This is a genomic window from Seohaeicola sp. 4SK31, from assembly GCF_028802875.1.
Taxonomy (GTDB): domain Bacteria; phylum Pseudomonadota; class Alphaproteobacteria; order Rhodobacterales; family Rhodobacteraceae; genus Seohaeicola.
Genome location: NZ_JARAMP010000025.1, coordinates 1 through 46,662, shown reverse-complemented (window position 1 = coordinate 46,662; position 46,662 = coordinate 1). Strand labels below are relative to the sequence as shown.

Here is a 46,662-nt window from a genome sequence, read left to right as displayed (position 1 = left end):
ACGGGGGCCAGCCTGCCCGTCACCGCGCTGGTCGATCAGTTCTACAAGGACGTGCAGAAAATGGGCGGCGGCCGCTGGGACACCTCCGCCCTCATCAAACGCCTGCGCGCCGCGGGCTGAACCACCGTTTCATCTTGCCATAAATACTCAAAAAACCTCGCCGCACATTCAATGCGGCGAGGCTTTCGAGAACAGATGGATCACCACGATCCCGCCCAGAATCATCGCCATCCCGATCACCGCAGGCAGATCAAGCCGTTGCCCGAACACAACAAACCCGATCACCGCAATCAACACGATCCCCAACCCCGACCACAGCGCATAGACCACACCCACCGGCATGAACGCCAGGGTCTGCGCCAGCAGGTAAAAACTGATCCCATACGCCACCACCACCAGCACCGAAGGCCAGGGCCGCGTGAACTGCTGGCTCGCCTGCAAGGCCGAGGTGCCAATCGTCTCAGCCACCACAGCCAGAAGGAGGAGGAGGTAGGGCATGGCGGCGGTCCTTTGTGAGTCGGGTTAAGTGGAAGGTAACTCCAAGACAAACCTCTTCAAACAAGATATACACTTTTAAGATTCATGATTTTTTGGAATGAAGAAATGGAAATCCTAACTTATATTCTTGGTTCGGCAACTGGAAGTGCTCTTATTGTGGCGATTGGACTATTTTTTCGTGACAATCTAAGCCGGTTCGTTAACTCTTCTTTTGAGTTTCGCTTCTCTAAGAAACTTGAAAACTTAAAATCAGAGTTGCAAGAGAAGGATACAAAGCTGCGATCTGATCTATCTTCCCAAGAGCAAGAATTGAATAGAATAGCTAGCTTTTTGATAGCACAGAAGCAAGATCGAGAGTCTGTTGTCTTGCGAAAACGTATTGAAGCCGCGGAGTCGGTCGCTAGAAATTGCCAGTTCCTTTCTCGTGCAACTATGGCCGTGGAAATGGTCAAAATCCTAAAGAGCGAATATTTAGAAAGCGCAAGCAAAAATATAAAAGCTCAACAGTCTTGTGCAATGCTTACAGAAACCCTGAAGCTAAAAGACTTTATGAGTTCGTTTGCAACACTAGACCCTGTGCCTGGAAGCCTCTATCTTCCTGATCGTGCGCAACTTTGCTTCAAAGCCTACCAGACCATTAACTTGCAAGCCGTAACTGCACTTTACCTCGCAGGACTTGGTCAAGATACATCACAGGCTTTGAAAAAAGACGTTCTAAAGAATGTTGTTGTGCCAATTGTTCCGAATAGTAAAGAAGGCTTTGACGAATTTGGTGATGAGTTTGGTTTTTACTGGGCGCAATACTTCTATGATGAAACATTCAAATCGTTGAGGTCGCTAGTTAACGGCGATCATTACGATAATTCAGATCGGTTGGCAGTAAAGAATATATTAATAGATTCTCAACTGTCACAGATTGAGGCAAGACTGGCTTTGGCAAATGCAAACATCTCAATTAATTCTAGCGCTGAGCAAGCAAAGATCGAAGAAGTTGTAAAGAATACTCAAACTTAGCATGCAACACAGTAAAATTTCCCCCTAAACGCAAAAGGGGCCGCCTCCCGGCGACCCCCTCCACTCCAACCTTAGGCGTTAATCACCCGGCCAGCGCCTTGTTCAGATATTCGTCGACCTTTTCCAGATAGCCGATGGTGCTCAGCCATTTCTGATCGGGGCCGACCAGCAGGGCGAGGTCTTTGGTCATGAAACCATCCTCGACCGTCTGCACGGTCACACGCTCCAGCGTCTCGGCGAAGCGGGCGAGTTCGGTGTTGCCGTCCAGTTTCGCGCGGTGCTTCAGGCCACCGGTCCAGGCAAAGATCGACGCGATGGAGTTGGTCGAGGTTTCCTTGCCCTTCTGATGCTCGCGGTAATGCCGCGTCACGGTGCCGTGGGCCGCTTCCGCCTCGACCGTCTGTCCATCGGGCGTCATCAGCACCGATGTCATCAGGCCAAGCGAGCCGAAGCCCTGCGCCACGGTATCCGACTGCACGTCGCCGTCATAGTTCTTGCAGGCCCAGACATAGCCGCCCGACCATTTCATCGCGGATGCCACCATGTCGTCGATCAGGCGGTGCTCATAGGTGATGCCAGCGGCCTTGAACTTGTCGGCGAATTCCTCGTCATAGACCTTCTGGAACAGGTCCTTGAAGCGCCCGTCATAGGCTTTCAGGATCGTGTTCTTGGTGGACAGATATACGGGCCAGCCCTTGACCAGACCATAGTTCATGGACGCACGGGCGAAATCGATGATCGACTCGTCCAGGTTATACATCGCCATGGTCACGCCTGCGCCGGGGGCGTCGAACACGTCGCGTTCAATCACGGTGCCGTCTTCGCCCACGAACTTGATCGTCAGCTTGCCGGGCCCGGGGAAACGGAAATCGGTCGCGCGGTACTGGTCGCCAAAGGCATGACGGCCCACCACGATGGGCTGGGTCCAGCCCGGCACAAGGCGGGGCACGTTGCGGCAGATGATCGGCTCGCGGAAGATCACGCCGCCAAGGATGTTGCGGATCGTGCCATTGGGCGATTTCCACATCTGCTTGAGGCCGAATTCCTCGACCCGCTGCTCGTCGGGGGTGATGGTCGCGCATTTGACGCCGACGCCGTATTTCTTGATGGCATGGGCCGCATCAATGGTGATCTGGTCATCGGTGCGGTCGCGCTCCTCGATCCCCAGATCGTAATATTTCAGGTCGATATCCAGATAGGGCAGGATCAGCTTCTGCTTGATGAAATCCCAGATGATGCGGGTCATCTCATCGCCGTCAAGTTCGACGACCGGGTTGGCTACCTTGATCTTGGTCATGTGGGATATCCCCTTTTTTGGTGAATCGGCTCTCGGGCCGGGTCATAGCGCAAAGCGCGCTATCTGCAAAGACGGTATGCGACTGTATACAGAAATTATTTGAACGGATCGTCGCGTCCCGCGCGCCGCAAGCGCCGCTCCAGCCGCCCCAGACGCCAGAGCAGCGCAAAGGCCACCGCCGAGGCACCGCCCACGCCCAGAGTCATGGGCAAGGGCGTGCCATTGAATACCAGCGCGATGGGGGCGGCGATCAAGGCGCCCGAGACGGTGGAAATCGCCCCGATCACACTGGCCGCCGTGCCCGCCACATGGGCCATCGGCTCCATCGCGATGGCATTGAGGTTGCCCACGGTCAGCCCCGACTGGAACAGCACCGTGCATTGCCAGACCACATAGACCGCGAACATCGCATCCCCGCGCAACCCCGCCAGCCAGCACAGGGTCATAAGGGTCGACAGGATCATCTGTCCGCCAAAGGCCGCCATGGCCAGCCGCTGCATTCCCAGCCGCATCACCAGCGCCGCATTCAGAACCGAGGCGCTGCCCGTGACGACAGCCATGCCCGCGAACCATAGCGGGAATTCCGGGTCGCGTTGAAACACCTGATCAAAGACCGGCTGGATCAGGCTGATCGTGGTGAACAGCATCACATAGCCCATGCTCTGCGCCATGATCGACAGGCGCACGACCGGATGGGTCAGCACCTCGCCCACGGCCTGACGCAGGACGCTGGCCCGCATCGGGCGGCGCGCGGCGCGGGGCAGGGACTCGGGCAGGCGCAGCATCAGCCACAGGCTCGCCACGGCGGCAAAGATCACGAAGGCCCCGAACATGGCGCGCCAGCCGGCAGCGGCGATGATCCAGCTACCCACCAGCGGCGCCACGGCAGGCACCAGCATGAAGACCAGCATGATGAAGGACAGGATGCGCGCCATCTCGCGCCCGCCATAGATGTCGCGCACGATCGCCATGCCCACCACACGCGGCCCGGCCGCCCCGACACCCTGCACGAACCGGGCCAGCAGCAGCAATTCCAGCGTCGGGGCCGCCCAGGCCAGCGCTGCCCCCATCATGTAAAGCAGCGCTCCCCCAAGGATCACGGGCTTGCGGCCCCAGGAATCCGACATCGGACCGGTCACCAATGTGGCCGCCCCCATGCCCAGCACGAAGGCGATCACGATTAACTGCGCGCGATTGGGATCGGCGGGGCTCAGCTCCGCGCCGATCCGGGGCAGGGCGGGCAACATCGCGTCGATGGAAAAGGCGATGATGGCGAACAGCATCGCGATCAGCGCGATGAACTCGCCCCGCGATGGCATCTTGCGCAGACCCTTTCCGAGCAGGTCACTGGCACCGGCAAGGGACATCAGGGATCAGCCTTCGCTCTCGTCCGCGTCCTGCGCCATGATCTCGTCGATCACCCGCAACCAGACCTCGGTCGGTTGCGCGCCGGGCACGGCATGTTTGCCGGCCACGATGAAGGTGGGCACGGCCGAGATCCCCATCTCGCGTGCCACCGTATCGCGGTCGCGGATCTCCTGCATATCCGCATCACTGTCCAGAAGCTTGCGGATCACCGCCGCATCCAGACCGGCACTGTCGGCGATGTCGGCCAGCGTGTCGCGGTCGCCGATATCGCGGCCCTCCTGGAAATAGCCCCGCATCAGCGCCGAGACGACGCGGCTCTGCGCCCCCTCGATCCCCGCCCAATGGATCAGGCGATGCGCATCCAGCGTATTGGGCGTGCGCTTGATCCCCTCGAAATTGATCTCGATCCCGGCGGCCTCGGCATGTTCCGCGATCCGCGCATAGATCTGTACAGCCCGCTCCTTGCCGCCGAACTTCTCCTCCAGATAGGCCCGCCGGTCCGCCCCCTCGGGCGGCATGTCGGGATTCAACTGGAACGGATGCCATTCGATCACGAAAGGATGGTCGGGCCGCGCCTCCAGCGCGCGCTCCAGTTGCGCCTTGCCGATCAGGCACCAGGGGCAGATCGGATCGGACAGGATATCAAGCTTGACCATGGCGGGCCTCGTAAATCGGTTTCAGGGCGCGGCGCAGGATCTTGCCATTGGCCCCGGAGGGCAGCGCATCAAGGCGGACATATACCCGCGGTTGTTTGTAGCGCGCCAGACACGCCGCGGCAAAGGCTTTCAGATCAGCCTCATCCACCGCATCCCCCACATAGAAGGCCGCGATGATGCGCGCATCCTCCTTGACCTCGATATCGGTGACGCCCACCTCGCGGATCGCCGGATGGGTCAGCAGCGCCGCCTCGACCTCCATCGGGGACACACGATAGCCGCCCGCGTTCATCATGTCATCAGCCCGGCCCAGATAGGTGATCTGCCCGTCGGCATCCATCATCCCCTGATCGCCGGTCAGGAACCAGTCGCCCTGCATCCGGGCCGCCGTCTCGGCCTCGGCCCCGAAATAGCCCAGCATCAGGCCGGGATCGCGCCGCGCCACGGCAATCGTGCCTTCCTCGCCCAGCCCCACGGGGCCATCCGGCCCAAGGATCGCCACCCGACGCCCATCCTGCGGTCGGCCCAGCGTGCCGGGGGCCGCCGGATGCGCCGGACTGCCCGAGATGAAGGTGGAACATTCCGACATGCCATAAGCCTCATAGATCGGCGTGCCGGTGGCCTCATTCCAGTGCTGGCGCACGCGGTCCGACAGCTTCTCACCAGCCGCCAGCCCGTGACGCAGCGCAGGCAGGTCGATCGTCATGGGATGGCTTAGGATCTTGCGATAGACTCCCGGCGCCGCGGCAAAGATAGTGGCCTGGTGGTCCGCCAGAAGCGCGGGCAAGGCCTCGATCGCAACCCCTTCCGCTGGAATCAGCGCGGTCGCACCCACCGACCAGGGGTCCATCAACCCGGTCCCCAGCGTATAGGTCCAGTTGAACGCCCCCGCATGCAGCAAGCGGTCCTGCGGGCCCAAGCCATACCAGCCCTGATGCATCATCCGCCGCGCCCAGATCGCGCGATGCGCATGCATCACCGCGCGCGGGATGCCCGATGTGCCCGAAGTATAGATGATATAGCCCAGCCGGTCCGGGTCTCCCATGGCATAGTCACAGGGCGGCAGGTCGCGCATCATGGCGAGCGCCGCCGTGTCGATCACCGGAAGCCCCGTCTCCTCGGGGCAGGCCACACGCGGATCACGCAGAATCCCGCGCGGCGACAACTGCGCCACCATCTTGGTCACTTCGACCGCCGTCAGTTGCGACGAAGTCGGCACAGGCACCAGCCCCACCGCAATCGCGCCCAGATAGGCCAGGGGGAAATCCACCGTATTGCCCAGCCGCATCAACAGGATGTCACCGGGCTGGAACCCTGCTGCCAGAAGGCCCGTCCCCGTGCCACGCACGGCGGCAGCCAGACGGGCATAGGTCCAGCTATCCGCCCCATCCTGCGAGATGACGGACAGCGCGACCTTGTCCGGCAGGTCAGCCGCATGGGCCAACACATGGGCGGCCATGTTGAACGGGCGGGGGCAGGGGGCAGGGGGGCCCATGTCGAATATTGCTTGCATGGCGCCCTTGCTAGGCCCGTGCCGCGCCAGTTGCAAGTCACCCTGTCGCGGGCCATATCCCTGCGTTGCATGCGTCAGTGGCTGGCTCTATATCCACAGGTCATGAGCGACCGTGATCCCAGATCCCTGATCCGCATTGCCCGCGCCGATGGCGGCTCGGCCGTGGCCGAACCGCTGGACCTTGGGCAGCGCGTGCGCGGCCTGCGCAAGGATCTGGGCCTGACACTCGAACAGGCGGCGCGGCAGGCGGGTCTCGCGCGCTCGACCCTGTCCAAGATCGAAAACGGGCAGATGTCGCCCACCTATGATGCGCTCAAGAAACTGGCCACGGGTCTGGATATCTCCGTGCCGCAACTGTTCACGCCACCCGCGGCGGGACAGATCACCGGACGGCGGATCGTCACGCGCTCGGGTGAAGGCGCGCGCCATGCCACCACCACCTATGAACATGAATTGCTTGCCGAAGGTCTGACACGCAAGCAGATGCTGCCCTACCGCGCCCGCGTCCGCGCCCGCCGGATGGAGGAGTTCGACGGTTGGGTCCGCCACGACGGCGAGGAGTTTCTCTATGTCCTCACCGGCGTGATCCGGCTCTTTACGGAATTCTATGAACCCGTCGAAATGCGCCGGGGCGACAGCGCCTATTACGACGCCGCCATGGGGCACAATGTCGTCTCGGTCAGCCCCGAGGATGCGACGATCCTCTGGGTCACGTCACTGGTCTGACGCGGTCGCGCGGCTCAGAACCACCCCCGGACCGTGCGCGCCCCGCCCGAGATGTCCTGCCCGACACCTTCCACCGTGGCACAGCCCGCCAGCAGGGCCAGACAGCCCAGCCCCAGAGCGATGATCGCCAGTTTCTTCATTCTGCTCACTCCTCAAACCACCAGACATCGGGCATCCACCCGATCCGGTCGCCATAAATCGGCGTATCTGCGGGAAATTTCAACTGTTTCGCATGGGCGATACGATCAACATTGGTTGTCCAGATCGGAATGACATACCGCCCCGCCATCAGCACCCGGTCCAGCGCCCGCGTGGCGGCGATGAACTCCTCGCGGCTTTCGGTGCTCAGCATATGGTCGATCATCGCATCGGCGGCTGGCACCTGCATCCCCATCACATTGCGCGTGCCCGGCGTGCCTGAGCCTGCCGCGCCCCAGTACAGCCGCTGCTCATTGCCGGGGCTCAGGGACAGATCACGCCGGAACGGCATCATGTCGAAATCCTGCGCCGCCTCGGCCTGCGCATATTGGGCATTGTCCACCGGCCGGATCCCCGCCGTGATCCCCAGACGCTCCAGCGCCGTGCGATAGATCTCGATCACCGCCAGATTGCCGCGATCCCCTTGGCGCAGCAGGATATCCAGCGTGAAGGGTGCGCCCCTGTCATCCACCAGCCGCCCGCCATCAATCCGCCAGCCCGCCTCCTCCAACAGCGCCGCCGCGCGCCGCAGATCCGTGCGGTTGCGCTCGGACGCGTCTCCTTCCGGCAGGGCATATCCCTCCAGCGCACCGGGGGGCAGATCGGCCGCGAAAGGCTCCAGCAATTCGCGCACCCGGCCTGTCGCAGGCCCCGGTTCCAACCCCAGTTCCGAGTTCGAGAAATAGGACGTGATGCGCGGCTGCTTACCGCCCGTCACGGTCCCGTTGATATAGGGAAAGTTGAACGCAAGGATCAGCGCCTCGCGCACCCGCCAGTCCGACAGATGCGGTCGCGCGGTGTTCATGACAAACCCCGTCATCCCCGTGGGCCGCTCATGCGTGATCTCGGACAGGATCACATCCCCGCGCCGCACCGCGTCGAAATCGAACCGCGTCTCCCAATCCTCGGCATTCGTCTCGCGCCAGACCGTGACCGCGCCCGCCTTGAACGCCTCGAACATGACCGAATCGTCGCCGTAATACTCGATCCGGATCTCGTTCAGATTGTTGGTCCCCCGCCGGATCGGCAGATCCTTGCCCCAATAGTCCGGGTTCCGCCGCAGCGTCACGAACCGGCCCTGCTCGAAGCCCGCCACCACATAGGGGGCCGACCCGACCGGCACGTCATTGATGGTCGAGGCCGTGAAATCCCGCCCCTCCCATTGCGCCTTCTTCAGGATGGGCCGCAGCCCCGCGATCAGCGCCAGCTCCCGGTCTGCGGTGTTGAACGTGATCCGCAGACTGCGCGGCCCCGTCTGCGTGATGCTCTCGGTCTGCGCCGCGAATCCCAGATAGCGGGGATGCCCCTGCGTCCCCAACACCTCATAGGACCAGATCACATCTGCGACAGTGACCGGACTCCCATCCGAGAATCGCGCCCCCTCGCGCAGGGTGAATTCCACCCAGGACCGGTCCTCGGCCACCGTCACCGATTCGGCCAGCAGCCCGTAAAGCGAGAAGGGCTCGTTCCAATTCCGCGCCATCAGCGACTCATAAGCCAGAAACCGCAACTGCCACGGCGCGGTGCCCTTCAGGATGAACGGGTTGAGCGAATCAAACCCGCCCGTCGCCCCCTCGACCAGACGCCCGCCAAAGGGCGCATCCGGCTTCGCATAGGGCAGGGACACAAAATCAGGTGGAAGGGCAGGCTCCCCATACATAGCTATGCCATGGCGTGGCGTCCCATCCGCCAGAAGAGGCTGTGTCAGGCCAAGAAAAACAAGGCTGCAAACGGCAGCCCCCCGACGAAAACGACGGAAAAAATCGCGGTCCATGCTGACGCCTATCCTGCTCTGGCCATCTATTGTTGCCATGCAGGGTAACGCTCGTTTCCCGTCTTTTCAAACTTTTAGCTTGGAAGCTGAAACAGGATTGCTTATAACGAAGGCACTGCTCGATAGGTTTCTTGCCTGTATGAAACCTGCCTCAATAACTTAACGCCGGCTTCGCGCCGGCGTTTTTTTTTGGCCCGCCAAATGACACCCGCCAGCGCCTCGTCTTTCCCATCCCGACCATGCTATGCTGCAACTGCATCATCGCCACCGGCGAGACCACGTCACTGCACAGGGAGACACGCATGTCGCTGAACGGAAAAACCGCCATCATCACCGGATCGAATTCCGGCATCGGTCTGGGCATCGCGCGCGAGCTGGCCCGCGCGGGTGCCGATGTGGTGCTCAACTCCCTCACCGACCGGGACGAGGATCACGCCCTGGCCCGCGACATCGCTGCCGAGTTCGGCGTCACCGCCCGCTACATCAAGGCCGACATGTCCAAGGCTGACGACTGCCGTGCCCTGATCACACAGGCCGGGACCTGCGACATCCTCGTCAATAACGCGGGCATCCAGCATGTCTGCCCGATCGACGAATTCCCGACCGAGAAATGGGACGCGATCATCGCGATCAACCTGACCTCGGCCTTCCATACCACCGCCATAGCCCTGCCCATGATGCGCAAGGCAGGCTGGGGCCGCATCGTCAACATCGCCTCTGCCCATGGCCTGACCGCCAGCCCCTACAAATCCGCCTATGTCGCGGCCAAGCATGGCATCGTCGGCCTGTCCAAGACCACGGCGCTGGAAACCGCGGGGCAGGGGATCACCTGCAACGCGATCTGCCCCGGCTACGTCCTGACCCCGCTGGTCGAGGCGCAGATCCCCGACACGATGAAGAAATACGACATGGGCCGCGACGAGGTGATCAAGAAGGTCATGCTCGAACGCCAACCCTCGCGTGAATTTGCCACCGTCGAACAGTTGGGCGGCACCGCCGTCTTCCTCTGTTCGGATGCGGCGGCCCAGATCACCGGCACCACGATCAGCGTGGATGGCGGCTGGACCGCGCTCTGAAACCGTTTCTCCTTGCCTGAAATATCCCGGGGGTCAGCTTCGAACACCGTTCGACGCAGGGGGCAGCGCCCCCTCACGTCTCCCCCGGATGCCATGAAAGGCACCAGCTATGACTGTGAAACAGATCAATATCGCGTTGCAGGGTGGCGGCGCGCATGGCGCCTTCACATGGGGCGTCCTCGACCGCCTGCTGGACGAGGACGATATCGAGATCGCCGCCATTTCCGGCACCTCGGCGGGCGCACTCAATGGTGCGGCCTATAAATCGGGCTGGCTCAAAGGCGGGCGCGAGGGCGCGCGGGCCAATCTCGACTGGCTCTGGTCCAAAATGGGCGCGCTGCAGGAAACCCCCGTCACCCGCTGGCTGACCGAGTTTTCGCCCACCACAGCCGCCGTCAGTTCCGCGCTGGAGAATTCGGTCGTCTATGGCATGGCCGATGCGATCACGCGCATGACCTCGCCCTATGCGCTGGGGCCGTTCTACACCAATCCACTCACCCAGATCGCCGAGGCATTCGACTATGATACGGTCTGCGCCAGTGACGGCCCGCGCCTCTTCGTGGGGGCCACCAATGTGCGCACCGGCAAGATCCGCGTGTTCACCGGCCATGACATCAGCACCGGCGCGCTGCTCGCCTCCGCCTGTCTGCCCACGCTGTTTCAGGCGGTCGAGATCGAAGATCCCGCCACCGGGCGGCTGGAGGCCTATTGGGACGGCGGCTATAGCGGCAACCCTGCGCTCTTTCCGTTTTTCGAGCCTGACCTGCCTGCGGACGTGATGATCGTGAACATCAACCCGATCATCCGCGATGACCTGCCGCGCAGCCCCAACCAGATCCAGAACCGGATCAACGAGATCAGCTTCAACGCCTCGCTGCTGCGCGAATTGCGCGCCATCGCCTTCGTCAAGCGTCTGCTGGCCACCGGCGCGCTGACCTCCGGCACGATGAAGGATGTGCTGGTGCACATGATCTCGGATGATGCGCTGATGAATGATCTGTCCGTCGCGACCAAGATCCTGCCCAACCCGGTGCTGCTGTCGCGGCTCAAGGCGGCAGGGCGCGCGGCAGCCGATGGGTTTCTGGCCGCACACAAGGATGACCTGAACCAGCGCGGGACCGTCGATCTGGCCCAGATGCTGGCCTGAGGGCGTCTGGCCCCGGCGCGTTTCCGGTCAGGCCGCCTCGGCCGGACGGCTGGGGTCCTTGGGATTGGGATAGACCAACCCCGCCGAGATGATCAACTTGGCCGCATCCTCGACGCTCATCTCAAGGACGATCAGATCCTCGCGCGGCACATAGAGCAAAAAACCCGAGGTCGGGTTGGGGGTTGTGGGCAGAAAGACACTCATCAGCGGCCCACGGTCCGACAGGATGCGCTGCGCCAGTTCGCCCTTGGCCTCGGTCGAGATGAAGCCGATCGCCCAGATCCCCTTGCGGGGATATTCGATCAGGCAGGCTTTCTCGAAATTGCGGTCGGATTCGGCGAACACTGTCTCGGCGATCTGCTTCACCCCGGAATAGATCGACCGCACGACCGGCATCCGGTGCACCAGTGACTCGCCAAAGCGGATCAACGACCGCCCGATCAGGCCCTTGGCGATCCAGCCCACGATCACGGTGAAGATCAGGAAGATCACCACACCCAGACCGCGCAGGTTGATGTCAAAGTAATTGCCGGGATTGAACCGGTCCGGCACCAGCGGCAGCACCACGCTGTCCACAAAGCCCATCAGCGACCAGATGAACCAGATCGTCAGCGCAATGGGCGCAATCACGATGATCCCGGTCAGAAAACTGGACCGCAGGCCCGACAACGGGCCAGTGCGCCGCGGCGCCGGAGTCTGTTCAGGATCGAATGGCTTGGTCATCTCTCATGTCCGGGGGCGGTTTGCCCCCAACTATCTAAGCGGTCGGAAAGCGCGCCACAATGGGCAGCGTCCTCACCGTCCGGGTGTCACCGACCCGCCTCCCAGTTTTTCCACCACCAGCGCAGAGGCCACCGCCGCCCCAAGCCGCGCATTGTTCAGCACCAGCGCGATATTCGCCTCAAGCGAGGCACCGCCCGTCAGATCGAAGATCCGCTGCAACAGGAAGGGCGTCACCGCCTTGCCCACGATCCCCAGCGCCTCGGCATCGGCCGTGGCCTGCGCGATCACCGGGGCCAGTTCCGCGCGGGCAATCTCGGCCGCCCGCGGGATCGGATTGGCGATCAACTGCCCGCCCGGCAGATCCAGCCGCGCCCGCATCCGATGCGCCCGCGCAATCGCCTCCGCACTGTCCAGCCGCAGCGGCGCCTTGATCCCGGACCGCGCCGACCAGAAGGCCGGAAAATCATCCTGCCCATAGGCGATGACCGGCACGCCCAGCGTCTCCAGCACCTCCAGCGTCTTGGGCAGGTCCAGAATGGCCTTCGCCCCCGCCGCGATCACCGTCACCCGCGTCGCCGCCAGTTCCTGAAGGTCGGCCGAGATGTCGAACGTCTCCTCCGCCCCCTTGTGCACCCCGCCGATGCCCCCCGTGGCAAAGACCTCGATTCCCGCCAGCTCCGCCGCGATCATCGTCGCCGCCACCGTCGTGGCCCCCGTGCCGCCCTGCGCCATGCAGACCGCCAGATCCGCCCGGCTCAGCTTGGCCACCCCCTTCGCCTGCGCCAGCGCCTCCAGCTCCGCCGCCGTCAGCCCGATATGCAGTTGCCCCGCCAGTACCGCGATCGTCGCAGGCACCGCCCCCGCATCCCGCACCACCTGCTCCACCATCCGCGCCACCTCAAGGTTGCGCGGCCAGGGCATGCCATGGGTGATGATCGTGCTCTCCAGCGCCACCACGGGCCGCCCCGCATCCAAAGCCGCCGCCACCTCGGGCGAATGGGTATACAGCATCATGACGGTATCTCTCCTGAAACATAAGTGGCCGCAGCCTCCAGCGCGCGCGCCAAGGCGGCCTCGCGCGCAAGACCCGCCACTTCGGCGGCGATATGCGCCGCCATGAACGTATCGCCCGCGCCGGTCACGCGCGTCACCAGCACCTGGCGGCAGGGCAGGGTGACCACAGCCTCCGCCGTCGCATCCGCCGCCGGCTGCCCCCCATCCGTGACCAGCGCCCGCGCCGCCCCCCGCGCCACAAGCCCCGCCGCCGCCTGCGTGGCCTCGGCAAAGGGCTGCTGACACAGGATCGATGCCTCCTCAATGTTCACGTAAAGCACCGCCCGCCCATGGCTCAGGAACGGCCCCAGCCGGTCCGCCTTGCCGGGACTGGCCGGCGCCACCCGCAGATCCGCCGCCGCAAAGGCCGGATGCGTCGCGATCTCGTCCAGCAAGGCGCGCGTCAGATTGCCATCCAATGCCATCAACCCCGCATAGGGCCGCGCCGCATCGCCCAAGGCCCCGCCCATCAGGGGCCGCAGGATCTTGGCCCCCGCCGCCTCCAGCGAATGGGCATCGGCAATCGCCGCGATCAACCCGTTGGCCCCCTCGATCGCCATATACCGGTCGGTCGGCAGATCGTCGGACCGATAGACATGTTCCGTCCCCACGCCCAAAGCGGCACAGGCCGCGATCAGCTCATCGCCCTCTGCATCGCGCCCCACCGCACTCAGCAGCGACGGGCGCAACCCGAACCGCGCCAGCGCCATGGCGATGTTCATCGCCACGCCGCCGGGCAGGCGGGTGATCCGCCCCGGCACATCCGCACCCTGCCGCATATGGCTCGGCGCGCGCCCGATCACGTCCCACAGGACCGACCCGATACACAAGATGTCATGCGTTCCGCTCATGCTTCTTCCTGCCCCGAAACACCCCGCCTGCACAAGTCGGCAAACCCGCCTGCTTCTTCTTGCCCCAAATATCCATGCACCGCCTGCAACACGCGCAGGGATTGCCCCCCTTGCACCCCGGCCACATCCCGTCTATACGCGCGCCACTGAAATCCCGCAGGCGGGGTGGGCCTATGGGGGAGACATCCCCATATGTCCGCCGGTTGGAGCATCCGCTCTTACACCCCCGCCGAGGCGAAAACCGGAAAAGGAAACGATTTATGGCTCTTCCCGAGTTCACTCTGCGCCAATTGCTCGAAGCAGGCGTTCACTTCGGCCACCAGACGCAGCGCTGGAACCCCCGCATGGGTCCCTTCATCTACGGCGCGCGCAACGGCATCCACATCATGGACCTGACCCAGACCGTCCCGATGCTGGACCAGGCGCTCAAGGTCATCCGTGACACCGTCGCCAAGAACGGCCGCATCCTCTTCGTGGGCACCAAGCGTCAGGCTGCCGCGCCCGTCGCCGAAGCCGCCGAAAAATGCGCCCAGTTCTACATGAACCACCGCTGGCTCGGTGGCACGCTGACCAACTGGCAGACCGTGTCGCAGTCGATCAACCGTCTGAAGTCGATCGACGAGCAGATGGCAGGCGGCGCCGAAGGTCTGACCAAGAAAGAGCGTCTGAACATGGAACGCGAGCAGGCCAAACTGCAGGCCAGCCTTGGCGGGATCCGCGAAATGGGCGGCGTGCCGGACCTGCTTTTCGTCATCGACGTCAAGAAAGAGCAGCTGGCGATTGCCGAAGCCAACAAGCTGGGCATCCCCGTCGTGGCCGTGGTCGATACCAACTGCTCGCCCGATGGTATCGACTATATCATCCCCGGCAACGATGACGCGGCCCGTGCCATCGCGCTCTATTGCGATCTGGTCAGCCGCGCCGCTCTGGACGGCATGACCGCACAGATGGGTGCCGCTGGCGTCGATCTGGGCGCACTGGAAGACGCCCCGGTCGAGGAACTGCTGGCCGAAGCAACCGGCCAGGCCTGATCCCGTCACATCCCTGACACATGCGGGCGGTCATAACCGCCCGCAGATCCATTTCATTCATCCGAGGAGAGCCGAGCGATGGCGATCACAGCTGCACTGGTAAAAGATCTGCGCGACCGTACGGGCGCAGGCATGATGGACGCGAAAAAAGCGCTGACCGAAACCAATGGTGACATGGAAGCCGCCATTGACTGGCTGCGCACCAAGGGTCTGGCGAAAGCCGCCAAGAAATCCGACCGCACCGCGGCCGAGGGCCTTGTGGCCGTTCTGGTCGAAGGTGGCCGCGGCGTGGCCATCGAAGTGAACTCGGAAACCGACTTCGTCGGCAAGAACGCCGATTTCCAGGCGATGGTCGCCAGCTTCGCCAAGGCGGCGATGGGCGTGAACTCGGTGGAAGAGCTGAAGGCCGCGCATGTGAACGGCAAGACCGTCGAAGAGGTTCTGACCGAGAAGATCGCCACCATCGGCGAGAACATGTCCGTGCGCCGCATGGCCGTGATCGAAGGCGAAACCGTTGTGTCCTATGTCCACAACGCAGCCGCCGACGGCATGGGCAAGATCGGTGTGCTGGTTGCGATGAAGGGCGGCAACGAAGGCTTCGCCCGTCAGGTCGCCATGCATATCGCCGCGGCCAACCCCGCGTCTCTGAGCCAGGCCGATCTGGACCCCGCCGTGGTCGAGAAGGAAAAGCACGTTCAGATGGAGATCGCGCGTGAATCGGGCAAGCCCGAAGCCGTGATCGAAAAGATGATCGTGGGCCGGATGCAGAAATTCATGGCCGAAGTCACCCTGCTGGGTCAGGCTTTCGTTGTGAACCCCGACCTGACGGTTGAGGCTGCCGCGAAAGAAGCCGGCGTCGAGATCACCGGCTTCCTGCGTCTGGAAGTCGGCGAAGGCATCGTGGTCGAGAAGGAAGACTTCGCCGCCGAAGTCGCCAAGGTCGGCCGCGCCTGATCCTGACGTGATCCCCATGGGCCTGCGGGCCTGTGTCTGACAGAAAGCGACGGTGCCACCCCCAAGGTTGGCACCGTCTTTTTTCCGCCCCTGTGCAAATGGGGATGACATTCACGGGCGGTTCAGGTGCCGACCTGCAAACGGATCAATACGCAAGCAGGCCGACGGTCCGGTTTCCCGGCAGAACGCAGAGCTTTGGTATCGCAAAGATCCGTCCTGATGTTCCCTGGCCAAAGCCACCACTCACGGAACAAGATCAGGATGCAAATTTACCTTGCGTTAAGGTAGTCTGGTTTTCCCTACCTTTGCATTCAACTTCGTTGAAAAATGGTGAACGCCGCTGAAAAAAGGTCTGGTATTCCATACCTTAGGATCATGTCCCACGATGGGACGCAGCGTCAGACCTTGCTTTTCCGGATCAATCGAGGGGGCTGAGAAGGGGCAGGGGGGTCAGGCGTCCAGCACGAACATCTGATTCTGGAGCGCCGCCTTCAGCACGGCCTGCGCCGTCGTCTCGACGTTCAGGGCCTCCCGCGCCAGCCGCAGGTGCTTCTCGACCGTCGCCGGTGTCAGCCCCATCAACACCGCGATATCCTGCGTGGTCTTGCCATCGCCGACCCAACCCAGCGCCTCGCGCTGCCGCCGCGTCAGACCACGCCCCGGCGAGGTATAGGGCAGGGTCAGGATCTTCAGATGCGCCACGTTGTTCATCACAAGGATGTCCCGCCCATGCCGCTCCCAGACCGCATCGACCTGATCCTGCGGCATCTCGGCCCGTGCCGTCAAAGCAATGCCCCCCTTGGCGCGGGGCGAAATCGACTTGAACCCGATCGTATAGCCGGCAATCACCTGATGCGCCTTGTTGAACTGGATCACCCGCATCTCGCTGGCGCTCATCGTGCCGGTCGCGATCATGTCGCCGATCACGCTCCAGCTGCAGGCCCCCTCATTGTCCAGCGCCCAGCGGACCATGGGCCCGTGGAAATAGAATCCTTCCGAGATGAACGACTCCGCGTAGCTGGTCGGATGGTTGGTCAGGATCACGAAATCCTCGGGATCCCCAAGCGAGGTGCCGCTGCGATAACGGGTGAACCCATAGAGCAGCCGATCAAACCCATAGCTCGCCATCTTGCGGCAGTGCATGTCCCAGAGCTCTTCAAGGCTCTGGGCATTCGTCAATGCCTCAAGATAACGGTTCAGGCTCATGTGTCAGGCTCACCGGATTGCAGCCCAAGATGCGCGGCAAAGGCACGGATCGCCAAGGCATAGCTCGTCGCGCCGAAACCGCAGATCTGGCCAAGGGCCACCGGCGCGATGAACGACTTGTGCCGGAACGCCTCGCGTGCGTGAATATTGGACAGATGCACCTCGATCAGCGGAACGGCAGCCGACGAGATCGCATCCATCAGGGCCACGGATGTATGCGTATAGGCACCGGCATTGAGAATGATCCCGGCATGCACGCCACGCGCTGCGTGGATCGCGTCGATCAGCGCGCCTTCGTGATTGGACTGCGCAAAGGCGATCGTCATGCCATGCCGCTGCGCCTCGGCCTCACAAAGAAGCCGGACATCCTCCAAGGTGGTGCGACCATAGACCTCTGGCTGGCGAGTCCCCAGCATGTTCAGGTTCGGTCCGTTCAGGATAAGCAAAGACGTCATGAATCCTCGGGTGTTCTTGACCTGAACAGTGATAGCGCCTGAACATCCGAAATGTCGAGAGGGTCAGTTCAGCTTGCGGATGAAAGGGCCCTTTGGGCAACAAAACCATAGGTCGCATGAAACACCACACAAACCCTTGATATCAGGGCAAGGCAAGATCTTAGGGGTCCTCATCACGGTATCTGAATATTTAACATAATACTGATTATGCGTAAATTGAATGCCATGCCGGGATCACCCCAATCGCGCGGCCCCTGCGTGGACCAGGCGCGCAGCCAGTTCATAGAACTGTCCTTTGGCCCCCGTGAAGGCTTCGGCATAGCCGTCCACAGCGTCCAGCGGCAGATGCGCCTCATCCCCTGTCAGCAATGCCTGTGCCGTGGCAGGCCCGATCACCGTGCCCGGACCGATACCACGACCCGAATAGCCAAAGACCGCATAACCCGCATCGCCCAGACGCATCACCTTGGGTATATGGTCCGACGTCATCGAGATGCGCCCTGACCAGAAATGCTCGAACGGCGCATCGCCGACTTGCGGGAAAAGCCGGTTCAATGCGCGCCGCGCCCAGCCTTCATGGAGCCCCAGCGCATCCGGGTTGCCCATCGCGCCAAGGATCACACGGCCAGCCTGATCCTTGCGGAAGGACGTCATCACTGTGCCGGTATCCCAGCAGCCCTCACCCCCTGGAAGAACCTGTGCGGCGACGTTATGGCCCAGCGGCGCTGTGGCCAGTTGGAAGTAATGCACGGGCGTTGTGGAAGGCACATCCGCGCCCTTGATCGGCTGATGGTAGGCATTGGTCGCTACCAGTATTTTACTTGCCTTTACAGATCCTTGCGATGTGTTGATGATCCAGCCGGTGCCATGTCGCGCCACGGCGATGACCGGGCTATGTTCATGGATCCGCGCCCCATGCTGCACCGCAGCACGCGCCAAGCCGCGCGCATAGGCCAAGGGTTGGATGGTGCCAGCGCGTGCATCGTGCAGCGCCCCATGCACCTTGTCGCTGCCCGTCCGTTGCCGCGCCTGATCGGCATCCAGCAGCGAGACTGGCGCACCCAGTGCCTTCTGTTGTTCAAATCTGTTCTGCAAGTCTTTGAAACCATGCGCAGAATGCGCACAATGAAGAGTGCCCGCACGCACGGGTTCGCAGGCGATGTCATGGGTCTGGATCAGGTCGAACACCTGTCCCGGAGCCGCGGCCAGTGCCGCGTTCAGGCGGTTGCCCTGCGCCTGCCCCAAGGCATCACATACCGACTGCGGCGGCAACCAAAGCCCGGCATTGACCAGCCCGACGTTGCGGCCAGAGCCACCGTGCCCGACTGTTTCAGCCTCAAGCAGCAGAACCGTGGCCCCGGCTTTCGCGGCGGACAGGGCCGCGGAGCACCCGGTGAATCCTCCACCGAGAATGCACAGATCAACGACAGTTTCCCCTGTAAAAACATCCGCTTCGAAGGCTTCTTTCGCGCTGTCTCGCCACAGGTTCCGATCCGCGTTCATGATCCCTCCGTTGGTTTAGCGATCTGCAACAGGCAACGGCGCGCCTGCCCCAAGGCAAAGCGCGCCGTTCCCGGTATTGTCAGCCCATCAGACCCGATCAGAAGAACGCCTGCAACCCCGTCTGTGCACGCCCGAGGATGAGTGCATGCACATCATGCGCGCCCTCATAGGTATTCACGGTCTCAAGATTGACCATGTGACGGATCACGCCGAATTCCAGACTGATGCCGTTGCCACCGTGCATGTCACGGGACATGCGTGCAATATCAAGGGCTTTGCCGCAGTTGTTGCGCTTGACGATCGAGATCATCTCGGGCGCGGCCTTGGCGGCGTCCATCAGGCGGCCGACCTGCAGGCTGGCCTGCAAACCCAAGGCGATCTCAGTCTGCATATCGGCCAGTTTCTTCTGGAAGAGCTGCGTCTGCGCCAAAGGGCGCTTGAACTGATGACGGTCCAGACCATACTGACGCGCCGCGTGCCAGCAGAACTCGGCTGCCCCCAGCACGCCCCAGCTGATGCCATAGCGGGCGCGGTTCAGACAGCCGAAGGGGCCTTTCAGCCCCTCGACATGGGGCAGCAGCGCATCCTCGCCGACCTCCACATTGTCCATCACGATCTCGCCGGTGATCGAGGCGCGCAGGGACACCTTGTTGCCGATCTTGGGCGCGCTCAGGCCCTTCATGCCCTTTTCCAGCACGAAGCCACGGATCTTGCCGCCATGCGCCTCGGATTTGGCCCAGACCACGAACACATCGGCGATGGGCGCGTTGGAGATCCACATCTTGGAGCCGGTCAGCACATAGCCACCATCGGTCTTGACCGCGCGGGTTTTCATCCCTGCGGGGTCCGAGCCGGCATCGGGTTCGGTCAGGCCGAAGCAGCCGATCCATTCGCCGCTGGCCAGTTTCGGCAGATACTTCTGGCGCTGTTCTTCCGATCCATAGGCGTAGATCGGATACATCACGAGGCTGGATTGCACCGACATCATCGACCGATAGCCCGAATCGACGCGTTCGACTTCGCGCGCGACCAGACCATAGGACACGTAACCTGCGCCCAGACCGCCGTATTCCTCAGGCGTGGTGACACCCAGAAGGCCCATCTCGCCCATCTCGCGAAAGATCTCGGGGTCGGTGTGTTCGTCGGCAAACGCCTTGAGCACGCGGGGTTGCAGTTTTTCCTGAGCATAGGCATGCGCGCTGTCGCGCATCATACGCTCTTCTTCGGTCAGCTGTTCGTCCAGACGGAAAGGGTCGGCCCAGTCGAACTGGCCCAGATCAGGCGCATCCTTGGCGCGCAGTTTCGGGGCTTGGCGGCTCATCTCGTTCATGGGGTCCTCCTTCAGGGGTCGATGCGCGGCTGTCAAAGGCAGCATCATGAGTTTTTCGCGCGGGACTGACTTGTCTGACTGCAAGTTACACCATACTCATGAGGGGATGAAACGATAGTTTCGCATCCATTCATGAGTATTCCGCATAGATGATCGCCCCACGCCGCTTTCTGCCATCAATCGCCTCGCTCCGCGCGCTCGAGGCGCTGGACAGATTGGGCAGCGCCACGGCGGTGGCGGATGAGCTATCCCTGACGCAAAGCGCGGTCAGCCGGCAGATCCAGACGCTTGAGACCCAGATGGGTGTGCCGCTGGTCCAGCGCGAAGGGCGACGGATGGACCTGACACCCCCTGCCCGCGCCTATGTGGCCGAAGTGCGCGAGGCGTTGCATCAGATCGCCCAGGCCTCGCTGCGGTTGCGGGTCCAGCCGCGTGGCGGGACCCTGGATCTGGCGATTCTGCCCACCTTCGGGATGCGCTGGCTGGTGCCGCGTCTGGCCGATTTCGCACGGCTGCACCCCGAGGTGACGATCAACATGGCCACCCGTCTGGCGCCATTCAACTTCGCCTCGCAACCCTTTGATGCTGCGATCCATTTTGGCGATGCCGACTGGGCCGGGACTGACAACATGCTGCTGCGCACGGAAACCGTCGTGGCGGTCTGCTCGCCCGATCTGGCAATGCGCCGTCCGCTGCGCCGGGCCGCCGATCTGATGTCCCTGCCCCTGCTGCATATCGAGACGCGGCCCCGCGCCTGGGCGGATTGGTTCGCAAGTCATGGCGTCACGACAGAGCCGCCTCAGGGCACGCTCTATGACCAGTTCTCGACCATCACGCAGGCGGCGCTGCACGGTCTGGGTGTGGCGCTTTTGCCTGATTATCTGGCCGAGCAGGATCTGGCCGCCGGTCGTCTGGTCATGGCGTTCGGGGGGCCGACCCGCACGAGAGGCAGCTATTACCTTGTCTGGCCGCGCGTCAAATCGCAGGATCCGGCGCTGACGCTGTTCCGCGACTGGCTGGCCACCCAGACCGGAGACGAGGATACGCTGCCGCGCTGATCATGTCGCGCGGGGAAGAATCACGGTAAAGCGACTGCCCTGCCCCAGCGCGCTGTCGATCCGCAACCGCCCGCGATGGCGGTTGACGATGTGCTTGACGATGGCCAGCCCCAGACCGGTGCCGCCCATCTCGCGCGAGCGGTGGCCGTCCACGCGGTAGAACCGCTCGGTCAGGCGCGGGATATGCACGGGGTCGATGCCGGGGCCGTTGTCGATCACGGCTATGCTGAGGGCCGGCTCGCGCAGCGAAGGGTCGCGGTCCAGCGCCGTCACCTGCACCTGCACCTCTGGCGGACGACCGCCGTATTTGATGGCATTCTCGATCAGGTTGCCAAAGACCTGCCGCAACTGATCGGCATCACCCGCCACGTAAAGCGGAGCCTCGCCCAACCGGGACTGCAACGTGCCTCCCGCCTTTTCTGCAAGAGGCTCCAGATTGCGCAGGACCGATCCCAGCAGGTCTGTCAGATCAAGCCGGGTATCGGGGCGCACGCGCTCCATTTCCTCGACCTGGCTCAGGGACAGAAGGTCGCGCACCAGGCGGTTCATCCGCTGCGCCTCATTCGCCATGATGCCCAGAAAGCGGTCCCTGGCCTGGGAATCATCCTTGGCCGGGCCTTGCAACGTCTCGATGAAGCCGATCAGCGCAGTCAGGGGCGTGCGCAATTCATGGCTGACATTGGCCACGAAATCGCGCCGCATCTGGCCGATCTGCTGCTGGTTGGTGACATCCTCGAAACTGATCAGCACACCCGTCGCGGGGCCTGCATCCACATGGGCGCAATGCACCGCATAGATCACGTCCTGCGTCCCGTCCTTGGCCAAGTAGCGCGCCGTTTGCGGCAGGCGCTGCGCCCTTGCGCCGCCCACGGCGTCCAGCACCGTTGGTTGCCGGATCATGGTGATGAAGGGACGCCCCTCGACAGCGCCGAAAAGGGCCTCCCCCCGTGCGTTCACGCCCAGGATCCGGTCGCCCTCGCCCAGAAAGACTGCGGGCAAGGGCACAGCGTCAAGGATGCTGCGGATCGTGGCGTCGGGCATCTGTCAGCCCGCGCCGCGCGTGGCGGCTACGGCGCGCGCAAAGACCGCCAAAAGCGCCTCCGGCTCTTCCAGACCGACCGAGACGCGGAAGAACCCCTCGCTCATGCCAAGCGCCTCACGTTCCGCCGCAGGCAGGGCGCGGTGCGAGGAACTGGCCGGATGCGACAGCGTGGTGCCCACATCGCCAAGCGTCGGCGCAAAGGCCAGACCATCGGCGGCACGGGTAAAGGCATTGGCGGCCCCGCGTCCGCCCTCCAGCTCGAAGCTGACCATGTTACAGCCGCGCGTGCCCAGCAATTCGCCCGCCCGCGCCCGGTCAGGGTGATCTGCGCGCATCGGATAGAGCACACGTTTGACGCCCGGCAAGCCCGCCAGATGATCGGCCAGCGCCGCGGCATTCGCCTCGGCCCGGTCGAAACGCAGGTTGAAGGTCGCCAGTCCCCGCTCGGCGAGCCAGCAATCAAACGGGCTGGCGGTCAGGCCGGTGGTGACGGCGAAATCATAGATCGCTTTTTGCAGCACCGGATCGGCGGCGCAGGCATAGCCCAGCGTCACATCGGAATGGCCGGCCAGCAGCTTGGTTACGGAATGGATGACGATATCGGCGCCCGCCTCAAAGGGGCGATAGGCGCGGGGTGTGGTAAAGGTATTGTCCACCGCCAGCAGGATGCCGCGCGTCTTGCAAAGCTTGGCCAGACCTTCGATATCGGCCACGCGCAGCGTCGGGTTCGACACGACCTCGACCAGAATCATCCGCGTTTCGGGGCGCAGCGCCGCCTCCATCGCGGCTACATCGGTGGGATCGGCCAGACTGGTGGCAATGCCCAGACGCGGCAGGTCCTGCTTCATCAGGCGCAGGGACCGACCATAGAGCTGATCGCCGCCCAGCACATGATCGCCCGCCTTGAGCAGACCCATCATCACCGCCGTGACGGCCGACATCCCCGAAGAGGTGACGATCCCGCCCTGCCCGCCTTCCAGCAGGTCGATCCGTTGCGCCAGCACATCGGCATTGGGATGACCCTCACGCGCATAGGTATAACCCTGCGTGCGCCCCTCATATTGGGCGTCCAGATCGTCCGGCGTGTCCGAGGCATACACGACCGACGGGCTGAGCGGCGTCACCACCGGGCGGCTGATGCTGTCAGGCAGGGGAACGGGGCGGATCAGCGATCCTTTGGAGTTCTTCATGGCATGTCTTTCCTGTTGCTGCGCAACAACTGGCACAGGCCGCAGGCGACAGCAAGCGGTGGCCATGGCCCCTGCCCCCAGTTTCGCCCTGTGTTTCTTCTTGCCTTAAATATCCCTGCGCAGCCTCGCCGCTCAGAGCGCGGTCAGACCTTTGGCGAAACGGCGCATGTTCATCTGGTATCCCAGCGCCGAGCGGCGCAGGCCCTCGATCGCGGCCTCGTCCAGTTGCCGCACCACCTTGCCGGGCGCCCCCATGACCAGCGATCCGTCGGGGATCTCCTTGCCTTCAGTCACCAGTGCCCCTGCCCCGATCAGGCAGTTCCGGCCGATCTTTGCCCCGTTCAGGATCGTGGCCCCCATGCCGATCAGGGTATTGTCGCCTATGGTGCAGCCATGCAGCATCGCCTTATGCCCGATGGTGCAATTTGCACCCACCGTCAGCGGATAGCCGATATCGGTGTGCATGACGGTGTTTTCCTGCACATTGCTGCCCGCGCCGATATGGATCACCTCGTTGTCGCCGCGCAGCGTCGCGCCGAACCAGACCGAGGCCCCGCTCTCCAGCACCACATGGCCGATGACATTGGCATCAGGGGCGATCCAGCAATCCCCGTCGGCGGGCAGGTGCGGGGATTTTCCATCCAAAGCGTAAAGTGTCATGTGCGATCCTCGAATTCGGTGTTCAATGTGCGGACAAAGCCGTTCAGCCCGGTCTGCCGGTCGCGGCGCAGGCGTTCGGCGGTGATGATGGCCAGAAGATTGGCCGTGCTACGGTCCAGATCGTCATTGACCAGCACATAGTCATATTCGGCCCAATGGCTGATCTCGTCGCGCGATTTCTGCATCCGTCCCGCGATCACCTCGTCGCTGTCCTGCCCACGCGTGCGCAGACGGCGATCCAATTCGCGGATCGAAGGCGGCAGGATGAAAATCGACACCACATCCTTGCCAAGGCTGGAATTGCGGATCTGCTGTCCGCCTTGCCAGTCGATGTCGAACAGGACGTCCTTGCCGGCGGTGATCGCCGCCTCGACCGGGGCCTTGGGGCTGCCGTAAAGGTTGCCGAACACCTCGGCATGTTCCAGCATCGCGTCGCCGGCCACCATCGCCTCGAATTCGGCCCGGCTGTGGAAATAGTATTCGCGCCCATGTTCCTCGCCCGGGCGCGGCGACCGCGTGGTAGCCGAAACCGAGAAGCGGATCGTCGGGTCCCAGTCGCGCAACCTTTTGGCCAGCGTGGATTTTCCTGCACCCGAGGGTGAGGACAGGATGATCAGAAGCCCGCGCCGTTGTTCCATGGTCTTGCTTTCCATCATCTTGCCCTTACTGGATGTTCTGGACCTGCTCGCGCATCTGGTCGATCACGGTTTTCAGGTCCAGCCCGATCCGGGTCAAGGCTTTATGCTGCGATTTGGAACACAGGGTATTGGCCTCGCGGTTGAACTCCTGCATCAGGAAATCCAGCTTGCGGCCCACGGGTTCGGGACTGCTCAGAAGCGCGCGGGCCGCGTCGATATGGGCGCGCAGGCGGTCCACTTCTTCGGTCACATCGGCCTTGACCGCGATCAGCGCCAATTCCTGCGCCACGCGCTGCGGATCGGCCCCGTCGGCATTGTCCAGCACGCGGGCCAGATTGGCACGCAGCGTCGCGGCCATCTCGGTGGCGCGGGCTTCGGTTGCGGCGGCGATCTGGTCGACCAGTGTAGCGATCTGCGTGATCTGCCCGTCGATCACGCCCTGAAGCGCGCGCCCCTCGGCGCGGCGCATCGCGCGGAAGTCGGCCAGCACGGTTTCGAAATCCGCCATGAGAGCGGCCAGCAGCGGGCCGCTTTCCTGATCCAGCCCGCGACTTTCCAGAACGCCGCGCACCCCGAGGATATCGGCGGCCGTGGCCGGGGCCAGCGACAGGCCGGTCTGCATCGCCTCGGCCTCGACCTGGGCCATGGCGCGCAGCGCTGCGTTCAGCCCGGCCGGATTGACCGAAAGTTCCACTGCACCTTCGTCACGCGAGAGCCGCAGGTTCAGCGTGACATTGCCGCGTCCGACCTCGGTCGTCAGACGCGTGCGCAGCCGCGCCTCAAGCCCCTCGATCCAGTCGGGCACGCGCAACCGCAGATCCAGCCCCTTGCCATTGACGCTGCGCAGGTCCCAGCTCCAGCTGGCCCCCAGCGCGGCCCCCTTGGCGGTTGCAAATCCGGTCATTGATTCTATCACCTGCGGCACTCCTCCGTTGGCAATCATGGCGCTTGGAGCGATGCCCTAATGCTTCCCGCCCTGAACGGCAAGAACCCGCCCTCTGCCCGAAGGTTAACCACGCCTTGCGATTTCACGACAAATTTTCGACGACTCGTGGCACATTAAGGAAAGAGTAACAGTCCCTGGCCTAGGATCGGCTACAGGACCGGTCGTCGGTTCCTGTCCCGTCACTGTGTCAGGCCCGGCGCGACAAGGACCAGCCGTGATGCGTAAAGACCAGGATACGCCCCATCAGGGCGCCGCCAGCAATGTGATCGTGATGAACCGACACCGGACCGACGCGCGCTTTCCCCATATTTCCATGGTTGAGGCTTATTGGCACGCGCTGCGCGGGCGGCGTGCGGTGCCGGGGCGGGCCGAGGTCGATCCGCGCGGCATCGAAGCCTCGCTGGAATATGCCTTCATCCTTGAACAGATCGCACCCGGCGTGGGCCGCCTGCGGATCGCGGGCACGCATCTGGCCGACCTGCTGGGGATGGAGGTCCGGGGGATGCCGCTGAGTGCCTTTTTCGAGACCGAGGCGCGGGACGCGTTGGCAGCCTGTCTTGAAACCGTCTGTGGCACGCCGACCATCGCCACCCTGTCGCTTCAGGCGGATCAAGGGATCGGCAAACCCGTGCTGGAGGCACGTCTGCTGTTGCTGCCGCTGCGTGGCGAGGATGGTGGGATCAACCGCATTCTTGGCTGTCTGGACAGTTCCGGCAGTATTGGCCGCACGCCGCGCCGTTTTGTGATCCGGGATCGCCGCCTGAGGCAGATTGGGGGCTATGACGAAACCGCAGGCGGCACCGCACCACGCGAGGTAGCGCCATCACTGCGTTCCACACATGGGTTTGCGGATCGCGTGACACCGTTTCGCCCATATGGGCAAACGCCTGCAAAGGCAACGCCAAGCCACCATCTGCGGCTGGTCACACCTGATCTCTGACCCCTCAAACAAAAACGGCAGGCCAATGGCCTGCCGTTTATGGTTTGATACATCCTTGCGGGATCAAACGGCGGCCGCCGCCTGACGCTCGGCCCGCAGGCTGGACAATTCTTCAGCCACGAGGAAGGCCAGTTCCAACGACTGGCTGGCGTTCAGGCGTGGGTCGCAAGCGGTGTAATACCGATCCGACAGATCCTCATCGCTGACCGCGCGCAGTCCGCCGGTGCATTCGGTCACGTCCTGCCCCGTCATTTCGAAATGCACGCCGCCGGGGATGGTGCCCTCGGCCTTGTGAACGGCAAAGAATTCCCGCACTTCGCGCAGCACAGCGTCAAACGGCCGGGTCTTGTAGCCGGTCGAGGATTTGATCGTGTTGCCATGCATGGGATCACAGACCCACAAGACATTTGCGCCCTCGTCGCGCACTGTCTTGATCAGACGCGGCAGATGTTCGGCGACCTTGCCCGCGCCGAAACGCGCGATCAGGGTCAGGCGGCCCGCCTCGTTCTTGGGGTTCAGCTTGGCCATCAGCACCTTGAGGTCATCCGAAGTCATGGAAGGCCCGCATTTCAAACCGATCGGGTTCAGCACGCCCCGGCAATATTCCACATGCGCGCCATCGGGCTGGCGCGTGCGGTCCCCGATCCAGACCATATGGCCCGACCCTGCAAGCCACTTGCCCGAGGTGGTATCAAGACGCGTCAACGCCTCTTCATATTCCAGCAACAACGCTTCATGGCTGGTGTAGAAATCCACCGTTTGCAGCGTATGGGCCATCTTGCTGTCGATACCGGCCGCCTTGATGAAATCCAGCGTGTCGCTGATCCTGTTGGCCATATCGCGGTATTTGGCGGCCTTCTCGCCCTCGGTGAAGCCGAGCGTCCAGCTATGGACCTGATGCACATCGGCATAACCACCCGTCGAAAAGGCGCGCAGAAGGTTCAGAGTTGCGGCCGCTTGCAGATAGGCCTGCAACATCCGCGCGGGATCGGGCTGGCGCGCCTCGGGTGTGGCAGCCAGATCGTTGATGATATCGCCGCGATAGGAGGGAAGCTCCATCCCGTCGATCACCTCGGTCGGGGCCGAGCGCGGTTTGGCGAATTGCCCCGCCATCCGGCCCACTTTCACAACGGGCACCTTGGCACCATAGGTCAGCACCATCGCCATCTGCAGCATGACCTTGAAGGTGTCGCGGATCGCATTGGCGCTGAACTGGTCGAAGCTTTCGGCGCAATCGCCACCCTGCAACAAGAACGCCTCACCGCGTGCGGCCTCGCCCAGAGCGGCCTTGAGTTTGCGCGCCTCGCCTGCAAAGACCAGCGGCGGATATTTCGACAGTTGCGCCTCGACCGCCGACAACGCGGCCGCGTCGGTATAGTCGGGCATCTGAACCCGGGGGCGTTTGCGCCAATCGGTTTTCTGCCACTCGGTCATGTCTCTATCTCCGCCAGAGTCCTGAAGTCCGGCCTTCTATACAAAAGCCGCGCCCCTCATGCCACAAGCGATTTTCAACACGACAGTGAAAGGCGACGCGAACAGGTCGCGTTTTGGCGCAATTGCACCTCAGAACGCCGTTGCGGCCCTTGATGCGGATAAGCAAACCTGTTCAATTGCCGCACAACACCGATGGAGCGCCCGTCACATGCCTTCGCCCCGACCTATGGTCAAGGATCCAGCCCCGGCTGCGGCACCGCGGCGCTTTGTCTTTGTCCTGCTTGATAATTTCACCCTGCTCAGTTTCGCTTCGGCACTGGAAAGCCTGCGGATTGCCAACCGCATGCTGGGGCGCACGGCCTATACGTGGATGCTGATCGGCGAAGGCGGGACCAGGATTCGCTGTTCTGCGGGCACCGAGTTTCAACTGGATTCCGATCTGACAGACCTGACCCGAGACGACGTGGTTGTGGTCTGCGGTGGCGTCGACGTGCAGAAATCGACCACCAAGAAGGTGATCTCGTGGCTGCGCCGCGAAGCGCGCAAAGGCATGTTGCTGGGCGGGCTGTGCACCGCGAGCTATGCCTTGGCCAAGGCGGGTTTGCTGGACGGAAAGCGCGCTACGATCCATTGGGAAAACCAAGACAGTTTCGCCGAGGAGTTCGAAGAGGTTGATCTGACCAAATCGGTCTTTGTGGTGGATGGCAACCGGTTCAGCACGGCGGGCGGGATCGCCTCGATCGACCTGATGCTGAAGCTGATCGCGACCGACCATGGCGAGGAATTGGCCAATCTGGTGGCGGACCAGTTCATCTATTCCTCGATCCGCACGGATCAGGATACGCAGCGCCTGTCTGTGCCGACCCGAATCGGTGTGCGCCATCCCAAGCTCAGCAGGGTCATCCAGATGATGGAGAGCCATATCGAAGAACCGATCAGCCCGTCGGTGCTGGCGCGCGATGTGGGGATGTCGACGCGGCAGCTGGAACGGTTGTTCCGCCGCTATCTGACCCGCAGCCCCAAGCGCTATTACATGGAGCTGCGCCTTCAGAAAGCGCGCAACCTGCTGATGCAGACAGATATGAGCGTGATCAACGTGGCGCTGGCCTGCGGCTTTGCCTCACCCTCGCACTTCTCGAAATGCTACCGCGCGCATTATGACACAACGCCCTACCGCGAACGGGGCAGCCATGCGACGCGACTGTCGATCTGAAAACCGTGTCAGGGCGCGATGCGATAGATCGTGCCCCGGCCTTCGCTGATGAACCAGATGGACCCGTCAGGCGCTTGCCGGATATCCCGGACGCGGTCAGTCTCGCGGCCCTTGATCTGTTCCGCTTCCCGCAAGGGCGTGCCGCCAATGCGGGCCACATAGTCGAACTTGAGAGATCCGACGAACATCTGACCGCGCCAGTCGGGCCATAGATCGCCCGTATAGACCGCCATGCCCGAGGGCGCCATCGACGGGTCCCAATACATCTGCGGTTGCTCCATCCCCGGCTTCGCGGTGCCTTCGCCAATCGGGAGGCCCGAATAATGCCGCCCGTAGGATATGACCGGCCAGCCGTAGTTTGCCCCGCGTTGCACCAGATTGACCTCATCCCCGCCGCGTGCGCTATGTTCAGCCAGCCACAGCCGCCCCTCGGCATCCAGCGCGGCCCCTTGGGGATTCCGATGCCCCCAGGACCAGATTTCGGGCAGCGCATCATCGCGACCGACAAAAGGGTTGTCCGCGGGCACCGAGCCATCGCGATTGAGGCGGATCACCTTGCCGTTGTGGCGTAGCAAATCCTGCGCGCTGTCATCGTCGCCCCGGTCGCCCGTGGTCAGAAAGATCGTGCCATCCGCCGCCTCGACAAGACGGCCACCGAAATGCCGCCCGCCGGACGAGCCGGGCTTCATCTCGAACAACAGGCGCATGTCTTCCAGCCGTCTGCGATCCTCCGACAGGCGGGCGATGGCCATCGCGGTTCCCTCGGACCGGCCCTGCGGCCTGGCATAGCTGAAAAGGATCTCACGACTTTGGGCAAAATCCCGTGGGACCAACACATCCAGAAGGCCACCCTGCCCCGCCACCCGGATCTCGGGGAGACCGGACACTTGATTGCGTTGGCCATTTGCTCCGACATGCCACAGGCGTCCTTCCCGTTCGGTGACCAAAAAACCCCCATCCGGCAGGAACCCCACGGCCCATGGCGTTTCGAACCCATCGGCCATGGACGTGACCTCCACCGCCTGACCACTTGCATCCAGCGCCTGTGACGGGCCTGTCGTGGCCAGCATGGTGCAGATCGTCACCGTGAGGGCTGTCGTCAGAAGAGCCGCGCGCATCCTCATGTGCTCCTTGGATTGACCTTGGGTCCGGTGTGTTCTGACCCTTCATATAGGGGCCTTCCCCCTCACAAAAAGTCGCAATCGGGTGATTGCACGGCTCGCATTGCGCTTTTCTTTTGATCAAAGTGGCAATAACCTGCCCACTGGACTTAATGTTCCAATATGGGAGAACAACATGAAAAGACTGCTTTTGGCCACGGCCGCGACCGCTCTGCTGTCGGGTGCTGCCTCGGCACAGGAGATCAAGATCGGCATCATTCTGGGCTTCACCGGCCCTCTGGAATCGATCACCCCGAACATGGCGGCCGGCGCTGAACTGGCGATTGCCGAAGTCAACGCCGCAGGCACCCTGCTGGATGGCGCGACCGTCACCTCCGTGCGCGGCGACTCCACCTGCATCGACGCTGGCGCGGCCACGGCTGCGGCAGAGCGTCTGATCACCTCGGAGAACGTGAACGCCATCATGGGCGCGGATTGCTCGGGTGTGACCGGTGCGATCCTGCAGAACGTGGCGCGTCCCAACGGTGTCGTGATGATCTCGCCCTCGGCCACCTCGCCGGGCCTGTCCACCGCCGAAGATGACGGCCTGTTCTTCCGCACCGCACCGTCGGATGCGCGTCAGGGCGTCGTGATGACCGAAGTGATCATGGACCGTGGCATCAAATCCGTGGCCTTGACCTATACCAATAATGACTATGGCAAGGGTCTGGCGGATGCTTTCGCAGCCGCCTTCACCGAAGCTGGTGGCACCGTGACGATCAACGCCAGCCATGAAGACGGCAAGGCCGACTATTCCGCCGAAGTCGCGGCGCTTGCCTCGGCCGGTGGCGAGGTTCTGGTGGTTGCAGGCTATACCGACCAGGGCGGCAAGGGCATCATCCAGGCCAGCCTCGACTCGGGCGCGTTCGATACCTTCGTTCTGCCCGACGGCATGGTTGGTCAGCAGCTGGTCGATGATATCGGCGACGGTCTGACCGGGTCGTTCGGCCAGTATCCCGGCACCGACAGCGCAGGCGCGGAAATGTTCCAGGCCAAGGCAACCGAGGCCGGCTTCGACGGCACCTCGGCTTTCGCTCCGGAAAGCTATGACGCGGCGGCGCTGATCCTGCTGGCGATGGAGAAGGCTGGTTCCACCGCTTCTGCTGATTTCAAGGATCACATCATGGATCTGGCCAACGCCCCCGGTGAGGAAATCTTCCCCGGCGAGCTGGCCAAAGCCATCGAGATCATCAAGGCTGGCGGCGATATCGACTATGTCGGTGCCACCGCGGTCGAGCTGATCGGACCGGGTGAATCCGCGGGCAACTACCGCGAGATCGAGATCAAGGACGGCAAGATCGAGACCGTGAACTTCCGGTGATCTGACGCTACGGAAACGAACGGCGCGGGGGCTTCCCCCGCGCCGTTTGCTTAAGATAAAGGCACGCGACAACAACAGTGCCGGGGGAAAAGGTATGATCAAAGTCGACAACGTCGTGAAGGCGTTTGGCGGGTTCCGTGCCGTTGACGGAGCCTCGCTCGAGATCAGGCAGGGGGCCATCACCGGGCTGATCGGCCCGAATGGCGCGGGCAAGACCACGCTGTTCAACGTGATCGCCGGTGTGCTGAAACCCACGTCGGGCAAGGTCACGATGATGGGCGAGGATATCACCGGTCTGCCGCCGCACGACCTGTTTCACAAAGGCTTGCTGCGCACCTTCCAGATCGCGCACGAATTCGGCTCGATGACCTGCCGCGAGAACCTGATGATGGTTCCGGGCAACCAGTCCGGCGAAAGCCTGTGGAACACGTGGTTCGGACGCAAACGCATCGCGGACGAGGAGCGCGCCCTGCGCGCCAAGGCCGATGAGGTGCTGGAATTCCTGACGATCAGCCATCTGGCCGAACAGAAGGCCAGCCAGATTTCGGGCGGGCAGAAAAAGCTGCTGGAACTGGGGCGCACCATGATGGTGGATGCGAAAATCGTCTTTCTGGACGAGGTGGGCGCCGGCGTGAACCGGACCCTGCTGAACACCATCGGTGATGCCATCGTGCAGCTGAACAAGGAACGCGGCTATACCTTTGTCGTGATCGAACATGACATGGATTTCATCGGGCGTCTGTGTGCCCCCGTGATCTGCATGGCCGAGGGCAAGGTTCTGGCCGAGGGCACGCTGGCCGAGATCAAGGCCAATGAGCAGGTGATCGAGGCCTATCTGGGCACCGGCCTGAAGAACAAGGACATGGTGGGCGCATGAGCAGCAGCAACCCCTATCAGGATGATCGCGGCAACAAGGACCGCTCGATCACCAACCCCACGGGACAGGGCACAGCCATGCCCCGCAGCAAAAGCGGTGCGGTCACCTCCGCGCCCGGCGGCCCTTTCCTGATCGGCGAGGCGATGACCGGCGGTTATGGCAAGGGCCCGGACATCCTGCATGAATGCACCATCGCCGTGGACCGCGGCGAGATCGCCGTGATCGTCGGTCCCAATGGCGCGGGCAAGTCTACCGCCATGAAGGCCGTTTTCGGAATGCTGGACGTGCGCTCGGGCCGCGTTCTGCTGGACGGCGAGGATATCACTGCGCTGACGCCGCAGGACCGCGTGGTCAAGGGCATGGGGTTCGTGCCGCAGACCAGCAATATCTTTACCTCGATGACGGTCGAGGAGAATCTTGAAATGGGGGCCTTCATCCGCAAGGACGATTTCCGCGATACCATGGCGCAGGTCTATGACCTGTTCCCGATCCTCAAGGAAAAGCGCCATCAGGCAGCGGGTGAATTGTCCGGCGGGCAGCGCCAGCAGGTGGCTGTCGGCCGCGCTTTGATGACCAAACCAAAGGTCCTGATGCTGGATGAACCCACCGCAGGGGTCAGTCCCATCGTGATGGATGAATTGTTCGACCGCATCATCGAAGTGGCGCGCACGGGTATTCCGATCCTGATGGTCGAGCAGAACGCCCGTCAGGCGCTGGAGATCGCCGACAAGGGCTATGTGCTTGTTCAGGGGCGCAATGCCTTTACCGACACCGGCAAGGCCCTGATGGCCGACCCCGAGGTCCGCAGATCGTTCCTGGGGGGCTGAGGCATGGATCTTCTCAACGCATTCATCACGCTGTCGAATTTCGTCATCATTCCCGCAATCGCCTATGGCAGCCAGTTGGCGCTGGGCGCGCTGGGCGTGACGCTGATCTATGGCATCCTGCGGTTTTCCAACTTCGCCCATGGCGATACAATGGCCTTTGGGACCATGATCACCATTCTGTTCACATGGTGGTTCCAGCATATGGGGCTGAGCCTTGGGCCCTTGCCCACAGCCATCCTCGCCCTGCCCTTCGGTATTGCGGGCTGCGCCTTGTTCGTGCTGTTGACGGACCGCGCCGTCTATCGCTTCTACCGCATGCAAAAGGCCAAGCCGGTGATCCTTGTGATCGTGTCCATGGGCGTGATGTTCATCATGAACGGTGTCGTCCGCTTCATCATCGGGCCGGATGATCACAATTTCTCGGATGGCGAGCGGTTCATCATCTCGGCCCGCACCTTCCGCGACATGACGGGGCTTGAGGAAGGTCTTGCGATCCGCACCTCGACCGGCATCACCGTCGTGACGGCGGTGGTCGTGGTGGCGCTGCTGTTCTGGTTCCTGAACAAGACGCGCACGGGCAAATCCATGCGCGCCTATTCCGATAACGAGGATCTGGCGCTGCTGTCGGGCATCAACCCTGAAAAGGTCGTGGTGGTGACTTGGGTTATCGTGGCGGCCTTGGCCACCGTGGCGGGCACGCTTTACGGTCTGGACAAAAGCTTCAAGGCCTTCACCTATTTCCAACTGCTTCTGCCTATCTTCGCTAGCGCCATCGTGGGTGGTCTGGGCAGTCCGGTGGGCGCCATCGCGGGCGGTTTCGTCATCGCCTTTTCCGAGGTGACGATTACCTATGCGTGGAAGAAAGTGTTGGTCTACGCCCTGCCTGACGGGATGGGCCCTGACGGATTGGTGCAGCTTCTGTCCACCGATTACAAATTCGCCGTCAGCTTCATCATCCTGCTGGTCGTGCTGCTGTTCCGCCCGACGGGCCTGTTCAAGGGGAAATCGGTATGAACGAGATGGTCAAGAATACCGGGCTGTTCGCCATTGTCGCCCTGTTGATCGTGATCACCGGTGTGATGCAAAGCTGGAACACCGCGCTGCTGATCCTGAACATGGGCCTGATCAGCGCGATCATGGCGCTGGGGGTGAACCTGCAATGGGGTTTCGCAGGTCTGTTCAACGTGGGTATCATGGGCTTCGTCGCCCTCGGCGGTCTGGCCTCGGTGCTGATCGCCATGCCGCCCACCGAAGGGGCATGGGCCGCAGGCGGCTATGGCATCGTGCTGGGTCTGCTCATGGGGGCGGCCACCATCGTGGCGGCCGTGCTGACCTATCAGCGCATGCCGAACAGTCGGGCGCGCACTCTGGCAATGCTTGCGATCCTGACGATTGGCTTCTTCCTCTATCGCGCGGTCTATGATCCCGGTGTCGATGCTGTCGAGTCGATCAACCCCGCATCCACCGGCAATATCGGCGGTCTGGGTCTGCCGATCCTGCTGTCCTGGCCCGTGGGCGGGTTGCTGGCCGCAGGAGTCGCGTGGATCATCGGCAAGACGGCACTGGGTCTGCGGTCCGACTATCTGGCCATTGCCACGCTGGGCATCGCCGAGATCATCATCGCCGTGATGAAGAACGAGGATTGGCTGGCGCGCGGCGTCAAGAACGTGATCGGCCTTCCCCGCCCTGTGCCGCTGGAAGTGGACCTGCAACGCGACCCGGAATTCGTGGAACGCGCGGCGGGCTTTGGGCTGGATGCGGTCACCGCCTCGACCATCTATGTCAAACTGGAATACGCCGCGTTGTTCGCCGTGGTGCTGGTGATCCTGCTGTGGATGGCGCAGAAGGCGCTGAATTCGCCGTGGGGCCGGATGATGCGCGCGATCCGCGACAACGAGGTCGCAGCCGAGGCGATGGGCAAGGACGTGACCCGCCGCCATCTGCAAATCTTCATTCTCGGATCGGCCATCTGCGGTATCGCGGGGGCCATGATGACCACGCTGGACGGGCAGTTGACGCCGGGCACCTATCAGCCGCTGCGGTTTACCTTCCTTGTCTGGGTGATGGTGATCGTGGGCGGATCGGGCAACAACTTCGGCGCTGTGCTGGGTGGTTTCCTGATCTGGTTCCTTTGGGTGCAGGTGGAACCTATCGGTCTATGGCTGATGAGCTCGCTGACCTCGGGTATGACGGATGGTGCGCTGAAAACGCATCTGATGGACAGCGCCGCGCATATGCGTCTGTTCACCATGGGTCTGATCCTGCTCTTGGTGCTGCGTTTCAGCCCGCGCGGATTGATCCCTGAGAAGTGAGTGATCTTGACCTGTAGGAAAGGCCCGCCCGGATTGCTCCGCGCGGGCCTTTTCCATTGAACCGGTCGGTCAGCGGCCCCGGAACAGGCTGCCCAGAATACCGCGCACGATCCGTTTGCCGGTCGTGCCTTTCAACTCCTTGATAACGGCCTGACCAAAGGCCTCGCCCAGACTGTCAGGTTCGCGGCTGCGACTTGTGCCGCTGCGCTTGGGCGCGCTGGTCGGCTGATAGCGGCGGGCGGATTTGAACTCACGCTCCTCCTCCGCGGCGCGCGCTTCGGCAGCCGCGGCCTCTTCCGCCTCGCGCGCCGCCTCTGCCGCGATGCGCTGCAACGCTTCATAGGCCGAATCCCGGTCCAGCGGCGTCTCGTATTTGCCGAACAGATCCGACGTGCGGATCAGGGCGCTGCGTTGCGCTTCGGTGATCGGTCCCAGTTGCGAGGATGGCGGTCGGATCAACGTCCGTTCGACCATGCCGGGAATACCCTTGCGTTCCAGAAACGAGGTCAGCGCCTCGCCCACACCCACCTCGCGGATCGCATCTTCGGTGTCGAAGCGCGGATTGGTCCGATAGGTCTGCGCGGCGCGGCGCAACTCCTGCTGGTCCTTGCCGGTGAAGGCGCGCAAGGCATGCTGCACCCGGTTGCCCAACTGACCAAGGATCGTCTCGGGCACGTCACCCGGACTTTGCGTGATGAAATAGACGCCGACGCCCTTGGACCGGATCAGGCGCGCCACCTGTTCGACTTTTTCGACCAGGGCCTTGGGCGCATCATTGAACAGCAGATGTGCCTCGTCGAAGAAGAACACCAGCTTGGGTTTCTCGGGATCGCCAACCTCGGGCAGGGTCTCGAAGAGTTCGGAGAGCAACCATAGCAGGAAGGTCGCGTAAAGGCGCGGGCTGTGCATCAGACGGTCTGCGGCCAGGATATTGACCATCCCGCGCCCATCCGTGTCGCAGCGCATAAGATCCGCCAGTTCCAGCGCCGGTTCGCCAAAGAAATGCGCGCCCCCTTGGTTTTCCAGCACCATCAACCGCCGCTGGATCGCGCCGACCGAGGCGACGGCGATGTTGCCATAGCGCAGCGACACCTCACCCCGGTTTTCGCCCAGCCAGACCAGAAAGGCTTGCAGGTCCTTGAGATCCAGAAGCGCCATGCCCTGCTCGTCGGCCATGCGGAAGGCGATGTTCAGAATGCCTTCCTGCGCCTCGGTCAGTTCCAGAAGTCGGCTCAGGAGGAGCGGTCCCATTTCAGCCACAGTCGTGCGGACCGGATGCCCTTGGGTGCCGAACATGTCCCAGTAGGTCACCGGAAAAGCCGTGTACGCGAAATCATCGAACCCGATCTTGGCCGCGCGCTCTGTGAAAGGTGTGTGCAGCTTTCCGGCAGGATCACCCGGAAGGGCCAAGCCCGACAGGTCCCCCTTCACGTCGGACATGAAAACCGGCACGCCGGCCGCAGAAAACCCCTCGGCCAGAATCTGCAGCGTGACTGTCTTGCCAGTGCCGGTTGCCCCGGCGATCAAGCCGTGCCGGTTGGCATAGTTCAGCAGCAAGCCCTGCTTGGTGCCATAGCCCTCGCCACCACCGCCCACAAAAATCGCATTCTCCACGGTCACCCCTTTCGCCTAGCCCGGCCCAGTTCAAGATTGCCCCTGCGGGCGTGACGTCAAAAATACAAGCTTAACCTTTATCTGCCAGTGTGAATCCTGTCCGATGCCGCGCAACCGTGCGGTTTCGGGCGTTTTTCCTCCCTGTCAGACTGGCCGCATCCCTGGATGCGGCCTTTTTTCGATCTGCGGCGAAATTGTGATCCCTTGCCTGTTGACCGATGGCGGGATTCAAATTAGCGTGACCCCAATGACTAAGTCGGCCAGTCCGACGGGGAGCAAAAAAATACAAGAAAGGGGCCGCAAGGCCCCTTTTATTGTTCCTGATCCGTCAGTTGAGATGCGTTCCTGATGTTTCGCACCCCGGCAGTTTTCCGCCCCTGTCGGTGAAGGATCCATAAATGCGCCCTGACATTGGCGAACCGACATGATAGAGCGCCCGCAACAGTGTTTTTCAGGAACAGGACCGGAAAGAATGAACCATTTTCTGACACGGATTTCGATCGTCGCGGCACTGGCCGTGGCAGGCCCGGCCTTTGCGCAGGACACCACGACGACACCGCAGACGGAAACCCCGGCCCCCGCGCCCGCCGACCCCGGCCTTGCCATGGGCGAGACGGTTGCCGACGGACCGCAGGCGGGTCAGACCTATGTGCGTGAAGTCTCGGGCGATTGGTCCGTGGAATGCCTCAAGGTCGAGGAAGGCGAAGAGCCCTGCCAGATCTTTCAGACCCTGACGGATGGCGAAGGCAATCAGGTCGCCAATATGCGGATCTTCAAACTGCCTGCAGGCGGACAGGCCGAAGCCGGTGCCTTGGTCGCCGTGCCGCTGGAGACGCTGCTGACCGCGCAGCTGACCATCACGGTTGATGGTACGCAGCCCAAGCGTTACCCCTTCTCGGTCTGCGACCGTCAGGGATGCTATGCCCGTATCGGCCTGACCGCCGAGGATATCGCCTCGTACAAGCGAGGCGCATCGGCCACCGTGACGCTGGTGCCCTTCGTTGCGCCGGACGAGCGGGTCGAGGTCAAGCTGTCGCTGTCGGGTTTCACAGCCGGATATGAAAAGGTGACCGTGCCGACCGAGTGATCGGGTTTACCGCCGAGAGCTAGGGAAAGCCGTCCCTTGGGGCGGCTTTTTCATGAGCGGCGCTCAGACCCGGCGCAGCGCCAGAACCGCGTTGAGCCCGCCAAAGGCAAAGGCGTTCGACAGCGCCACATCGACCTGCGCCTCGCGCGCTTCGTTCGGCACCACGTCCAGCGCACATTCGGGGTCGAATTCCTCATAGCCGATGGTGGGCGCGATGATCCCGTCCCGCAGCGCCATGATACAGGCCAGAAGTTCCACCGCCCCTGTTGCCCCGATCAGATGCCCATGCATCGACTTGGTCGAGGAGATCATCAGCTGGTCTGCATGCGGGCCGAACACATCCGCGACGGCGGCACATTCGGTCTTGTCATTGGCGGCAGTGCCGGTGCCATGGGCGTTGATATAGCCCACCTTGTCCGCCGCGATCCCGGCATCGCGCAGTGCACCGGCAATCGCCCGCGCCGCCCCCTGCTTGGACGGCATGACGATATCGGCCGCGTCCGAGGACATGGCATAGCCCGCCACTTCGGCCAGAATCTCGGCCCCGCGGGCGCGGGCATGTTCGAATTCCTCGAACACGAAAACCCCCGCCCCCTCGCCCTGTACCATGCCGTTGCGATTGGCCGAAAACGGACGGCAGGCGTCCTTGGACATCACGCGCAGCCCTTCCCAGGCCTTGATCCCGCCGAAGCACAGCATGGATTCAGATCCGCCCGTGATCATCACCGGGCTCATGCCCGAGCGGACCATCTGAAAGGCCTGCGCCATCGCGTGGTTGGAGGAGGCGCAGGCAGTGGACACCGTGAAGCTGGGGCCGCGCAGGTTGTATTCCATCGACACATGCGAGGCGGCCGCGTTCATCATCAGCTTGGGCACGACGAAAGGATGGACGCGGTTCTTGCCCTCTTCATAGACAGCCCGGTAATTGTCGTCCCATGTGCTGACACCGCCGCCAGCGGTGCCCAGAACAACGCCCGCGCGGTTGGCCAGATCGCCACTGAACTCCAGCCCCGCCTGCCGGATCGCCTCGCGCGCGGCCATCAGGGTGAACTGCGTGAAACGATCATAGAGCGTCATCTGCTGGCGGTTGAAATGGCCTTCGGCCTCGAACCCCTTGATCTGGCCGCCAATCTGGATCGACAACCGCTCCACGTCACGAAACTCCAGCGGGCCGATGCCGCAGCGCCCCTCGCGCATGGCTGCAAGGGTCTGGGGCACGTCATGGCCAAGCGCGTTGATCGTCCCCGCGCCTGTAATGACAACACGTTTCACGACCCGGCCTGTTCTGCCATCAGCTTCTCGATCCCCGCGATGATGCTGGCGACAGATGAGATGTCGAAATCGGATTTCTCGGGCTCGTTGGCGTTGAAGGGGATCGAGATGTCGAAGGCTTCCTCGATGGCGAAGATGCTTTCGACCAGTCCCAGACTGTCGATGCCCAGATCCTCAAGCGTGCTGTCCGGGGTCACGTCGGCAGGGTCCAGCACGGCCTGTTCGGCGATGATGGCGATGACACGGTCCGAGATGCTCATGGATACGCCCTTCCATTGTGGTCTTGCTCATACCCCGCCTGATGGCGGGCCAAGCGGATATTGCGGTGCCGATTTAGTCACTCTTGTCCGACTTGAAAACTGCTTTCTGGATCGCTGCGACATCGCGGAACAGGCGCGGCAACCGGCGCAGCGCCTTGTAGCTTTCGATATGGCTATCCATCTTCACAGCCGGATAACCCAGCATCACACGGCCCGCAGGCACGTTCGACATGATCTTGGTGGCGCCGCCCGTGATGACATTGTCCCCGATGAAGAGATTGTCCCCTACGCCGGTCTGCCCAGCCAGAACCACGTTATTGCCCACCTGGGTCGAACCTGCGATCCCCACCTGACCGCAGATCAGGCAATCATTCCCGATCACCACATTATGCCCGATATGCACCAGATTGTCGAATTTCACACGGTGGCCGATCCGCGTGTCGCGCACCGTGCCGCGATCAATGCAACTGTTGGCGCCCAGTTCCACGTCATCGCCGATGGTGACGCTGCCCAGCGAATGGATGCGGGCCCAGGATTGGGCCGCGACCTCGCCCTGATCGCCCAGCGTGGCGCGGGCCTTCTCGACCCCCGAAGGTTCAGGCGTGACAAAGGAGAACCCGTCCGCCCCTACCACTGCGCCGGGATGGCCGAAGAACCGCGCGCCGATGGACACGCGCGCAGCAAGACGCACGCCTTCGCGCAGAAAAGCCCCCTCACCCAGAACCGCATCCGCGCCGACATAGCATTGTGGTCCGATCACCGATCCCGCGCCGATCCGCGCCCGCGCGCCGATCACGGCCAAGGGGCCGATGGAGACGTCCGCACCGATCTGCGCCGAGGGATCGATCACGGCAGAGGGGTGGATGCCCGCCGCATAGCCTTCGCCCTTGTCCATCATGGCGGACAGTCCCGACATGGCATAGCGAGGGCGTGGAGCCACGATCGCCGCCTCAAGCCCCAGGGCCTCCCAGTCCGCGCCGGACCAAAGCATGGCCGCGCGCGCCTGCCCGCGGGGCAGACCTTCCGCATATTTGGGCGACATCGCCAATGCCAGATCTTGGGGTCCCGCCATGGCAGGTTCGGCGACACCCGCCACCGACAGGTCAACAGCGCCGAAAGCCTCTGCTCCCAGCGCCGCCGCGATTTGCTTTACCGTATAGGCCATGCTGCCCCCCGTTCCTGACGGGGCAGATCTACCCCTGAACTGCGCGCAGTTCCACCCCTGCCCGTTCCAGCGCTTCCCATATCTTTGTGTCACGCCCGTAAACGTCGCGGCGGAAATTGGTCTTGCCCTTCGCGCTGGTAAAGGCGGTGCGATAGATGAGGTGTACGGGCACAGGTTCCGTCAGGTTCACGCGAGTCTGCCGACCCGAGTCGAGGATCGTGTGGAAGAAGGTCTTGGGATCAGCCTCCTGCCGGGCCAGCAGCGCATAGGCAAAGTCATGCGGATCGTTCAGACGCACACAGCCGTTGGAATAGGCCCGACTTTCACGGGAAAACAGGCTCTTGTCGGGTGTGTCATGCAGATAGATCGCATAGGGGTTCGGAAACATGAACTTTACCGTCCCAAGCGCGTTCGACCGGCTGGGCGGTTGCCGCAGATTGTAGGGGAAGGTGCGGGCGGTATAGCGCGAGAAGTCGATATTGCCGCGTGGGATCACCCGGCCCCGCGCATCGGTCACTTGCAGGTGCCCGAGCGCATTGGGGTTGCGCTGAAGCGCTGGCAGGTAATCGCGCTGGATAATGCCTGTGGGCACGGTCCAGTCAGGGTTGATTTCAAGATACTGCATCATGTCCGAGAATTCGGGCGTGCGCTTGGCCGGATCGACCGCCCCGATGACCGAGCGGGTCTGGAATGTCACCTTGTCATCGTCGATGATCTTGGACTGGAAATCGGTCAGGTTGACAAGAATATGGCGCTTGCCGCGTTCCTCGCCCAGCCAGCGCTCCCGCTCCATCGCGACGATCACCGATTTCAGGCGATCCGCCACTGGCGTGTTGATCTCGGTCATGGTCGTGGCTCCGGCCACGCCATCGGCATTCAGCCCGTGATCGGTCTGGAATCTTTGCACCGCCGCCTGGATGGCTGCGTCATAGGTCTGGCTGGCGCTGCGCTCGAGATAGCCCATCGCGATCAGCCGGTTGCGCAGGGCCACGACGGCGGCACCGCTGTCGCCCGGCTCCAGCGCCTTGACGGGCACGGTTTCGCCCCAACCGCCCTGACCAAGAATACGCTCAAGGCGCATCTTCTCTTTCATCAGCCGGTTATATTCGGCCGTCGACGGGGCCAAGGTGCGGAAGAAGGCGGCAGGTGTGCTGCCGGCAAAGCTGTTGAGCAACGACAGGCGGTCACGATAGGCCACCTTGCGCACGATCCCGCGGTCAATCTCGGACGGCACGAGAATACCGGACTGCAGGTCGCGGGCAAAGCGCAGGAAGATGCGCGACATCTGAACCTCGAGCTGGCCCAGATCACGCGGGCTTTGCGCGGCGCGCATCGCGGCCATCAGCGTGTCAGCCTCATAGCGGGCAACCGGCAAACCATGTTCGGGGGCATCGGCGATCGCCTGCATCAGGGCGCGGCGGCGATCGGTATCCTGTGCACCTTCTCCGGTCCACAGAGGGCGATACCCGGTATCACGATAGAAGGCGGCGATGTCCTTGTCCGATGACGCAGCTTCGGCTACGGCCTGCTTGAACGCAGTGACGCGCATCTGCGCGCCCGCCTGCGCGAGGGACTGCGCCTGTTCGGGCGTCAGAGTCTGGGCCACGGTCTGCACCTGCGGCGCAATCTGAGTCTGCGCCAGAACAACCTCGGTCATGCCCAGCGACACCGCCGGTATCAGGGCCAGAGACTGTATCATGCGGGACAAACCAGCCATACGGGGCTGGACGGGTGTCAAAAGCTGGCCAACGCCAAACATCGCGTTCCTTACTCCAATACGGGCTAACTGTAGTGTCCAGCAGTGAAAACTTGGACCGCGAAAGTCCATTCACATTTTGTCATCTTGTCGTGGCATCCGCCGAGGTGGTGCAGGCTTGCATCGGTTTACCAAAGAAATAAGGCCCAACACCGCGATTGGCGAGATTTCGCCGAAAAGTCCTTGCGCGGCAAAAAAGAAGGGAACCGTGACTTGGTTCACGATTCCTTATGTGTAATACATTACGCAGCATCTGGGGATGGATGGCAGAAAGCCGCGTAACATCGCGGGGAAACAGGCAAGCGACGGGACTGACGCTCACCATGACCGAAGACAACTCCTCGAGCATTTCGCGCCGGGCCCTTCTGGGTGCGTTCGCGGCAACCGCTCTGATAGCAGCGCCCACCTACTCCAAAGCCGCAGGTTTCCTGCGCCGCAGCGGGGATATCCGGCGCATCAAGATGTACTCGGGTCGGACTGGCGAACGCCTTGACACGATCTACTGGGTTGAAGGCGACTACATCAAGGACGCCGTGGCCGAGATCAACCATTTCATGCGTGACTGGCGGACCAATGACATCAAGCAGATGGACCTGCGCACCATCGACATCATGGCCGCAGCCCACAACCTGCTGGATGTGAACGAGCCTTATATGCTGCTGTCTGGGTATCGCAGCCCCAAGACCAATGCCATGCTGCGCTCGAATTCGTCCGGCGTGGCGCGCAACTCGCTTCACCTTCAGGGCCAAGCTGCCGATCTGCGTCTGGCCTCGCGCTCGGTCGGTCAGATGGCCCGCGCTGCGGCCGCCTGCCGTGCCGGTGGCGTCGGAAGCTATTCCGGCTCGAATTTCGTGCATATGGATTGCGGCCCGGTCCGCAAATGGGGCCGCTGAGCCACCGTTTCCAAGGACTCTTTGGCTGACCCGCAAGTGCACACTTGCGGGTTTTTGCATTCGAATGTGCCGTTTCACTCTTGCAGCCCAAGGCCGTTTTGTCCCAACTGCCCCCGCAGATGATCCGGTCGGGGAGGACAGGCGATGAACAGCATCGTATCAGGTGACGTGAATAACAGACTGCCCAGCGTCGCCGTGCTGGTAATCTTGCAAGCCGCCGTGTCTGCCGCCTCGCTGGTGGTCGAGATCGTGGCGGGACGGATGCTGGCGCCTTATGTGGGCATGTCGCTGTATACCTGGACATCGATCATTGCCGTGGTGCTGGCGGGGTTCTCTGCCGGTCACTGGGCCGGTGGCCGCATCGCCGAGATGCAGGCGCCGCGCGCGTTGCTCTGGACCGGTTGGTCGATGCTGGGCGCGGGCCTGACCACGGCGCTGGCGGTATTCGTCCTGCGCAGCGGGGCCGATGTCCTGCTGCCGCATATCGCGAACCCGATCGGCGCGATTGTGGCGCTGTGCATGATCGCATTCTTCCTGCCGTCGTTCTTTGCCGGCATCCCCGCGCCAGTGCTGGCGCAGATTTCGGTGGCGGCGGCGCCCGATCAATCGGGACGCGCGCTGGGTGCGATGTTCGCCTCAGGGGCCATCGGCGCCATCGCGGGCACACTTCTGGCCGGATTCGTCTTTGTTGCTTGGCTGGGCTCTGTAGGCACTTTAGCGCTGGTGACCCTGTGCTACCTTGTCGCCGCGCTGCTGATCCTGTGGCTGGCACGGCGCGCGGGCGATCCGTCCGGCATGCTGGTCGCGGGGCTGGCAACGCTGGTCGGTTTGGTGCTGGCCGGGGCCACCATCGCGCAACCATCCCCCTGCACCGAGGAAAGCGACTATTTCTGCATCCGGGTCGAGGATGTCTCGGCCGATCCGAACAGCCCGGTCCGGCTGATGGTGCTGGATCATCTGGTCCACGGTGTGTCAGCCCGTGACCTGCCCGAGGTGATCTTCTACGATCACGCTGCATTGCTGGACCTGCTGGCGCGCGAGCGGATGGGCGGCACGGATTTTTCCGCCTTCTTCATCGGCGGCGGCACCTTCACCGTGCCGCGCAAATGGTCAACAATGGCGCCGCGCCCCGATGTGACGGTCGCCGAGATCGACCCGACGGTGACGAAGGTGGCGATCCGCGATTTCTGGTTCGACCCCGAGGGCACCCGTATCCTCAATCAGGACGCACGCACCGCCTTGCGCACCGATGGCAGCCGCTATGACGTGATCATCGGCGACGCCTTCACCGACATTGCGGTGCCCGCGCATCTGGTGACGGAAGAGTTCTTCACGCTGGTGCGCGACCATCTGACCGAGGATGGTGTGTTTCTGATGAACGTGATCGACCACGCCGACCGGATGATCGCGCTCATGTCGCTGGTCCATACACTGGAACAGGTCTTTCCCCATGTGGAAATCTGGACAGAAGCCCGCCGCCCCGAACCCGGCGAGCGGATGATCAACATCATCGCCGCAGGATTCAGCCCCACCGCTGTGGACATGTTGCAAGGCATGTCACCCGCCCCCATCACCTTTGCCCGCATCCCGGCGGAGGCGCAGGCGCAATTGAAAGCCGCGCGCAATCCCATCGTGCTGACCGACAACTACGCGCCGATCGACCGTCTGATCGGGGCGGAGAGTTACTGACCGCCTCAAATATCCGTTTTGCCTCGTAGGCTACTACCAGCGGAGTCCGGTATATTCGAAACCGAACCCCCAGCTATCATTGCTGAATTCAGGAATGCTGGACCTTGTGATTTTGTGACTCACATAAGCCATGACATTTCTTACAACTGTGCGACTTGCCCTGAAGGTGATACTGTTTTCTGATCGGTTCTGACCGAAAAGATTGCCACCCCTCTCTTCGGCGTAACTGATCGACAGACGTGTCGGTTTGCCGATCAAGATGGCACCATATCCAAGATCGGCGGCAAATGTTTGCCTCAGGTTGCCTTCAATTATCTCGCCAAAGGTGACACTACCATCCACGGCACCGAATGCGCTGATCATACTTCTTGAGGCCACGCGTACGCGGTTCTGGTCAATTCCGTTATTTGATTGTTGGATGACTGTTACAGACAGTTCATGTGTGGCCGGTGCGCTGTCGAACAGATGGCCGACGGATAGCGACCGTGTGTGTGATCTTGCCGTGTTCCGTTCGTTGTCAAGATCGCCTTTCGACAGGCATCCATCCGCGTAGGTCCATGTGTCCGCAGTGTAGCGTAGGCAAAGCCCGACGGAGCGGTCGGTGATATTGGTATGAAATTCAGGGGAATGTCTGCGCCCGATTTGGGCAAACCCATTCAACATCAGACCCTGCGCCAAGGGGATATCTAAGCCAGCGCTTGCTCTTGCTCCAAAGGTCAGGGCCTCCCGCGCCCTTGTATTTTCGCTGACTGTGAATCGAAATGCGCCGAGGTCAATTATATCAAAGGGCAAACCGCCGTTGATATTGTTGTGGCTCTGTTGCACAAATCCTGTGAGGGATTCATCTCGTGAATCCAGCGTGGTAGCTGGGATGCATGAGCAGACACATACCCCCGACCTACAAGACCAGGAACTGGCCAGCCTACAATGAAGCG

44 protein-coding genes and 1 pseudogene are annotated in these 46,662 nt (G+C 62.5%); 18 read left to right on the top strand and 27 right to left on the bottom strand.

Annotated features, from left to right (window positions below):
* Positions 1-120: pseudogene (locus tag PVW27_RS17845) on the top strand (oxidoreductase); the annotation flags it as partial.
* Between the two features lie 48 nt (positions 121-168).
* Here PVW27_RS17845 and PVW27_RS17840 read toward each other — a convergent pair.
* A complete protein-coding gene (locus PVW27_RS17840; RefSeq protein ID WP_274560078.1) occupies positions 169-498 on the bottom strand; it encodes an SMR family transporter in 330 nt (109 codons plus the stop codon).
* A 105-nt stretch (positions 499-603) separates the two neighbouring features.
* Here PVW27_RS17840 and PVW27_RS17835 point away from each other — a divergent pair, with 105 nt between their 5' ends.
* Positions 604-1,512, top strand: coding sequence for a hypothetical protein (locus PVW27_RS17835; protein WP_274560076.1), 909 nt, complete (start codon positions 604-606; stop codon positions 1,510-1,512).
* A gap of 82 nt (positions 1,513-1,594) precedes the next feature.
* On the opposite strand, the gene PVW27_RS17830 is transcribed toward PVW27_RS17835, so the two are convergent.
* From PVW27_RS17830 to PVW27_RS17815, 4 genes are all read right to left on the bottom strand, one after another.
* A complete protein-coding gene (locus PVW27_RS17830; protein ID WP_274560074.1) occupies positions 1,595-2,809 on the bottom strand; it encodes an NADP-dependent isocitrate dehydrogenase in 1,215 nt (404 codons plus the stop codon).
* Positions 2,810-2,904: 95 nt separating this feature from the next.
* A complete protein-coding gene (locus PVW27_RS17825) occupies positions 2,905-4,176 on the bottom strand; it encodes a multidrug effflux MFS transporter (protein WP_274560071.1) in 1,272 nt (423 codons plus the stop codon).
* A gap of 6 nt (positions 4,177-4,182) precedes the next feature.
* The gene (locus PVW27_RS17820) at positions 4,183-4,833 is read right to left on the bottom strand and encodes a DsbA family oxidoreductase (protein WP_274560070.1); all 651 of its coding nucleotides are present in this window, start codon (positions 4,831-4,833) and stop codon (positions 4,183-4,185) included.
* Positions 4,820-6,346, bottom strand: a complete 1,527-nt coding sequence (locus PVW27_RS17815) for a class I adenylate-forming enzyme family protein (protein WP_274560068.1) — start codon at positions 6,344-6,346, stop codon at positions 4,820-4,822. The genes PVW27_RS17820 and PVW27_RS17815 overlap by 14 nt, the downstream gene beginning before the upstream one ends.
* 102 nt (positions 6,347-6,448) lie before the next feature.
* On the opposite strand from PVW27_RS17815, the gene PVW27_RS17810 reads away from it, so the two are divergent.
* The gene (locus PVW27_RS17810; protein ID WP_274560066.1) at positions 6,449-7,072 is read left to right on the top strand and encodes a helix-turn-helix domain-containing protein; all 624 of its coding nucleotides are present in this window, start codon (positions 6,449-6,451) and stop codon (positions 7,070-7,072) included.
* A 14-nt stretch (positions 7,073-7,086) separates the two neighbouring features.
* Here the strand turns inward: PVW27_RS17810 and PVW27_RS17805 are convergent, their stop codons facing one another.
* Both PVW27_RS17805 and PVW27_RS17800 read right to left on the bottom strand, forming a co-directional pair.
* Positions 7,087-7,212, bottom strand: coding sequence for an entericidin EcnA/B family protein (locus PVW27_RS17805; RefSeq protein ID WP_274560062.1), 126 nt, complete (start codon positions 7,210-7,212; stop codon positions 7,087-7,089).
* Between the two features lie 5 nt (positions 7,213-7,217).
* A complete protein-coding gene (locus PVW27_RS17800; RefSeq protein WP_432762094.1) occupies positions 7,218-9,044 on the bottom strand; it encodes an extracellular solute-binding protein in 1,827 nt (608 codons plus the stop codon).
* A gap of 302 nt (positions 9,045-9,346) precedes the next feature.
* Between PVW27_RS17800 and PVW27_RS17795 the strand changes: the two genes are divergently transcribed.
* Both PVW27_RS17795 and PVW27_RS17790 read left to right on the top strand, forming a co-directional pair.
* Positions 9,347-10,120, top strand: a complete 774-nt coding sequence (locus PVW27_RS17795) for a 3-hydroxybutyrate dehydrogenase (RefSeq protein WP_274560061.1) — start codon at positions 9,347-9,349, stop codon at positions 10,118-10,120.
* Between the two features lie 109 nt (positions 10,121-10,229).
* A complete protein-coding gene (locus PVW27_RS17790; protein WP_274560059.1) occupies positions 10,230-11,267 on the top strand; it encodes a patatin-like phospholipase family protein in 1,038 nt (345 codons plus the stop codon).
* A gap of 27 nt (positions 11,268-11,294) precedes the next feature.
* On the opposite strand, the gene PVW27_RS17785 is transcribed toward PVW27_RS17790, so the two are convergent.
* The 3 genes from PVW27_RS17785 to PVW27_RS17775 form a co-directional block, all read right to left on the bottom strand.
* The gene (locus tag PVW27_RS17785) at positions 11,295-11,990 is read right to left on the bottom strand and encodes a DUF502 domain-containing protein (protein ID WP_274560058.1); all 696 of its coding nucleotides are present in this window, start codon (positions 11,988-11,990) and stop codon (positions 11,295-11,297) included.
* Between the two features lie 72 nt (positions 11,991-12,062).
* Positions 12,063-13,004 (bottom strand): pseudouridine-5'-phosphate glycosidase, encoded by a 942-nt coding sequence (locus tag PVW27_RS17780; RefSeq protein WP_274560056.1) that lies wholly within the window; start codon positions 13,002-13,004, stop codon positions 12,063-12,065.
* Positions 13,001-13,894, bottom strand: a complete 894-nt coding sequence (locus PVW27_RS17775) for a PfkB family carbohydrate kinase (protein WP_274560054.1) — start codon at positions 13,892-13,894, stop codon at positions 13,001-13,003. Before PVW27_RS17775 ends, PVW27_RS17780 begins: the two co-directional genes overlap by 4 nt.
* Positions 13,895-14,154: 260 nt before the next feature.
* Between PVW27_RS17775 and rpsB the strand changes: the two genes are divergently transcribed.
* Both rpsB and tsf read left to right on the top strand, forming a co-directional pair.
* Positions 14,155-14,925 (top strand): 30S ribosomal protein S2, encoded by a 771-nt coding sequence (gene rpsB / locus PVW27_RS17770; RefSeq protein ID WP_274560052.1) that lies wholly within the window; start codon positions 14,155-14,157, stop codon positions 14,923-14,925.
* 78 nt (positions 14,926-15,003) lie between these two features.
* Complete coding sequence (gene tsf, locus PVW27_RS17765) at positions 15,004-15,879, top strand: translation elongation factor Ts (RefSeq protein ID WP_274560050.1); 876 nt, start codon at positions 15,004-15,006, stop codon at positions 15,877-15,879.
* A gap of 450 nt (positions 15,880-16,329) precedes the next feature.
* Here the strand turns inward: tsf and PVW27_RS17760 are convergent, their stop codons facing one another.
* The 4 genes from PVW27_RS17760 to PVW27_RS17745 all read right to left on the bottom strand — a co-directional run bounded on the left by PVW27_RS17760 (position 16,330) and on the right by PVW27_RS17745 (position 20,364).
* Positions 16,330-17,085: a LuxR family transcriptional regulator gene (locus PVW27_RS17760; protein WP_274560048.1), complete on the bottom strand. Its 756-nt coding sequence runs from the start codon at positions 17,083-17,085 to the stop codon at positions 16,330-16,332.
* Complete coding sequence (gene aroQ / locus PVW27_RS17755) at positions 17,082-17,540, bottom strand: type II 3-dehydroquinate dehydratase (protein ID WP_274560047.1); 459 nt, start codon at positions 17,538-17,540, stop codon at positions 17,082-17,084. The genes PVW27_RS17760 and aroQ overlap by 4 nt, the downstream gene beginning before the upstream one ends.
* A 234-nt stretch (positions 17,541-17,774) precedes the next feature.
* Positions 17,775-19,043 carry an NAD(P)/FAD-dependent oxidoreductase gene (locus PVW27_RS17750; protein ID WP_274560045.1) on the bottom strand — a complete coding sequence of 423 codons (1,269 nt, stop codon included), beginning with the start codon at positions 19,041-19,043 and terminating at the stop codon, positions 17,775-17,777.
* Between the two features lie 97 nt (positions 19,044-19,140).
* A complete protein-coding gene (locus PVW27_RS17745; RefSeq protein ID WP_274560083.1) occupies positions 19,141-20,364 on the bottom strand; it encodes an acyl-CoA dehydrogenase in 1,224 nt (407 codons plus the stop codon).
* Between the two features lie 158 nt (positions 20,365-20,522).
* On the opposite strand from PVW27_RS17745, the gene PVW27_RS17740 reads away from it, so the two are divergent.
* Positions 20,523-21,431, top strand: coding sequence for a LysR family transcriptional regulator (locus tag PVW27_RS17740; RefSeq protein ID WP_274560043.1), 909 nt, complete (start codon positions 20,523-20,525; stop codon positions 21,429-21,431).
* Here PVW27_RS17740 and PVW27_RS17735 read toward each other — a convergent pair whose 3' ends face one another.
* The 5 genes from PVW27_RS17735 to PVW27_RS17715 form a co-directional block, all read right to left on the bottom strand.
* Positions 21,432-22,472, bottom strand: coding sequence for an ATP-binding protein (locus PVW27_RS17735; RefSeq protein ID WP_274560041.1), 1,041 nt, complete (start codon positions 22,470-22,472; stop codon positions 21,432-21,434).
* 3 nt (positions 22,473-22,475) lie between these two features.
* On the bottom strand, positions 22,476-23,663 hold the full coding sequence (locus tag PVW27_RS17730) for a trans-sulfuration enzyme family protein (protein ID WP_274560039.1): 1,188 nt from the start codon (positions 23,661-23,663) through the stop codon (positions 22,476-22,478).
* A 132-nt stretch (positions 23,664-23,795) separates the two neighbouring features.
* Positions 23,796-24,323 (bottom strand): gamma carbonic anhydrase family protein, encoded by a 528-nt coding sequence (locus PVW27_RS17725; RefSeq protein ID WP_274560038.1) that lies wholly within the window; start codon positions 24,321-24,323, stop codon positions 23,796-23,798.
* Positions 24,320-24,961, bottom strand: coding sequence for a guanylate kinase (gene gmk, locus PVW27_RS17720; protein ID WP_274560082.1), 642 nt, complete (start codon positions 24,959-24,961; stop codon positions 24,320-24,322). The genes PVW27_RS17725 and gmk overlap by 4 nt, the downstream gene beginning before the upstream one ends.
* A 25-nt stretch (positions 24,962-24,986) precedes the next feature.
* On the bottom strand, positions 24,987-25,865 hold the full coding sequence (locus PVW27_RS17715; RefSeq protein ID WP_274560036.1) for a YicC/YloC family endoribonuclease: 879 nt from the start codon (positions 25,863-25,865) through the stop codon (positions 24,987-24,989).
* A gap of 259 nt (positions 25,866-26,124) precedes the next feature.
* Between PVW27_RS17715 and PVW27_RS17710 the strand changes: the two genes are divergently transcribed.
* Positions 26,125-26,847: a PAS domain-containing protein gene (locus PVW27_RS17710; protein WP_274560034.1), complete on the top strand. Its 723-nt coding sequence runs from the start codon at positions 26,125-26,127 to the stop codon at positions 26,845-26,847.
* Between the two features lie 63 nt (positions 26,848-26,910).
* On the opposite strand, the gene PVW27_RS17705 is transcribed toward PVW27_RS17710, so the two are convergent.
* Positions 26,911-28,281 carry a class II 3-deoxy-7-phosphoheptulonate synthase gene (locus tag PVW27_RS17705; protein ID WP_274560032.1) on the bottom strand — a complete coding sequence of 457 codons (1,371 nt, stop codon included), beginning with the start codon at positions 28,279-28,281 and terminating at the stop codon, positions 26,911-26,913.
* 208 nt (positions 28,282-28,489) lie between these two features.
* Here PVW27_RS17705 and PVW27_RS17700 point away from each other — a divergent pair, with 208 nt between their 5' ends.
* A complete protein-coding gene (locus PVW27_RS17700) occupies positions 28,490-29,494 on the top strand; it encodes a GlxA family transcriptional regulator (RefSeq protein ID WP_274560030.1) in 1,005 nt (334 codons plus the stop codon).
* An 8-nt stretch (positions 29,495-29,502) separates the two neighbouring features.
* Here the strand turns inward: PVW27_RS17700 and PVW27_RS17695 are convergent, their stop codons facing one another.
* Complete coding sequence (locus PVW27_RS17695) at positions 29,503-30,618, bottom strand: PQQ-dependent sugar dehydrogenase (protein WP_432762095.1); 1,116 nt, start codon at positions 30,616-30,618, stop codon at positions 29,503-29,505.
* 172 nt (positions 30,619-30,790) lie between these two features.
* On the opposite strand from PVW27_RS17695, the gene PVW27_RS17690 reads away from it, so the two are divergent.
* The 5 genes from PVW27_RS17690 to PVW27_RS17670 all read left to right on the top strand — a co-directional run bounded on the left by PVW27_RS17690 (position 30,791) and on the right by PVW27_RS17670 (position 35,991).
* Complete coding sequence (locus tag PVW27_RS17690; RefSeq protein WP_274560029.1) at positions 30,791-31,975, top strand: ABC transporter substrate-binding protein; 1,185 nt, start codon at positions 30,791-30,793, stop codon at positions 31,973-31,975.
* Between the two features lie 94 nt (positions 31,976-32,069).
* The gene (locus PVW27_RS17685; RefSeq protein WP_274560027.1) at positions 32,070-32,852 is read left to right on the top strand and encodes an ABC transporter ATP-binding protein; all 783 of its coding nucleotides are present in this window, start codon (positions 32,070-32,072) and stop codon (positions 32,850-32,852) included.
* The gene (locus PVW27_RS17680) at positions 32,849-33,679 is read left to right on the top strand and encodes an ABC transporter ATP-binding protein (protein WP_274560026.1); all 831 of its coding nucleotides are present in this window, start codon (positions 32,849-32,851) and stop codon (positions 33,677-33,679) included. The genes PVW27_RS17685 and PVW27_RS17680 overlap by 4 nt, the downstream gene beginning before the upstream one ends.
* 3 nt (positions 33,680-33,682) lie before the next feature.
* Positions 33,683-34,693: a branched-chain amino acid ABC transporter permease gene (locus PVW27_RS17675; protein ID WP_274560024.1), complete on the top strand. Its 1,011-nt coding sequence runs from the start codon at positions 33,683-33,685 to the stop codon at positions 34,691-34,693.
* Positions 34,690-35,991 carry a branched-chain amino acid ABC transporter permease gene (locus PVW27_RS17670; RefSeq protein WP_274560022.1) on the top strand — a complete coding sequence of 434 codons (1,302 nt, stop codon included), beginning with the start codon at positions 34,690-34,692 and terminating at the stop codon, positions 35,989-35,991. Before PVW27_RS17675 ends, PVW27_RS17670 begins: the two co-directional genes overlap by 4 nt.
* 69 nt (positions 35,992-36,060) lie before the next feature.
* Here PVW27_RS17670 and PVW27_RS17665 read toward each other — a convergent pair whose 3' ends face one another.
* Complete coding sequence (locus tag PVW27_RS17665; protein WP_274560020.1) at positions 36,061-37,605, bottom strand: helicase HerA-like domain-containing protein; 1,545 nt, start codon at positions 37,603-37,605, stop codon at positions 36,061-36,063.
* A gap of 472 nt (positions 37,606-38,077) precedes the next feature.
* On the opposite strand from PVW27_RS17665, the gene PVW27_RS17660 reads away from it, so the two are divergent.
* Complete coding sequence (locus PVW27_RS17660; protein ID WP_274560019.1) at positions 38,078-38,692, top strand: invasion associated locus B family protein; 615 nt, start codon at positions 38,078-38,080, stop codon at positions 38,690-38,692.
* 63 nt (positions 38,693-38,755) lie between these two features.
* Here the strand turns inward: PVW27_RS17660 and PVW27_RS17655 are convergent, their stop codons facing one another.
* The 4 genes from PVW27_RS17655 to PVW27_RS17640 form a co-directional block, all read right to left on the bottom strand.
* Positions 38,756-39,964 (bottom strand): beta-ketoacyl-[acyl-carrier-protein] synthase family protein, encoded by a 1,209-nt coding sequence (locus tag PVW27_RS17655; RefSeq protein WP_274560018.1) that lies wholly within the window; start codon positions 39,962-39,964, stop codon positions 38,756-38,758.
* Positions 39,961-40,224 carry an acyl carrier protein gene (locus tag PVW27_RS17650; protein ID WP_274560016.1) on the bottom strand — a complete coding sequence of 88 codons (264 nt, stop codon included), beginning with the start codon at positions 40,222-40,224 and terminating at the stop codon, positions 39,961-39,963. The genes PVW27_RS17655 and PVW27_RS17650 overlap by 4 nt, the downstream gene beginning before the upstream one ends.
* 73 nt (positions 40,225-40,297) lie before the next feature.
* On the bottom strand, positions 40,298-41,389 hold the full coding sequence (gene lpxD, locus PVW27_RS17645) for a UDP-3-O-(3-hydroxymyristoyl)glucosamine N-acyltransferase (protein ID WP_274560014.1): 1,092 nt from the start codon (positions 41,387-41,389) through the stop codon (positions 40,298-40,300).
* A 28-nt stretch (positions 41,390-41,417) separates the two neighbouring features.
* A complete protein-coding gene (locus PVW27_RS17640) occupies positions 41,418-42,938 on the bottom strand; it encodes a L,D-transpeptidase family protein (protein ID WP_274560079.1) in 1,521 nt (506 codons plus the stop codon).
* 530 nt (positions 42,939-43,468) lie between these two features.
* On the opposite strand from PVW27_RS17640, the gene PVW27_RS17635 reads away from it, so the two are divergent.
* Positions 43,469-44,038, top strand: coding sequence for a YcbK family protein (locus tag PVW27_RS17635; protein ID WP_274560012.1), 570 nt, complete (start codon positions 43,469-43,471; stop codon positions 44,036-44,038).
* Between the two features lie 144 nt (positions 44,039-44,182).
* Positions 44,183-45,727 (top strand): fused MFS/spermidine synthase, encoded by a 1,545-nt coding sequence (locus PVW27_RS17630; RefSeq protein ID WP_274560010.1) that lies wholly within the window; start codon positions 44,183-44,185, stop codon positions 45,725-45,727.
* A gap of 33 nt (positions 45,728-45,760) precedes the next feature.
* Here PVW27_RS17630 and PVW27_RS17625 read toward each other — a convergent pair whose 3' ends face one another.
* Positions 45,761-46,552: a hypothetical protein gene (locus PVW27_RS17625; RefSeq protein ID WP_274560008.1), complete on the bottom strand. Its 792-nt coding sequence runs from the start codon at positions 46,550-46,552 to the stop codon at positions 45,761-45,763.
* Positions 46,553-46,662: the final 110 nt, after the last annotated feature.

Coding starts and splice junctions, on each gene's coding strand:
- PVW27_RS17695 (WP_432762095.1), bottom strand. CDS start 30,618: ATGAGGATGCGCGCGGCTCTTCTGACGACAGCCCTCACGGTGACGATC.
- PVW27_RS17760 (WP_274560048.1), bottom strand. CDS start 17,085: ATGAGCCTGAACCGTTATCTTGAGGCATTGACGAATGCCCAGAGCCTT.
- PVW27_RS17780 (WP_274560056.1), bottom strand. CDS start 13,004: ATGATGCTGTATACCCATTCGCCCGAGGTGGCGGCGGCTTTGGATGCG.
- PVW27_RS17685 (WP_274560027.1), top strand. CDS start 32,070: ATGATCAAAGTCGACAACGTCGTGAAGGCGTTTGGCGGGTTCCGTGCC.
- tsf (WP_274560050.1), top strand. CDS start 15,004: ATGGCGATCACAGCTGCACTGGTAAAAGATCTGCGCGACCGTACGGGC.
- PVW27_RS17650 (WP_274560016.1), bottom strand. CDS start 40,224: ATGAGCATCTCGGACCGTGTCATCGCCATCATCGCCGAACAGGCCGTG.
- PVW27_RS17810 (WP_274560066.1), top strand. CDS start 6,449: ATGAGCGACCGTGATCCCAGATCCCTGATCCGCATTGCCCGCGCCGAT.
- PVW27_RS17790 (WP_274560059.1), top strand. CDS start 10,230: ATGACTGTGAAACAGATCAATATCGCGTTGCAGGGTGGCGGCGCGCAT.
- PVW27_RS17775 (WP_274560054.1), bottom strand. CDS start 13,894: ATGAGCGGAACGCATGACATCTTGTGTATCGGGTCGGTCCTGTGGGAC.
- PVW27_RS17745 (WP_274560083.1), bottom strand. CDS start 20,364: ATGAGCCGCCAAGCCCCGAAACTGCGCGCCAAGGATGCGCCTGATCTG.
- PVW27_RS17820 (WP_274560070.1), bottom strand. CDS start 4,833: ATGGTCAAGCTTGATATCCTGTCCGATCCGATCTGCCCCTGGTGCCTG.
- PVW27_RS17660 (WP_274560019.1), top strand. CDS start 38,078: ATGAACCATTTTCTGACACGGATTTCGATCGTCGCGGCACTGGCCGTG.
- PVW27_RS17815 (WP_274560068.1), bottom strand. CDS start 6,346: ATGCAAGCAATATTCGACATGGGCCCCCCTGCCCCCTGCCCCCGCCCG.
- PVW27_RS17805 (WP_274560062.1), bottom strand. CDS start 7,212: ATGAAGAAACTGGCGATCATCGCTCTGGGGCTGGGCTGTCTGGCCCTG.
- PVW27_RS17710 (WP_274560034.1), top strand. CDS start 26,125: ATGCGTAAAGACCAGGATACGCCCCATCAGGGCGCCGCCAGCAATGTG.
- PVW27_RS17725 (WP_274560038.1), bottom strand. CDS start 24,323: ATGACACTTTACGCTTTGGATGGAAAATCCCCGCACCTGCCCGCCGAC.
- PVW27_RS17840 (WP_274560078.1), bottom strand. CDS start 498: ATGCCCTACCTCCTCCTCCTTCTGGCTGTGGTGGCTGAGACGATTGGC.
- PVW27_RS17835 (WP_274560076.1), top strand. CDS start 604: ATGGAAATCCTAACTTATATTCTTGGTTCGGCAACTGGAAGTGCTCTT.
- PVW27_RS17670 (WP_274560022.1), top strand. CDS start 34,690: ATGAACGAGATGGTCAAGAATACCGGGCTGTTCGCCATTGTCGCCCTG.
- PVW27_RS17740 (WP_274560043.1), top strand. CDS start 20,523: ATGATCGCCCCACGCCGCTTTCTGCCATCAATCGCCTCGCTCCGCGCG.
- PVW27_RS17830 (WP_274560074.1), bottom strand. CDS start 2,809: ATGACCAAGATCAAGGTAGCCAACCCGGTCGTCGAACTTGACGGCGAT.
- PVW27_RS17795 (WP_274560061.1), top strand. CDS start 9,347: ATGTCGCTGAACGGAAAAACCGCCATCATCACCGGATCGAATTCCGGC.
- PVW27_RS17825 (WP_274560071.1), bottom strand. CDS start 4,176: ATGTCCCTTGCCGGTGCCAGTGACCTGCTCGGAAAGGGTCTGCGCAAG.
- PVW27_RS17630 (WP_274560010.1), top strand. CDS start 44,183: ATGAACAGCATCGTATCAGGTGACGTGAATAACAGACTGCCCAGCGTC.
- PVW27_RS17690 (WP_274560029.1), top strand. CDS start 30,791: ATGAAAAGACTGCTTTTGGCCACGGCCGCGACCGCTCTGCTGTCGGGT.
- gmk (WP_274560082.1), bottom strand. CDS start 24,961: ATGGAACAACGGCGCGGGCTTCTGATCATCCTGTCCTCACCCTCGGGT.
- PVW27_RS17635 (WP_274560012.1), top strand. CDS start 43,469: ATGACCGAAGACAACTCCTCGAGCATTTCGCGCCGGGCCCTTCTGGGT.
- PVW27_RS17675 (WP_274560024.1), top strand. CDS start 33,683: ATGGATCTTCTCAACGCATTCATCACGCTGTCGAATTTCGTCATCATT.
- PVW27_RS17800 (WP_432762094.1), bottom strand. CDS start 9,044: ATGGACCGCGATTTTTTCCGTCGTTTTCGTCGGGGGGCTGCCGTTTGC.
- PVW27_RS17785 (WP_274560058.1), bottom strand. CDS start 11,990: ATGACCAAGCCATTCGATCCTGAACAGACTCCGGCGCCGCGGCGCACT.
- PVW27_RS17640 (WP_274560079.1), bottom strand. CDS start 42,938: ATGCGCGTCACTGCGTTCAAGCAGGCCGTAGCCGAAGCTGCGTCATCG.
- PVW27_RS17680 (WP_274560026.1), top strand. CDS start 32,849: ATGAGCAGCAGCAACCCCTATCAGGATGATCGCGGCAACAAGGACCGC.
- aroQ (WP_274560047.1), bottom strand. CDS start 17,540: ATGACGTCTTTGCTTATCCTGAACGGACCGAACCTGAACATGCTGGGG.
- lpxD (WP_274560014.1), bottom strand. CDS start 41,389: ATGGCCTATACGGTAAAGCAAATCGCGGCGGCGCTGGGAGCAGAGGCT.
- PVW27_RS17715 (WP_274560036.1), bottom strand. CDS start 25,865: ATGACCGGATTTGCAACCGCCAAGGGGGCCGCGCTGGGGGCCAGCTGG.
- PVW27_RS17750 (WP_274560045.1), bottom strand. CDS start 19,043: ATGAACGCGGATCGGAACCTGTGGCGAGACAGCGCGAAAGAAGCCTTC.
- PVW27_RS17730 (WP_274560039.1), bottom strand. CDS start 23,663: ATGAAGAACTCCAAAGGATCGCTGATCCGCCCCGTTCCCCTGCCTGAC.
- PVW27_RS17735 (WP_274560041.1), bottom strand. CDS start 22,472: ATGCCCGACGCCACGATCCGCAGCATCCTTGACGCTGTGCCCTTGCCC.
- PVW27_RS17705 (WP_274560032.1), bottom strand. CDS start 28,281: ATGACCGAGTGGCAGAAAACCGATTGGCGCAAACGCCCCCGGGTTCAG.
- rpsB (WP_274560052.1), top strand. CDS start 14,155: ATGGCTCTTCCCGAGTTCACTCTGCGCCAATTGCTCGAAGCAGGCGTT.
- PVW27_RS17700 (WP_274560030.1), top strand. CDS start 28,490: ATGCCTTCGCCCCGACCTATGGTCAAGGATCCAGCCCCGGCTGCGGCA.